Consider the following 57,671-nt stretch of genomic DNA (forward strand, 5'->3'; position numbering starts at 1 on the left):
TATAATATGAGAGGAATTCGTGCAAGTGTTAAAAAATCTAATGATTGGATGTTTTAAAAAATGAATCCTGTAAATTTTAAATACCATATTAATATCAGCAACCTATTTGAATATCGTACATGAGCATACTGAATGGTTGCCATGGAAAATGTATAAACTTTAAATTTTTATACAACACAAGATTCTGTAGGTGGTTTAATTTTAATAGTGATCTAAATAGTAACATGATTTTTGATTCAAATTACAAAAGCCAAATACTTTAAGCACAGCATGAGGGAGGTATTATGGTATTTTAATATTTTTTAATTCAATATTATTTTGTGTCAGGTATTTTATATTATTCTAAAAAATGAATTCAATCTATTTATGGAAAAATATATTTATTTATTTTTAATTGGATTTTTACTGAATCCTTATTTTATAAATTGTCAATCCGTCCATGGTGAAGTGATTTATGCACAATCAAACAATTGGTCAAAAATAGCTTCATTAATGCCGTACTTAAACCAGGAGGAGAAAGATCGTATTCAGCTGAGTTGGGGGAAAAGCGGTGGATATACAGAGAAAATGAAATTATTATTTAATGATTCATTATCTCATTATACCTATGTAAGAGATGATAAAGGGGAGGAGTCAAATTGGAGTTATAAAAAGCTTAGCTACGAAATTTATCGGAATTATTTAGATCAGACTAGTTTTGATAGAATGGATTTATTAGGTAAAATTTATATTGTTAAAGATAAGATTCAAAAGAGAAAATGGAAAATTGTAGGAGAGATTAAAGAAGTAGGCGGCTATGTTTGCATGAAGGCGGAGACCTATGATACGATTAAAAATCAAAAGATCATTGCATGGTTTACGGACAAAATTTTAGTGCCACTTGGGCCTGCTGAATTTGGAGGGCTTCCGGGATTAATACTCGAAATCAATATAAATGATAATGCCAGCAGCATCATAGCAGAAACTATAAATTTGGATAAAATTGTTAAAATTAATTCGCCCAAAACAAAAGGCAAGTTAATCTCTCATGAAAAATATCAAGGAATTGTTAAAACCTATATTCAGGACTGTATCGAGCGTAGGAGAAATCCATTTTGGGATTTAAGATATTAGTACAACAGAAGTATTTTGCAAATTATTAAGTTTGCAAAAGAGTTAATTTAGAACACTGTCCTGTTTTGGTTTCTCAGGTTTTTTATAATTTGGAAACTGGACATCAGGTTTGACTGGGCGAATTGAATCGTAGGGAATTGTGAGACTATCGTATTTTACTCTTTTGGATAGAAATATTAATATTGAATCTGCTTCCAATTCAATTTTAGCCATTAATATTTTATTACATTCTTCTAATTTTTCTGCAATAAATTTAGTACGTCGCTCATTTAAGCTTTGCTCAATTTTTTCTTGAGATAGTTCGTCAGATTCTTTGCATTGAATAAACAAAGTTGCAAATAAAATATAGCGGGTCCATTTCATAATCCTTTTTGAAATTGAATAATTTCTTGTTTTCTAATTTCAACAATGGAATCGAGTAAATTTTGTTTCCTGGATTTCTGATTTTCTAAACAAATAGAATCCAATTTTTTAGTAAGAAGCTGCTCTTCCAAAACAAATAAACTATCGGCTTTAAATTGAATTTTTCGATCCATTTTATAGCTATCTTCTTCACAGGAAATGAATACGAATAGCAGGAAGGCAATCTTAAATCGTTGCATTCGAAGAAGTTTTTTTTCTGAGAATAAAATTCTGACCCAAATAGACTCTCCGGACACGTTCATCGGCGGCTAATTCTTCTGCAGTGCCAGACATTAAGATTTTTCCATCAACAATCAGGTACGCTCTATCTGTAATGGATAAGGTTTCTTGAACATTATGATCTGTAATCAGAATTCCAATATTCTTTGCTTTTAGTTTTTCAACAATCGACTGAATATCTTCTACAGCAATTGGATCAATTCCTGCAAATGGTTCGTCTAATAAGATAAAATGTGGATCTGATGCCAGGGATCTTGCAATTTCTGTCCGCCTTCGTTCACCACCACTTAATGAGTCACCCATATTTTTACGAACCCGGTTGAGATTAAATTCGTAGAGTAAAGATTCGAGTTTATCTTTTTGTTGTTCTTTACTTAATTGGGTCATTTCCAAAATCGCCCGCACGTTATCTTCTACACTCAATTTTCTAAATACGGAAGGTTCTTGTGGAAGGTAACCTACCCCTTTTCTTGCCCTTACATACATTGCATCCCGGGTGATTTCTTCGTCATTCAGGAATACGGAACCTTGATTGGGTGTAATAAATCCAACCATCATATAAAATGTAGTTGTTTTTCCTGCACCATTTGGACCCAATAAACCTACTATTTCTCCTTCTCCAACTTCAACAGAAACACCATTAACTACAGCCCGTGCACCATATGTTTTAACGAGATTTTCAGTACGTAACTTCATCTTATGGTTTTAATTTTACATCAATATCCCAGTCAGCTCGCAACTCAGGCAATCCAAAATACCAAACGACTTCTGCTTGTGTTTTGTTTGTGTAATTTCCTGGATCCCATTTTTTATTATTATTCTGATCATGTATTAGCCGTACCTTATAGTTGCCTGGGAAAATATTTGTAAGTACTAATTCCTGGCTTGTGGTATTCGGTATAAAGTGTTTTTCTAGAGCAACATTTGTATTCGTTATAAGTTGAAAAATATATGAATATCCAATCTGGAGCGAATCAAAAGCAAGCTTTAATCTTGATAAACTGGCCTTTTCAATATAATTTATTCTAAAAGTATCCAATTTATTTTTAGCGTTGAACCAAGCTTCAATCGCCCCTTCAGAAAATATTACCTTGCTTTCCTTTTTAGAATTGAAATTACCTTGTATGTAAAATTTTCTGGGATCTATCGTATCATATGAAATGCTAGTAACAGAAACAGTAGAATCTAAGAAATAGATTTTTTCAGGTGTTATTTTTTTAATTGGAAAGTCAAAAATAAAAGCAGGCCATTCCGTTGGTTTTACAAAGTTATTGCTTAGAATTAAGCTGCGACTTGAAATTGTTGAAATATCATTTAAAGGTGGAATAAAGAAAGTGTCTTTTTTAAAACCAAAATCGAGAATACAATTTAAACTATCACGGCTTTTATTCCAGATTAATAAACTGTCAAGGTCCACCGCTTTTATATAATCCGAATTGCGTTCACAATTTATATTAATGGATGCTGGTTTTTCGTTAAACAAAAATTTTGTGATACCAGGTTTAACAAAACGATCTTTAATAAATACAGGAATTGAAGCGATTGATAAATTTAAAAAATAGTTATTATTTTTATCCTGTTCAATTTGTATAGGATCATTTAGAAAAGCGAACGATTCACTCGTTTGATCATAAAAGTAATTTTGGTTTTTATCTTCCAGGGCATATAATTTATAATTTCCCGGACTCAGATTTTCAAGTGAGAATTTACCTGCAGTATCGGTCCAGGTAAAATAGAATGGTTTGGTTTTTTGAAATGCAGTATCATCGAGATTTTTATATAACCCTACGATAAGTTTTTCCTTGGCTTCTCTTGTAAATGCATTTTTTACAATTCCGGAAATCGATAACGAATCTATAAAATCACCTGTCGAAAAAATATACCGCAAATCCCGTTGTATATTCCCTGCTGTTATGTCTTTGATGCTTTCACCAAATTGGATAGAATAGGTAGTATTTTCTTTAAGAATTTCCCGTTCATCGAATTCAATAATTAATCTTTTCCCTTTTAGTTTAAACTCTGGTAAATATTGCAAAGTAGGGGAAATACTAATATTAGTGCTAGGGTTATCCAATCGGATCCATTCATTAAATCCTAAGATAATTTGTCGGTCTTTAAAATTCTTTTGAAAATTTGGACTCGATATATCTAAGCGCAGTGCAGGAGCTGTTTTGTCATCTGGACCTCCTGTTATTCCTTTTATGTTAGCACAGGAAGCCGAAAGTAAGCAAACAAGAATACCAACAAACCGAATACATCGCATAGTGCAAAAATAATTAATATTGTCTTTTAAATCAGACTCTCCTCCCTTTCCAATCCGTAGTTATAGGAAGCCAACTCAATATACCTATCAAAATGAAATAAAAACTATGAAACAATGCAACGGGAAAAAACCAGATTTGCCATTTTTTAATATTGTAAAATCGACAAGCATCGTATTGCAAGATGAAATCTGCCAGCCAATATATAAACCAACAACTTCCTGTAATAAGTATCAAATTTAAATCTTTCAGGATGATTCCTAGAATCAAAAATACGATGATAGAGACTCGTTGCAACCAGACCCAGGTTGGAATCCATTTTAGACTCCAATCTTTCATTAGACTCATTTTTCCAGCCCATCTTAAACGTTGCTTAAAGAAAGAAGACCAATCCTTTAAAGCGTGCGTTTTAATAATAGCTTCTGTAGTTTTTGCAAATGCAATTCCGTCGGGATAATTTTCTTTAATTTTATGAATTAAAAATACATCGTCACCAGATGGAATATTATAATTATTTTCAAAAGCATCTTCTTCTAGAAAAATATGTTTGCGGTAAGCTAAATTTGCTGCATTACATAAATGATGAATTTTGGAGCGTAAACCAGCTGCATTTATTAATCCATTCCCACTGAAATCTAAAGCTTGAAAATAGTTAAGGAAGTTATTGGATTGCATTATACCAACGGGTCCTGAAACTAATTTTATTTTTTGATGATTAAAATAGCTTACCATGGAAAGTACCCAGTTTTCAGGTACTATACAATCAGCGTCTGTGGTACATATAATTTCACCTTTTGCGTGATTGATGCCATATGCTATTGCCTTTTTCTTGGATCCTTTGATAGTGGTGCGTTTATAAACACCCAGGCGCATCATTACAAATTTTGGATCTTCAATAGTTTCTAGAATTTCATAAGTATCATCTTCAGACTGATCATCTACTACTATAACTTCGAAGAGATGTGCAGGATAATTTTGTTTCAGACAAGATGTTATACAATCCAGTATTGTAGCTTCTTCATTCCGAGCTGCTATTACAATACTTACAAATGGATTGGTACCAGAATTTGTTGGGCCGGGTGGTTGAATCTTTTTCCAATAGTACAGATAATATACAATCAGAATACAATAGACAAGCGTAAATAAAACAGGAATTAAATATAGAATATGCACACCATCTTTTTATTCAAATAAATCATCATATCGGGAATCTGCAAGCGTTGTTTGTTTTTGATGTTGCGAAGGCCGATCTTTTAAATCTACTTCTTCATAAGGTGTAAATTTTTCTTCAAAGTGATCCTGATTCATTTGTTGATTTAGGCGTCCAAATTTTTTGTAAGCCCATGCTTTAAAGATTAAGCCAAGACTAACAAAAGGTAGGCCAATGACATTAATTCCCGCTTGAATCAAGCCGCCTATAGGGTTATCAACAATTTGCATCCAGATATTCTTAAAATAGGATCCGATAACTTTAGGCTCTAAAACCAAGGCGATTATTAGCAATATCGGACAAGCATACCACATTAATAAATAGAGTTGGAAAAATAGGTAGAATAAGAGGCCGATAAAAAGTAAAAAAATTAGGCTACCCAAGAGTCTTTCGGGAAAACTCTTGCCTGTAGAATAATTATATGATCTAAAAGTGCTCATTGGACAAGCAAAGGTATTAAAAATGTATTATAAAAATAAATAATATGTAAAAATAAATAACTTGATTCTATGAGGATCTCAAATTATACGGGTTTCCTCAATTGTTTGAAAATAAGTTTCATACAATCTTTTATATAAACCATCTTCTTTTTGTAAAAGTTCAACAGGAGTACCAAATTCTTTCATATTTCCATTTTCCATAGCCATTATATAATCGGCATGCTGAATGGTAGAGAGACGATGTGCGATAACAATGGAACTCCTTTTTTCGATGAGTTTTTCTATAGCATTTTGTAAGATATACTCCGTTTCGGTATCTAGAGAAGAAGTGGCTTCGTCCAGTATTAAAATATCTGGATTGCACAATAAAGCCCTTACAAAGGATATTAATTGTCTTTGTCCAACCGATAAATTCGTTCCACGTTCTGAAAGCACGTATTGGTAGTCGCCGGGTAACTTCATCATATAGCTATGGGCTCCAATTTTTTTGGATGCTTCAACAACTGCTTCAAAACTAATTGACGGATCTTTTAGCGTCATATTTTCAAGGATGGTACCTTGAAACAAAAAAACATCCTGGAGTACGACTGCAATTTTTTTACGAAGGAAGTCCAATTTGTAATTTTTAATATCTTTTCCTCCTATAAGGATCGATCCTGTCTGAATATCATAGAGACGGTTTAGAATACTAATTATGGTTGTTTTACCAGAACCTGTACTGCCTACTAAGGCTAAGGTTTTACCTTCTTCTAAACAAAATGAAATATCCTTTAGGACGATATCGGTATCATTATAGCTAAAAGAAACATTTCTAAACTCTAAATCTCCTTTTAGACTGCCACTTTGAATGGTGCCATCATTTGGACTTATTTCTTTATTGTCGAGAATTTCAAAAACACGCCCACCGGCAACCAGGCCCATTTGTAAAGTATTAAATTTATCGGCAAGTGTTCTTATAGGTTGAAACAAACGGGATAAATACATAGGAAAAGCAACCAGTTGACCGATCGTTACAACGCCTTCCAAAACCCCTTGTGCCCCCCACCAGACCATAAAACCCAAAGAAGCAGCGGAGATAATTTCAACTACCGGAAAGAAGACGGCGTAATAAAAAATTCCATCCAAATTAGCTTGTGTATATTCTTTGTTGATTTCCTTAAATTTACCTGCGACCCGTTTTTCTGCAGCAAAAATCTGAACCGTTTTAATACCTGAAATATGTTCTTGTAAAAAAGCATTCATACGAGCAACCTGACTGCGAACCCTTTGAAAAGAAGCTTTTACCTTTTCTTTAAAAACATAGCTAGCGATTAATAGAATCGGAAATGTGATTAAACATATAAGGGTTAATTTAACACTTGTCCAAAACATTAAACCCAATACCGTTAGCAAAGCCAAAATATCTGCAGCAATAGTGATAAGGCCTTCTGAAAAAACAGAATTCACGGTTTCAAGATCATTGATAACCCGCGTAGTATTTGTCCCAACAGGTGTTTTATCGAAATAAGACAGCCGTAACGATAGGATATGACTATAAACTTTATTTCTAAGGTCAAATATTATTTGCTGACCCATAGTATTGGTTAGCATTGTAAAACTATATCTCAAAAGGGTCAAACCAATTAAAATCACCAAATACCAAACTGCAATTATTTTGAGGCCATGTAGATCCTTAACAAGAATATAATCATCTACCATAATATTGGTCAAATATGGAAGGATTGCATTGAATGGCGCCATTAAAATAGCAATCAAAGCGGAAAGCCAAAAGAGACTTTGGTAAGGTTTTATATACTTAACAAGTCGTTTAAGAATTTGAAAGCTAGACATGCAGAATCTATCGAATAGTAATGATAATTGAACTAATTTGTTTAAAAAAGGGTTTACATCATCCCTTCATCTGCAAAGCTAAAATATTTATCCTCTGCAATGATTAAATGATCTAAAACGCCAATATCTAAAGTTTGCCCTGCGGTTTTCATTTTTTTAGTAAGCTCTATGTCCTGCGTGCTTGGTTTTACAGAGCCGGAAGGATGATTATGTACTAAAATCACACCCGTAGCTTTAATTTCTAAGGCCTTTGTAAAAATCAGGCGACTATCTGCTACAGTACCAGTGATGCCTCCTTTACTAAGATTTTCCATCGCTATTTTTTTGTTTGCCCGATTTAAATAAAGTACCCAGAATTCTTCATGATTTAGGTCCTGGAGTTTAGCTCTCACTAATTCATAGGCAATCCCACTGGAGCTAATGACTTCTTTTTCCATAGCAAGAGATTCTTGTCGCCTTCTTCCTAATTCTAATGCGGCTTCAATGGTTATCGCTTTTACAGAACCAATCCCTTTAAATTTTTTCAATTGATGGATTCCTAATTTGCTTAATTCAATCAGATTTTGATTACAACTTTCCAGTATCTTTTTAGCGAGATCTACGGCATTGCTTTCCCGATTTCCAGAACCTAAAATAATTGCCAATAATTCTGAATTACTTAAATTGGATTTGCCCTTTTTTTCTAGTTTTTCCCGTGGACGATCATCTTCAGCCCAATATTTTATAACGCTATTTTCAGGATATACTTTTCGTTTTTTATGCATACTTGCTATTTATTTTAATATTCAGAAAATATGATTTTAAGAATTCATTAAGATGATTAAATATAAGGATTCTAAAACCTATAAATACATTCTAATTATTGAATGACCGTGAATTCTGATTATTTGAAGTGAATTAATTATTGTGTTAGGAATTCCGAAATACCAGACAGCAAAACATTATCGTTCCTTTGAACAATTAAAATTCCAAGTCTCCTATTCTTAATTTCGATTTGATCTTGAAAAAGGAAGATCTATAGAATATTTTAAAAATCATATGCTGGGCTTTAAAGGCAAATTGCAAACAGACGGTTATAGTGTCTATGAAACCTATGAAAATAATCCGGATTTTATATTATTTAGTTGTTGGGCACATGCAAGAAGATATTTTGAACAAGCACTTGATAAGGATAAACAACGAGGGAATTTTGTACTAAGACAAATTCAAATTCTATATAAAATTGAGGAATCAGCCAAAGAACAAAAATTATCCGATGAAAAACGACAAAAATGGCGACAGGAACACGCCACTCCTTTATTAAATACTATTAAAGAATTTCTTGATAAAAATAGAGAATCTATTTTGCCGGCCTGTGCAATTGGAAAAGCTTTTGGATATGCAATCATACGATGGGATAAACTAATTGCATATACCTTTCATGCCGAAGTAAAAATTGATCATAATTTTATAGAAAATGCAATCCGCCCTTTAGCTTTAGGTATGAAGAATTATTTGTTTGCTGGTTCTGATAAATCTGCTCAAAGAGCAGCTAAAGTTTATTCATTGTTTGCAACTTGTAAGCTTCATGGCATGAATCCCTGCCTGCTGGCCGCAGAGCAGGCAGGCATACGCAGGGTTAACTGATGTGTTGCATAGAATAAAGGATCATCGTATAAATCGAATCTCAGAATTACTTCCCCAAAATTGAAGTAAAACAATTGCTCCTGCTCAAGTTGAGCTTATCAGCTAAGTGCACTTGGTTGTACGGATACGGAACAGTGTGAACTGCAATAAATTAAGCCAATCAAAATGTATCCTGAATTTGATGTAGAGGATTTTATCAATTTACCTAACTACAAAATTTATTTAAAGCTTATGATTGATGGGAAGCCAATTAGGCCGTTTAATGCGGCAACTGCAAAGCCTCAGAATTATTAGGCTATTCTTAAACAATGATTAATTATTAACTTTATCTTTTTAATATAATTTTTCTGTTGAAAAATTTATCGTGAATATTAATCCTAATAAAATATTAACCCGCAGAAAAATTTGAAATATCAATTGAAACCTTGTTTAGATTGGATTTTTCATAATTTTGAATGGTCATAGTTGCTCCATATTATAAATTCTGTCAAATAGAGTAAAACTGAAGGACATCGTAATTATGATTTTCAAAAACAATTATAATTTAACAAGTTTTCCTGATTTTAATATTCCTTCATTAGATTGAATGTAAAAAATATAAATTCCGGCAGTTAAATCATGGATATCAAAAATATATTTTGTTTTAGTCGGATCAAGCTGAGCTTTAAATACCTGTTTTGAATTTAAATCTTGTATTAAAAAATGGACATTTGATTGATTAGACAATTCGATTTCAAGATGAATTTGTTCGAATGTAGGATTAGGAAATATATTCGTAAAAACTGAATTAGCTGGAAATTCTAATCCGGTTATAAAATCAATAGTGCTATCACAAACGGGTGCCAGACCCAATCGGAAATTAGGAAAATAGGGCATGTAATAGTCATTATAAAAAGGTAGTTTTATTGCATGCTGAACAAATTCACAAGCTGTACCTTTTCGGTCAGGAAATTTAATTACATGTAAATAACTCGAAGTCGGATAAGTTGCCATATAAATTCTGCAATCGGGACCTAATTGTGTCGTGTAAAATGTTGTATAATACCAATCATAAAAATAATCAAACCAACCTACTTCTAACATCGCTTTCGTAGAATCTAATTCTAAAAAATCATATTGATATAAAATCGTATCTGTTACAACGTACAAAAATCTTCCCGAAGGCGAAAAAGCAAGTCCTCCATATTTCGATCCTGAATTTGGAAAGTCAATTTTCTTAAAATTACTTAAGACACCATCTTTCCTGTCAAAATCAAATAAGAATAGACCATCTTCGTAAAAAAACCTAGCAAGCTTACTTCCATCAGGAGAAAATAAAAAACCGTCTGAATCATTTCCAAGTCTTGTAATTTTATTACCTATTTTTTGTGCCTTTATTTTACTAATTCCGTTTTGATCAAGTAAAACGAAATAATAGTTTATTTCGGAATTATCTGTAGACGCCATAACCCACCAATCTTTATTATTAAAATGTTTTGTAGCACAGATGTTACCATGGACTAATGAAGTATCGTGAAGGATAGAAATACTTTTATCAAGCACTTCTCCTCTTCCCTGGAAGTTATTCATATTAACCAGAGCATAGCGGAATGCATCATATAATGCTAAGTTTGCTCCAGGCAAAGGTTTTTTTCTAATAAATAAACTCTTATAGAAAATCCAAAAATTACCGTCGTTATAATTATCTGGTAAAATCACTATACCTTGTCTGCCATAAGTATAGCAACCATAATTCATTGAATCACTTTGAATTAAACTGTCTCCATTGATTACCATTTGATTTTTACCATTATAAAGTTTGCAACCTTTTGTATAAAGTGTTAAGTTCCCATCTTTGTCGCAAATTTGTCCAGCTCTAAAAAATTGCTCTTGTAGAGTTGTGGTATCAATAATTAGCTTGTTTCCATTGAAATTCAATGCATAATTGTCATTTTCGTCACCCCTACAACAATCGTATCCCATAGCCCATGTATAATCATACTTGTATTGTGCTTGTGTAAACAAACAAACTAGCATATTCAAAATCAAGAAACATAACTTCATATAGCATAAATTATATAATTGCCGGTTAAAGAATGATTAACCGGCAATTATTAGATAAAATTAATCCTTTATAAATTTAGCAATATCCCTGGGTAAAAATAAATAATAAGATTAATGCGAGTATTCGTTTCATACAGGCAGAAGAAAATCGGGCTAAATATAGGCATTTTGAGCTTTTTATTTACCCCGATTCATCAAATTTGAAGATAATGCTAAGTCTAACGGAAAAGGGCTATTTCATAATTTGTATCCTTTTAACTATTCTTTCATTCTTTCCATTTAGTAAGTGAACAAAGGAAAGGCTATTTGGGATTTTTGAAATATCCATTTTCATTTTGTACCTATCTGTACTTTCACTCATTAAAACTTTGCCATTTAAGTCAAGCAATTCAATGTCTCAATAACTTTCTTCAATAACTGGCAACAGTATTGTTATTTCGTTTCTACTTGGATTTGGAAAGATGCCAACAATTCTGGAAGTCTTTTTCTTTTCTTCGATCTTAACATTTTCACCAGGAAGATGATAGTGCGTATCAAATCCTTTTAGATTCTAATTGCTTTTCTTCATTTCCGATTATTAAGCAGATTAAATTTAAACAAGTATCTCAGTCTAATATTGATAAAGAGTTTGGAGAATTTGCAAACATTAGAATTTATGATAGTAATGGTAAAAAATTGTTCTAAGAACTGAAATGTATTTGATAGATTATATTAAATAAATGTTATATGCTATTGTTTGCTGGTTCTGAGGAATCTGCTCAAAGAGCAGCTATGGTTTATTCATTGTTAGCAACTTGTAAGCTTCATGGAAAGAAGAAAACCAACAAATCCTAATATTCAAAATAGCAATGAATCATAGAATCTATGCACAACATTCTCACAGTTCCCATCTGAAGTTCTATCTTTGCTTGAAATTGTTTGATGAATCCAATAGTTAATCCAAATACGTTTCATGAGTTTTTGAGTTTTTTCCCAAAAACGGACTTACCACTTACGATTCAATATTCAGATTACCATAGTTTTAGTAAAGTGAATGATGCCCTACCAGATGAATTGTTAGCAGCATTTGTTTTGCCTAATTTGGATTTTGAAGTAGATGAGTTTACTGAATTTTTACCCTGTCTTCAATTTGAAGCAGATCATGGAATGCAACATATTGTGATTTGGACTGCCAGATTATTGCATTATTCATTTTATTTAATGAACTTTAATTCAAAAGGGGTGTTTCTACATTTTGCAGAAGTTGCTGGTTTCTATACCGAAAATGATATGATCTTTCAGAAGATGGCGCATATCGATGTTGAAGCAAATATGCTTGTATTGGAAGGAAGTATGACCCAAAACCAGCTGGAAGTAAATCCAAATACTACAAAAAAATGGCAGCTTGAAATATTACCAGATGGCCAGCTTCGAGTTTCAGAAATCAAGCTCTGATCGTTTATATTTACTGTTATAAAATTCATGAAAACGAATTCATTCAAGAAAAAAGGAAGTCCCACTAAAGCTAAATCCTCTCCACAGAATCAACTAAAAGAAAGAATCATTTCATTTTTTAGTAAGAATCCAGGTAAAAAGTTTTCACTCTTTCAATTAGCAAAAAAATTAAAAATTCGAGAAGTCCGTTCTTTATTAGAGCAATTAGACATCTTGGTTGAGAAGAAACAATTGCAATGTAGTGACAAACAAAAGTATTTTTCCAAATCGAACGTAGCTGCCGCAGGAAGTGGAACTATTTATGAAGGTTATGTAGATATGGCCCGGGCAGGATTTGCTTATATCATTTGTAAAGATGAAGGCAAAGATGTTTATGTTGCCCAAAAAAATTTGAAAGGCGCTGAAGATGGAGACTATGTAAAAGTTGAAGTTATTAAAATCTATAATTCGAAACCAGAGGGTCGTGTTTCTGAAATTCTGGAGCGTTCGAGAAATCAAATCATTGGGATCGTTCGATTTTTTAATCGAAGGGCTATTGCCTATGCCCAAAGTGGACAAAAAGTATTTGAAGTTTTATTAGAGGTCCCAAAAACGATACCGGTTGAAGAGTTTGATCGTGTCATTGTTTCGATTACGAAATATAAAGAAAAGCCAACAGATCTGTTAGAAGGTCGTGTAATTCGAAATCTGGGTGTTGAAACGTCTATCGATGTAGAAATGCAGAGTATCCTTGCTGAAAAAGGCTTTCCATTGGAATGGAGTGAAGGGTTGTTGGCAGCTGCTAATAAAATTCCGGAAGAAATTGTACTCCATTCTTATCGTAAAGATTACCGACAAATCACTACGTTTACGATTGATCCTTTTGATGCAAAAGATTTTGATGATGCCTTGTCAGTGCATAAAAATGAAGATGGTAGCTGGGATATCGGCGTACATATTGCAGATGTAAGTCATTATGTGGATGAACATTCCGCATTAGATAAAGAAGCCCTTAAACGTGGCAACTCAGTCTATTTAGTGGATCGGGTGTTACCTATGTTGCCAGAAAAATTATCCAACCATTTATGTTCATTAAGACCTCATGAAGATAAATATACGTTCTCGGTAATATTTACAATAGATGCAGATTTTCAAATAAAGAATCATTGGATTGGTAAAACTTTAATCCATTCAGATCATCGGTTTACATATGAAGATGTTCAAGATGTACTCGATAAAAAAGAGGGACCATATCAAAAAGAATTGCTCTTATTAAATGACATGGCTGTGTATATTCGAAAGCAACGGATGGAGCATGGCGCGATCGATTTTGATTCGGAAGAAGTCAAGTTTAAATTGGATGAAAAAGGAAATCCTTTGGAGTTGCTTGTAAAAGAACGAAAGCAATCTCATATGTTGATTGAAGAATTTATGTTGCTTGCAAATAAATATGTGGCGAGTTTTATTTCCGAAAAAAGTAAGGATCATCCGATACCCTTTGTTTATAGAATACATGATAAACCGGATCCCGCCAAATTGGAAGAGTTTGCACTTTTTGCAATGGAAATGGGAGTAAAACTCGATTTGAGCTCCCCGAAACGAATTTCCAATTCACTAAATAAATTAGCGGAACTTGCCCGTAAAAATGAAGCGCTTAAAATTTTGCAGCCTTTGGCAATCCGGTCTATGGCAAAAGCAGAATACAGTACTGAAAATATTGGTCATTACGGATTAGCATTCAAGTTTTATTCTCATTTTACATCGCCTATAAGAAGATATGCAGATTTAGTTGTTCATCGTATTTTATTTGCAAATTTAAGAGAAACTTATAGGATGGATACTAAAGTTTTAAGTAAGCAGTGCATGCATATTAGTAATCAGGAACGAAAGGCAATGGAAGCAGAGCGAGCATCTACACGTTTCTATCAAGTTTATTATTTGAAAGATAGAATCGGTGAAATCTTTGAGGGTCGCATAATTGGTATGAATGATCAGGGATTTTATATTGAATTGGAAATAGTAAAATGTGAAGGATTTTTGCCTTTTCATCAGTTTGAAGAAGAAATTAAAATTAATAAAAACAGGCTTGTTGCAGAAGCCAGTGTGATCAATAAAAAATGGAAAATAGGAGATAAATTAAAAGTTAAACTTGCAGATGCAGATTTGAATAAGAAGGAATTGTTATTATCGTATTATTAATCTAATTTCATTCGAATGTATTTTTTTTCAAGCAATAAATTCTTTACGAAATTATCCAATTACTGCAAAACACAGATGGAAACATGGATTACAGTAAATAGGAAGACTAAAAACAACGGATTATGATGCCTTGGATGCAAATTGTTGAATTCAATTTCAAGTGTACTGAAAATTGTTTTTTTCCAGTATAATAGTATCTTGTGGCCATGTTTTTTCATCGATATATCTCCTTACTTAGCCTTATTTTATTGATTTTTTTCGGTGTGTCGGGACAGGTTTATGCCCAAAAACAAAGTACTATTAAGGGGGTTATTACAGATGAAGGAACGGGTGAATTTCTTTCGTTTGTATCTGTTTCCCTGAAAGATAGACCAGTTGGAAGCTTAACGGATAGTTTGGGCCGATTTAGTTTCAAAGTCAATGCAAAACAGGGTGATTCTATTCGAATTAATTATGTTGGTTATGTAGCGCAGGTTTACGCTTTAAATTCAAAGCCAGTTCAGAATTTTACAATTAAGTTAAAAGAAGAATCCTACTTGTTGGGAGAGATCCTTGTAACTGCAGACCCTAATCCTGGACGAAGCTTAATGAAAAAAGTGGTCAGTCAAAATGAGAAGAATAATCCTGTAAATTTAAATCGAATACATACCCGAAGATGGGAATTAAAAGAGGTAGGCGTATTCGATCCAAAAGCAGATGAAAAGAATATTACTTCGGGTATTATTTTTGGAGATAAAGCTAGAATATTTTCAAAATTAAGACAAGAGGATGATAGTCTTAAAAAAGAAACACCTTTATTTTTCTCTGAAAAAATTTCTGATTACGAATTAACACGAGATCCTTTCTCAGAATCTGAAAACCAAATCGCTGTACGTACTACCGGTTTTGAAACAGATAGACTTTTAGAGCCCTTGGTAAAATGGAATGCTGGTGATATTAATTTATATGATGATTGGGTACTCTTATTTAATAAGGCATTTGTGAGTCCAATTGGAAAGGATGCTTTTAGTTATTATCATTTTTATATTGTGGATAGTCTTTCCTTACCGAGAGGGTATTATAATATTACATTTCAAGCCATTCCGAAAAATTGGCGTGATAATGTATTTACTGGATATTTTACAGTCAATGACAGTTCGTTTGCATTGGTATCTGCAGACCTTCGTCTTAGTAAAAATGCGAATATAAATTATATAGAAGCCATCAGAATTCAACAGCAATATACATTGGCTGCGGATGTTTCTGCGGGTTCTAGTCGATATTCATTAAAAGAAAGTAAACTCTCATTGCAATATCTTGCAAATCTTGAAAGCTTGGGAATTCCACTTCCAATTTCTTTAGGTGATAAGATTATGATTTGCAAAATGACGGTGAGACATTCTGAAATTTTATTAAATGCAGCTCAAGCAGCTAATTTTGCAAAATCGGGGGCATTGGTAACTTCTATTAACTTATTAGATACAGGTCATGATGAAGCGTACTGGACTGCCTTGCGTCCTGATAGTTTAACAAAACGAGAAGCTTTGATTTATGAAATGGCAGCGCAATTGAAAAGTGATACGCGAGCTGTGGTAAAAGAAAAATTCTTATCGACCATTGTTTCAGGAGTATACTATATCGGGAGTCAGTTTTATATTGGTCCTTTAGGTTCTTTAATAAGTTATAACAGGATAGAAGGAATTCGATTTAGATTAAGTGTTCGAACTATGGAAAAGATCTTTCCGAAGTCGGGAATTTATGGTCATATTGCATATGGATTAAAAGATGAGCGTTTTAAGTCAAGTATAGGGCTTCGTCATATATGGAGAACGCAACCTTATTCTAGAAGTCAATTAGCATATAGTTCAGATTATGATGTGGTCACAGAATGGTATGATCAAAACGATAAGGACAATTTGACAAACTCTCTCTTGAGAAAGCGAAGCGTACCCTATTATAGAGTTTTTATGACGCAGACTTCCGTAAGTCATGATCAACAGCTTGGTGCGAATTTTATGTTTCATCTTGGGATGAATTATCAAACACTAGATCCAGCCTTTAAATATGAGTATCCGAATCCTGCATTTATAAGTAATGATTTAACACCGGATGAAGCGCTTACAAAACACAAGGTTCCAATTACTGAAATAACCTTAGGCATAAGATTTGCATTTCATGAATCTGCTAAAATTCATAATTACACAAGATTTCCATTAGCATCAACAATTCCTGTGATCGCCATGAGCTATTCCCAGGGTATCAAATTCAGAAAATCTGATTTTAAGTACCAGAAACTTAGTGTTAATGTAAATCATACATCACACCTAACACCAAAAATTGAATTGTTATGGAATCTTGAAGCAGGTCAAATTTTTGGTAAAGTAGCTTCCTTAATATTGCATCAACCGGGAGGGAGTGATGCGTGGGTAATTTCGCATCGGGTTTTTAATTTGATGACACCTTATGAATTTACAGCAGATAAATATATAGAATTGCATTCTCGATTTCATTTTGGAGGTTTGTTATTTGATAAAATTCCATGGATTCAAAAATTTCAATTAAGAGAACGAATTGTAATCAATTCATTTTGGGGTTCCTTATCCAATGCAAATGAGCAGTTTAATTTGCAGCAAAATGCACAATCAACTCAAAAGGATCCATATGTGGAAGTTGGAGTTGGTATAGATAATATTTTTCATTTGCTTTCTGTCCATTATTTACAACGGATCAATTATTTAAAATCGCCCGGAGCAAAAGGGAATCACAGAGGTATATTTTTAGGATTAAAATTTATTTTTTAAGTTTTGCCTTTAGGATTTTTGAATTCAGGAATGTAAATGCTTTATCCAAAGGGTAGATTTATCAAATTTTTGATTTGTTTTGAATCTAAATTTTATGTCGAAAGTTGAAAATTGAGATTGGTATCATTCGGGATTTGGGTATTCGACTAGAATCAAAACCGCAAGGTATTTTTATTTAAATAAACTATTCAATTTATTGAATTTCAATATTTTATAAGTAATTAACTGAGTTTTATGCCGTTATTGCTTTAAAATTTTCTACCTTTGCACTCCGTTTTAGAAATCTTAGCTATTTTTTGACATGAGTAAAAACAGGATTCTCTTTATCACACAAGAAATGGAGCCATATCTGGATCTATCCGGAATTGGGTCTTTAATTCAGAAATTACCTGCCTATGCGCAAGATAGTGGTATGGAAATCAGAATCTTAATGCCTCGTTTTGGAACTATTAATGAGCGGAGACACAGGTTACATGAAGTGGTTCGATTATCGGGTATGAATATCATTATCAATGATGATGATTTTGCTCTAATTATAAAAGTTGCTTCACTTCCAGGCTCAAGAATTCAAGTTTATTTCCTTGATAATGATGAATTCTTTAAACGAAAGTATGTCTTTGAAGATGAGGAAGGTAAATTATACGATGATAATCAGGATCGTATGATATTCTTTTGTAAAGGTGCTTTGGAGACTGTGAAAAAATTTGGTTGGCCTCCAGATGTTGTTCATTGTCATGGATGGATGACTAGTTTGATTCCTTTTTATTTGAAAACAACCTATAAGAATGATCCTGTTTTCAAACATTCCAAAGTGGTATTTTCAGTATATGATCAGGATATTGAAAAAAGTTTTACGGAAGAGTTCTTAAAGAAAGCGGCTATTAATAATTTGAAACCTGAGCAATTATTGGCTTATAAAAATGGAACGGGTATCAATTTGGATAAAGGCGCTATTCAATATGCTGATGGAATTATTCAAGGCAGTCAAGAAATAAGTGAATCATTAACTGCGTCTCTAAAAACCTTGGACAAACCGTTTATTCAAACTGGAGCAGAAGATTTTTTGCCTTCGTATATAGATTTTTATAAGAATCTGATCCCATAATCCGTTATTCCCTGATTAGCAGATAAAATATGATTGGAAAAATAAGCCTAGGTTTTTCACTTCTTATAGGAAGCCTTTTGATTGTAAGTTCTTGTAATGATATAGATTCTTTTGGTTCAGACATACTGGATTCAGGTTGGCTTCAAGCAAAAGGTGTGGATACCTTTAATTTTGATGCTGGTGTAGCGCCTTATGACTCAACCATTACCTTTAAAAATTTTACAACACTTGGTTCTGTAAATTTTTTAGATGCTGCATTTCCGTTAGGCAAAATGCTTGATCCGGTTTTTGGAAAAGTTGCTGCTGGTTTTGGTACCCAACTTCGAATTATTCCAAGTAAAAATACAGACTTCCTAAGTTCCTCTATTGATTCCATCGTAGTTTCTCTGCGTTTTGATACCAGCTTGTTTTACGGAAAGTATGCAGAAAAAATGAATATTGCCGTATATCCCTTAGTGGATCCATACAATGTTGCTGCAACATATTACAGTAACCACAAATTGAATTATGATAAAACGCTTAAATTAGGGGAAGTCCTGAATTACGAAGCGAGTAAAAAAGATAGTCTTCCAATTATTGAAGACACCTTTAAATTGAAACTTTATTCACAATTGCGCTTCCAATTGGATACTGCAGCATTTATGAAAATTCTGAGGTCCTATCCCGATACTGTTTACTATACAGTCGATTCCTTTAGTAAGATATTTAATGGTATTGCATTCGTTTGCGAACAGGGGAATGGAATATTATCTGTTTTGCCAGAACATACAGATAGTAAAATCACGATATATTACCATAACACAGGAGCAACACAATCAAAAAGAGAACTTTTTATGAGTAATCTCGCGGTTAAAACGCCATTTTATGAAATTGATAATACAAATTCAATAGCAGGAGATTGTATAAATGGTACTATTTCCAGTGATAGTTTGTTATCCATACAAGGTTTCGAAGGTCGAGATATACAATTGAAAATTCCTTATGACAATAGTTGGAATAACAAATTTATCAATTTTGCAGTTTTGCAATTTTATGTAGCAGAACAAGCTGGAGATGATTTGGTAAATTTTCCGCTTCCTACGTTGTTAGAAATATTTGATAGAAGCACAGGAACCAGAATTGCTATCGATGATGTTGCTTTAGGATTGAATTCATTAAACACGTATACGCGTGTTTTTGGTGGAAATCCGGTTAAATCAGAAGTAGACGGAAAAACGGTGTATCTTTATAAAATGAATATTACCAGGCATTTTCAAAATTCATTACGAGCAAAAAAAGACATGGATCTGGTTATCAGTCCTTTATTTAAATTGGAAACTGCAGCTAGGACCATTTTCTTTGGACAAGGAAATCACAATTTGCGAGCTAAATTAATCTTAACATACTCTGAATAACATTAAAACACATTATATTTATACATAATATGTGTGGAATAATAGCATACCTTGGGAATAAAAATTCCTATCCAATCATCCTCGAAGGTCTTAAGCGATTAGAGTATCGTGGATATGATTCCGCAGGCATTGCCCTTCTTAACGGAACCCTTGAAATTTATAAGAAAAAAGGTAAAGTACAGGAATTGGCCGACCTCACGGATTCAAAAAATCTTTATGCGACTATAGGAATGGGTCATACCAGATGGGCGACTCATGGGAAACCAGATGATATCAATGCCCACCCACATTTTTCAGGAGATGGACGGTTAGCAATTATCCATAATGGGATCATTGAAAATTATGCTACCTTAAAGGAAGCCCTTACACGTCTTGGACATCAATTTAAAAGTGAAACAGATACCGAAGTTTTAATTCACCTTATTGAGGAGATTCAAAATCGCGAAAAATTAAGTATTGAAGAAGCCGTGCGAAAAGCACTTTCTAAAGTTGTGGGAGCTTATGCAATTGTGGTCATCGATAGAAATGATCCGAATAAATTGGTGGGTGCTCGCAAATCAAGTCCTTTGGTAATAGGCTTAGGGGAATCAGATTATTTTATAGCATCGGATGCAACACCCATCATTCAATACACGAATAAGGTGGTTTATTTAAATGATGAAGAAATTGCAGTACTTACAAGAGATAAAGGATTAGAGATTTCTACCGTAAGCAATGATGAGTTGCAGGAACCTGTGATTCACGAACTTGACATGCGTATGGATCAATTGGAGAAAAGTGGCTTTGAACATTTTATGCTCAAGGAAATTTATCAACAATCTCAAACCATTTCAGATTGTATGAGAGGCCGTTTAAATGCAGTGGATGGTTGGGTGCGATTAGGAGGACTTGAAGAACATATTAATCGAATTACCAATGCAGATCGAATTATTATTGCAGCTTGCGGAACCTCCTGGCATAGTGCATTAATTGGCGAATATTTAATTGAAGATTTAGCAAGAATTCCGGTTGAAGTAGAATACGCTTCTGAATTCAGATACCGAAATCCAATTCTTACAGATAAAGATGTTGTATTGGTAATTTCACAATCTGGTGAAACTGCAGATACTTTAGCAGCCGCTGAACTAGCGAAAGAAAAAGGAGCTTTGGTTTATGGAATTGTAAATGTTGTTGGTTCTTCTATTGCACGATTAACGCATGCAGGATCCTATATCCATTGTGGTCCGGAAATTGGGGTGGCTTCGACAAAAGCATTCACTGGACAAGTCACTTTGTTGACGCTCATGTCTTTAGTTCTCGGTCATCGCAATGGTACCTTATCAAATACTTATTATCATCAATTAATTGCAGAATTAGCAAACATTCCAAGCAAAGTTGAAAAAGTACTTGCAACCAATGATAAAATAAAATATCTGGCAACAGAAATTCAACATACAAATAATACTTTGTATTTAGGTCGTGGATATAATTTTCCAGTTGCATTAGAAGGAGCTTTAAAGTTAAAAGAAATATCTTACATCCATGCGGAAGGCTATCCTGCTGCTGAAATGAAACATGGACCGATCGCATTGATTGATGAAAATATGCCAGTCATAGTAATCGCAACAAATTTAAGTGCTTATGAAAAAATTGTTTCCAATATTATGGAAGTGAAAGCACGTAAAGGAATGGTCATTGCTATCGTAACGGAAGGTGATACAGAAATTAAACGCATCGCGGATCATTGTATTGAAATTCCAAGCACCATTGATCCATTGACACCTTTACTTTCCGTGATTCCTTTACAGCTTTTATCATATCATATTGCAGTCATGCGTGGATGTGATGTGGATCAACCCAGAAATTTAGCCAAATCAGTAACCGTCGAATAAAATTTTATGAATGCACGTCAAGTAACTTTTTCATATAATACATCTGAGTCTGAACTTTCTATGCCCGAGTATGGGAGAAACGTACAAGCGTTAGTAATGCATTGTAAAGGAATTCAGGATCCAATTTACCGACAAGTATTTGCTGAAGAAATCATAAATCTTATGCAAATTATGACGCCCTATAATAAAAATATTGATGAGCATCGTAGAAAATTATGGCATCATTTTTTTAGAATTGCAAAGTATGATATAGAGGTTACAACGCCTTATGGAAATAAGCCAACACAGGATGAAGATAAATTAAGACCTGAAAAAGTTCCCTATCCTTCTGGTGCAGATAAATATAGACACTATGGTACTTATGTAAATATTTTAATAAAAAAGGCAATGGAAATGGAGCCTGGTCAAAAGCGGGATGAATTTTCGCAGATCATTGGTTCGTATATGAAAATGGCTTTTAAAAACTGGAACAAAGAACATTATGTAAGTGATGAATTAATTAAAAATGATTTATTACAGATGTCAAAAGGACAATTAGCAATCGATGAAAATGTACAGTTTAATAATTTAGTTACTTCGGCTCCAAAAAGTCAGAGACGCGTTTATAAAGGAATGAATAAACAAAACTATCGACACAAAAAAAATAACAACAATAATAGTAATAATAATAACCGGAATCGAAATAATAATAACAAACGTAGGCCAATCTAAATCCTATATTTGTAAAAATCCGGCTTGATGCTTACCAAGGAACAATTTGAATTAATACAACAAGCAGCGGTTTCCTGTATCGAAATAGAATTAGAAGCAATTTCTAATTTATATAAATGGATAAATGAAGATTTTCTTAAGACCGTAGAAACAATTTTCGAATCAAAGGGTCGGCTTGTAGTTACGGGCATCGGCAAGAGTGCTATCATTGGTCAAAAGATTGTAGCCACTTTCAATTCTACAGGTACCCCATCCGTTTTTATGCATGCAGCAGATGCAATTCATGGTGATTTAGGGATGATTAAAGCGGAAGACCTGGTGCTTTGTATTTCAAAAAGTGGTGAAACACCAGAAATAAAAGTACTTATTCCATTAGTAAAATCATTGGGTTCAAAATTAATCGCGATGGTATCCAATGAAACCTCAAGCCTTGCACTGCAGTCGGATTATTTATTAGTAACCCCAATTACTCAAGAAGCAGATCCTAATAATCTTGCGCCTACAGCGAGCACAACAGCTCAATTAGTAATGGGCGATGCCATGGCTGTTGCATTATTAGCATTAAGAGGTTTTAGTCCAAATGATTTTGCGCAATTCCATCCCGGCGGATCTTTAGGAAAACAATTATATTTGAAAGTTAAGAATGTATATCCAGGTCATGAAAAACCAAAAGTATTTGCTTCTGCTACTTTAAAAGAAGTAATTCTTGAGATGACTTCAAAGCGATTAGGGGTGACGGCAGTTTTAGATGCAAATGAATATTTGATAGGAATTATTACAGATGGGGATTTGAGGAGAATGCTTCAAAATTCTGTTTCACTCGATCAATTGACAGCTGTGGATATTATGTCGGCAAATCCAAAAACAGTAGAGCCAGAAACCTTAGCAATTGAAGCGTTTAGAATATTAAAAGATAAAAATATTAATCAACTTTTAGTAGTTGAAAATTTAAACTATTTAGGTGTGATTCACATACATGATTTGATTAAAGAAGGAATGATTTAAATTATTATATGTTTTTTCCAATTGGTGATGATAACGTAAAAGGAGGTTCTAAACCCTTATTTTCCTATTCTCTTATTTTTATAAATGTATTGGTTTTTATTTATGAATTTGGTTTGCCTGTAGAAGCAGGTGAAGCATTTGTGATACATTATGGAACCATACCTGCGGAAATGGTTGCTGGGCAAGATTTATTTACAGTGCTTACTTCCATGTTTCTTCATGGAGGCTGGGCGCATTTAATTGGAAATATGTTATTTCTTTGGGTATTTGCAGATAATATTGAAGCGGTTGTTGGTACTTTTAATTTTATACTCTTCTATGTACTTGGTGGCATCGCAGCAACATTAATCCATGTCCTGGTAAATCCAGATAGTGACATTCCTGTTGTTGGCGCGAGTGGTGCTATCTCAGCGGTTATGGGTGCTTACTTAATTATGTTTCCTGCATCCAGAATAAAAGTCTGGATTTTATTTTTATTTAGTTCAACCTATGTTCCTGCATTATTCTTTTTAGGAATATGGATCGTACAACAAATGATCTCTGGTTTTGGATCATTGGGTTTAGGAACAGAAGAGCAAGGAGGTGTTGCCTGGTGGGCCCATATTGGAGGATTTGCATTTGGATTAATTGGGGGCCTTATAGCAAGAAAAAATTATCGCAATCGATATCATTACGGTAAAGATGATCTTGTTTGATTTTGAAACTTTTTGTGGCCGCTAATTTGTGATTTTAATGACTATTCTAAAATTATTAAAATTCAGATTTTGTTAATGTGCGCTCTTCTTTTCGTTTTAAATACATCCAACTCATTAATGTAAAATAAACATATAAATTGCAACCTACCTGGGTTTCTAAAGTGTATTCGAATAAAAAAGAAAACAGAAGAATCATTTGGATCCCAATGATTAACGGCTCTTTCCACCAGGACTTTTGAAATACAGTATAATAGACTAATCCAAGCAAGCTCATCATTCCAGCGAGTCCGGTAAAGGCCCAACTAAATAAAAATTGATTGTGTGGAAGCTTTCCGTGATCCATACCAAAGCATTCTAAATAAGTCTCTTTAGTCATTTGATAAAGATCACCCATCCCACTTCCAAGTATAGGATTCTGTTTTATCATTTCTATGCCCATTTGCCAGGATACAAATCGTTCCAAATCAGAATAGAGCAGCCATTTTCCACGTTGCCATTCACCAATTTGCCAGATGGTGTAGTAGAATTTATTTTGCAGACTTGGAATACATGTAAAAGATAAAATAATTAAGACGAGAATACCAGCGAGTAATGTGAATCCTTTTTTATAAGATTTTTGATAATAAAAATATAGGCAGATATAAACAAACAAGGCGAGATACATTCCTAGAATGCCCGTTTTTACTGAAATTATATGATTGAAAATAAAAAAATATAAAAATAAAAGTAGGGATACCAGTTTTTCATATTTAAATTGTTGAAGAGAATTTGTTAAATATAAATGTAAACAAAGGATTGTATTCATTGCAATCATCATACTAAAGCGTATATGTGAAATATGATTCACTATAGTTTTTCCTTTTAACAGGGCTAAATTATATTCTTTAAAATGTTGGAAGTAGTCTACCATGATTTTTGCGGAGAAAAAAAATGATGTCAACACAAAAATATACCCGATCCATTTCCATTGAATTTGATTTAACCGGCCATGGATAAAGAATGTGAACGGAAGTAAAATAAATGGCAACTTCATGCGAGAAAACCAAGCCCAGTCTTTCATAGATTCTGACCATAATCCCGAAAAAAACACACTTAGAAAAATGCAAATGAATATCAATAGCAAAGGAGTGTTAAGGACCTTATCCAGATCTTTTAAAATATTTAGGTTGAATGCGATTCTTTGTTTTTGTGGGTTATATTTTAAGATCATTAGGACACTTAAAAAAATGATACTATTGGAAACTAATGCTAATGACCAATTGATACCAAACACAAATACAAGCAATCCAAAGCAAAACAATGAATTTAAAAATTCTGGTTTTCTATAAAAAGGGAGGGTTGATTGCATTCGTGGAGCCTGTTCTTTAAAATCCGTTTTTTCTAAATACCTTTGTCGAACAAAAATAGAAAGAATGTCGCAAGACTGGTTTGCAGAAATTAAACGGCTAATCGATGAAATAAAGTCTATTCAGATAGAGGATCAAGACTCATTGGAACAGTTCAGGCTTCAATTTCTGGGCTCCAAAAATCGAATTAAACCATTGTTTTCCGAAATTGGAAAAGTACCAAACGAGTTAAAAAAGGAGTATGGTCAATTCGTGAATGAAGCCAAATCATTGGCAGAATCTAAGTATGCGGCACAAATTCACCTGAAAGAGGGCAAGCAAAATGCTACTGATAATCAGCTAGATTGGAGTCTTCCTCCAGTTAATATCGCCGGAGGTACCAGACATCCCATTTCTATCGTAATGGATAGAATCGTTGACATTTTTAGTAAGATTGGGTTTGAAGTTGTAGAAGACAGAGAAATTGAAGATGATTGGCACAATTTTACAGCTTTAAATACCCCCGATGACCATCCTGCAAGAGATATGCAGGATACTTATTATGTTAGGGATTTTGCGCAAAGACTACTAAGAACCCATACCTCTTCGGTGCAATCTAGGTTTATGACTAAAAATCAACCACCTATTAGGATTTTAGCACCAGGTCGGGTGTATCGGAATGAAACTATATCAGCCCGTTCTCACTGCCAATTTCATCAAGTGGAGGGACTATATCTTGATAAAAAGGTTTCCATGGCTGATTTAAAACAAACTTTGTTATTTTTTGCCAAGGAAATGTATGGATCTAATGTTAATATTCGATTGAGGCCATCTTATTTTCCATTTACAGAACCTTCTGCTGAAATGGATATTTATTGGGGTTTAAAAGACGAAACAGACCATAGGATTACAAAAGGAACAGGTTGGTTGGAAATTTTAGGATGTGGAATGGTTGATCCGGCAGTTTTAGATAACTGTGGAATAGATTCTAATGTGTATTCAGGTTTTGCATTTGGTATGGGCATCGAACGACAAGCAATGCTACTTTATAAAATTCCAGATATACGCTATTTTTTCGAAAATGATCTTCGCTTTCTTAAGCAGTTCTAAATTTATTAGACTTAAAATACCAATTAGAATTGTACATGAAAAAACCATCATTAGCTAAAGGAACTCGCGACTTTTTACCATTCCAGGCAAAGCGGCGAAAGTATATTTTTGAAACTATAGAATCCGTTTTTGTATCCTATGGATATCAACCCCTGGAAACACCAGCAATGGAAAACCTGGAGACCTTGACGGGTAAATATGGGGATGAAGGCGATAAACTATTATTTAAAATCCTGAATAGTGGTGATTATTTGAAAGATGTAACAGAAGATTTACTCCAAGAAAAGAACTCAAATAAATTAATTTCTGAGATCTCAGAAAAGGGTTTGCGATATGATTTGACCGTTCCTTTTGCAAGAGTTGTAGCAATGCATCAACAGCAGATTACATTTCCATTTAAACGCTATCAGATTCAACCGGTATGGAGGGCTGACAGGCCGCAAAGGGGTAGATATCGTGAATTTTATCAATGCGATGCAGATGTTGTAGGTTCTAATGCATTGCTGTATGAAGCGGAGTTATTGCAGATCTATGATAAGGTATTTGGTTTACTTAATATACCCGTAAAAATTTTGATAAATCATCGAAAGATTTTAGAAGGAATTGCTGTTGAAGCAGGTTGCAGTGAACAATTTGTGAGTATGACGGTAGAACTTGATAAGTTAGATAAAGTAGGGGAGGAAGAAGTAAAAAAGGGATTGTGTAAACTAAATATTTCAGAATTAAAAGCGCAATGGATACTTGATATAATTAAAAGTCCGAATATTGAATCGTTTTCATTTAATGAAATGGCTTCGGCTGGAGTCTTGGAACTTAAAAAGGCATTTTCATTTAATAATGACTATACGTTTTCTAATGAACTTCAATTTTCAGCATCTTTGGCTAGAGGTTTAAGTTATTATACAGGTTGTATTTTTGAAGTCATTCCACAATCCTTCAATATGGGCAGTCTGGGAGGAGGAGGTCGATACGATAATTTGACTGGTGTGTTTGGTTTGCCGGGTGTTTCTGGAGTTGGTATATCCTTTGGAGCAGACAGGATTTATGATGTGATGGATGAGCTTAATTTATTCCCAATGAAGCTTAATCAGCCTATTAGGGCTTTATTTATTAGTCTGGATGATGCATCTTTGGAAATGTCATTTGCAATTGCTACAAAACTAAGAGATTTGGGCATTTCTGTTGATGTATACCCTGAAGCTTTAAAAATTAAGAAGCAATTTGCTTATGCTGAGAGTCTTTCCATACCGTTTGTGATCATTCTGGGAGAGGAAGAAAGAAAACAAGGTATAGTCAACATTAAAAATCAGCAAAATGGAGACCAGAACCGAGTAAAATTTGAAGAAATCGGTACTTTTATTTGTTAATCCTAACAAAATCTAATTTTTTTTGACAATAAATTTGGGCTATTTACCCTTTATATAGAGCAGTTTATATACACATTAAAATATTATATAATATGTATTAACATTGTATTTAAGCTGTTAACCTTTTATTTAGATTTATTATCTGTATCTTTGTCATCCTTCAGCTTTTAAGCATTGATATTAATTTAATATTTAAATTTGTCAGACTTCAAGCTTAAGGAAATCAGAGTAAACTCTGTCCATGAACAAATTGTTATCCATTTTCAGTATTATCTTATTTATGACGATTAGTCATAAAGCAAGTTCTTATCAGAATTTGGACTGTAATATTCTGCTCTCTTCATTTTTAAACAAACCTAGTTATTACGAAGAGGAAGTTCGTTCCAGATTAGAATCTATGGAATGCCTTGTATCAACAAAAATTGAAGACGATGTATTGGATCAGGTAAAGCGTTTTGTTGGAAGAAATAAAGCAACTACGCTTGAAATTCTTAAAAGAACAGAAATTTACTTCCCATTAATTGATAAAATTTTTAACGAGTATAATCTACCTACAGATCTTAAATATATCACGATTGTTGAATCGGCTCTTTTATTAGATGCTAAATCACATGTGGGCGCTGCTGGAATTTGGCAATTAATGCCTGCAACTGCAAGAATCTTAAAATTAAGAGTAGATGATAAAGTAGACCAACGATTGGATCCTGTTTTAGCAACGCATGCTGCAGCCCGTTATTTTAAATTGTTGTTTACTATGTTCAATGATTGGTCTTTAGTAATTGCAGCATACAATTGTGGAGAATATAAGGTTAAAGATTTAGTAGAAAGTTCAAATGCAACTGATTTTTGGGGACTTAAGAAATATTTGCCCAGGCAAACACAATTGTTTGTGCCAGCATTTATAGGTGTAAGTTATATGATGCAATTTCATATGGAACATGATATTTTGCCAAAAAATCAAGATCTGTTTGTTGAAAAGATAACCTTTGCAAAAATTTTTAATGAAGTAAGCCTCAAGGATTTATTTAAGAAAACGAATATCCGGAAGGATATTTTTATGAGCTTAAATCCTTCTTATAAAAGAATGGTTATTCCTACCATGAGTTTTGGTTCTTCTGTAAGTCTTCCAGATAGTTTAATGGTAGAATTTATTGATTACTACATGTTTCAGAATAAAAAGAATAGTTTTTTAGATGAAGCTAGAATTTTATTATCAGGAGATGGATTACTTGATCATGAAATTATTTCTTTTAACAGACCTTTTATTTTTGCTCCTGACAATATTGCATTACAACAAGCGAATACAAGGAGTCTTGAATTTGAATCCAATTCGGTTAAAGATATTCGAGAACTTCCCTCTGTGTCAACAACGAATGCGTTTGAGTATCAATATCACATCGTTAAATCAAGAGAATCAATTTCTGAAATTGCTGAAAATTATAAAGTAAATATTGAAGATCTAATATCCTGGAATCAAGTGGATTTAAGTCAGGTATTAAGGATTGGCAATGTCCTTAAAATTAAAACACAATAAAAATTTGATCTCATTTCCCGGATCAACTCAATCTTTCAAAAATTCTTGATAGATTTTAAGAATTCAATACTTCCGGTTTTTTATGAATATGATAGGCTCTAAAGAATGCAGAATTCTTATTCAGTCATGTCTTTCTAATGTATAGATATAAAAGCAAATCTAAAATTTGGTATTCAGAACGTGCAAAAGAAATACTATTAAAATAAAGGAACAACAAGAATTTAATGAGACATTAATTCAAATAGCTTGAATTCACTAAAGCAGGATTCAAATTTCCAAATACGCTAGTTTAAAACTTAGAATGTCTAATTCATCAGAACAGTAAAAAATTACAAAGTTCTAAAAATCAGTTTATAAATGAATAGTCAGGAGTGCAGGTAAATGCAGTCTATTAAATTTATTCGTTTTCAACAGAAAAATAGCGAATCATACTCATGACTTCTCGATCATCCATGATTTCAGGAATAAGCTTTAGTAAAACATCATGTTCTTTTGTATTTTCTGATAATGCTTCTTGTAAGGTTGCTAATGCATTCTCTCTGGAATCAGTCAGAAAGTAATAAGCCGCTCTACAATATAGAAGATCAGCACCAAAACTAAATTTATCTGCCCGAATCAGAATTTTTTCTGCTTTTTCAAATTGCTTTTGAGATAACAAAAAGCTAATAAACATACACCAATATCGGCTTTGCTCTAAACCACAATTTGCAGATTTACGGTAATGAGATTCTGCTTTTTTAAAATTGGAAATTTTTTCATAGGCTATGGCGATTCCAGCATGAAACTCTTCTCTTTGATCATCTAAATCAATCGCTTCAAGATATGCTTTAATTGCTTTTTTCCAATTTTCTTCAGCTCCATAACATTCTCCGAGATAATAAAATATTTCTTCGTTATAGGGATCGTGATAAATTGCTTTTTGTAGTTTGACTTTTGCTTCTTTGTGACGGTTTAATTTAATCAAACATTCTGCAATGTAAACGATCAGTTCTGCATCGGGTCCAAACATTTCATTGGCTTCTAAATAACAGCGCAATGCTTTTTCGTGCATATTTATTTGAAGGCATAATTCTGCACAATCCAAATAGCCTTGTTCGAAATTGGAGTTAATTAGAAATGAATACTCCAGCGCTTCTACTGCTTTTTCATATTCTCCAAGACACGAATAGGCATGCCCTAAATTATACCAAGCCAAATAAGAATAAGGGTTTTTATCAATGATGTCCTGATGCAATCGGACACTTTCATCATATTTTTTAGAAAATTCCACACTAACCCAAATCTGTTCCAAAGCTTCATGATTATTTGGATTCAGAATTAATGCGTCTCTCAATGTGTCAAACATTTTGTTAAAATCCTTCATTGTTTCGTAGATAAATGCTTCAACCAATAATATTTCAGTCAAATCGATTTTGGAGAATGTGCATTTTAAATCGGAAATAATCCGGAGGCCATCATCAAATTGTTGAGACAGGGCAAAGGCCTTTGCCTTTAGTAAAGTAATCTCAATATCTAATGGGGCAAGTGTATACGCTTGGTCTAATACGGTAATAGCAGCCAAGGGCTTTTGTGACGAAACCAATAATTTAGCTTTGATAACATAGAAGTCAGGTTTAAACTGGTAAAGTCTTAAGGCAAGACTTGTAACATCTAATGCTTTATCAAATTGGCATTGTTTTTCATAGTGTTGAATCAATCGGAGATATGATTTTTCCTCCCAATGATCCATAGATAGGATTGGTCCTTGTTCTTCAAATTCTGTGATAAGTTTTGAGAGAAAATGATCCGGCTTCGTTCTTTTCGGCATACCTTCCTCAGTGGATTATTAAATGCGTTGTAAAAGTAAAACAAAATTTCAAAAATGCGCCGAAAGCAAATTCTTTTTTCAAATTCATCCAACGTATTATTAATTATTCTCATCTTACTAATGATAAGATTTACAATTATTTATACGTATGATACTTTATGAATGTGTATTAGGCGATTGTGTAACTCCTTAATTTTCATTGGTTAAAACCAAATTGAAAATATTTTAAATTATTTAGTTTTTATTTTGACTACTCATGTATAATCCGATAAAAATGAGCAACCCGGAGCTAACATGATTAAAAGTGATTACATCTTTCTTAAGTCCGATAGCAATAAAAGTCGCCAATAAAGGCTGTAAATAAATATAATGACTAACCAATTCTGCATTGCTGTTTTCAAGTGCATATGCGTTTAGTGCATAAGCAACAAATGTGGTTGCAATGAGAACAAATAGAAATGCAGACCATTCCGGCAATTCAAACGAATTAAAATGAATTTGAGGTAATTCCAGGGCACCAAAAATTAAAACGGGAACTAAAGCGATTAAAAAAATCCATTTCATCACAGAGAATGCATTGTATTTTTCAATCAATGCAGGTACTTTAAGTAAATAAATGCTATATAATATGGCATTCAACAGGACCATAATATCCCCTGCTAAGGAAGCATTTTTAACAGATGTTTGTGAGCCTGATAAAATTAAAAAGATTGCCCCAAATAAGCCAATTATACATCCAGCCCATTGCAATTTGGTAAGTTGATCTCCTTTGATAGATTTAATAAGCAAGACAAGGATCGGCGTACAAACCATAATGAGAGCAGCGTGTAACGGAGATGTCATTTTTAAACCATTAAAAAACAACAATTGATTCCCTGCAACCCCACAAATAGCACAAATTATAAATGAATTATAATCTGCTGGGTCAATTTGTTTATGGGATTTGGCAAATAGCCAAAATAAAAAAGCAGCACTTAAAACCCTTAATAATATAAATGCATTTGGTTGAATCCAACCTGGATCCATTAAGATTTTAGCGATACTATAATTAGCCCCATAAATTAATGCAACTATAAATAATGCTATATGGCTTAGACTTAATTTATTCAATGTTATAATATCACTACGGTGGGTTTTGGGAAATAATAAAGGATTCTAATTTTTATTTAATGCTACTGACCAAATCGATCATTAAATATAGATTTATTAATAATAATTAATGGAGTGCCCGAATTTTCATACTTACGTTTTCACTTGGCCGATCACCTCGTTCTGTTTTTACGCTTGCAATTTTATCGATAATATCAAGGCCTTCAATAACTTCACCAAACACTGTATAATCCATATCCAGGAATGGTGTTCCACCGAGCGTTTTATATGCTTTTCGTTGCTCCTCTGTATATTTAATTCCTTTGCGGTCTTCCATTTGATTCAAAGCTTGATCCGTTTGAATACCTCCTTGCACTATATAAAATTGAGATCCGGAAGATTCTTTCTTTGGGTTTACTTGATCTCCAGTGCGCGCAGCAGCAATAGCTCCTTTTTTATGTACAAATGCTGCATTAAATTCAGCGGGAATGGTATATCCTGGTCCGCCACTACCGAGTAATGATCCAGCAGTAGCTGCTTTAGAATTTGGATCCCCCCCTTGAATCATAAAACCATTGATCACCCGATGAAATAATAAATCATTGTAAAACCCAAGTTCAGCATGTTTAACAAAATTATCCCGGTGTAAGGGTGTTTGATCGTACAATTTCGCAATCATATTTCCTAAGGGAGTTTCAATTACAATATAACATCCATCCGGTGGAAGTACTTCAATTTTTTGTTGAAAGCTTTGCATATTTTTTCCTTTAAATGATTTTAAATTTACTTGGTAAATCCCAGATTTAGAATACAAATGTTTAGGATTTTTTTCACTTGATTTTGATCCATCGCCGAAATCCCATTCAAACCTATCTGCATCTTCAGATAAATTATTAAAAATTGCTTTGGACGGTAATTTAATTTGAATCGATTCAGAGGTAAACTTAACGAATCGGGAAGTACATGAATTCAATAAAATAATACAAAATGCGAATAGGTAGATGCGGTTCATAGGTTTTATTAATTTATAAAAAGAAAAATATTTATAATATGCTAAGTTTCATTTTAATATCTTTAACAGGCCGGTTGTATTGATCGCATTCGGCATTACAAATAATATCAATTATTTGTAAGCCTTCAATCAATTCGCCAAATACAGTATAGTCACCATCTAGAAACGGCGCACCCCCTAATGTTTCATATTTTTTTATTTCTTCATTCGTATATTTTATTTGCTTTCCGTTTGTCATCATATTTAATTGTGAGGCATTCACTTTTTGACCTTGTACAATATAAAATTGGGAGCCTGAAGATTCTTTATTTGGATTGGATTGATTTCCAAGCCTGGCCGCTGCTAGAGCACCTTTAAAATGAAATTTTCCTATTTCTGCTGGAATTTTTGTTGTAGGGCCTCCAGAGCCTAACATGATACCAGGAGGCGCGTCTTTTGAAAATGGATCGCCCCCCTGTGCCATAAAATTCTTAATTACTCTATGAAATAATAATCCATCATAATAACCTTCTTTGATTAATTTAATAAAATTCTCTTTGTGTTTTGGTGTACTATTGTAAAGCTTTGCTTTCATATTTCCCAGTGGGGTTTCAATAAGTACAATCGTTTCTTTGGAGCTCATCTTGCTACAAGAAGTTAAAAAACTCAAGGAAAGAATTAATAGTAAGATTAGATTTTTCATGCGTTTATGTGATTAAATTCTAATGGAAATTCAGTTTTAAAATATTGTATTATTTTTTCTTTTAAATATTGTTCTTGTTCCTTAACACCTTTTATCCGAAATGGTTTTACCATTTGAAAATGGGGCCAGCCGTCCTGATCATTTCCTAGAAATTCATAATACCCATCCAGACTTAATAATCGGCATGATGCAATATGCATTAAATCAGTTTTTTCTTCTTTTGTAAGCCTTCCAGTCTTAAGAATGCCCAATTCTTGTATCCCAATCATGATAAGAACAACATTTAAGTCTGGCAATTCATCTCGGCCGATCTTGTTTTTAACAAAATGTCGGATTCTAAGCCATTCAAATTCAAGTTCCCATACTTCCATGCGCCGCAAATTTAACGAATTTATTCTTCTCTGAATATGGGTAAAATTTCGTTTACCTTTTTTGCAGGTAAAAAAGAGGCAAGCAAACCGATAATCATAACCGTAATGCCTACCAATAAAAAGTCAATAAAATGCATCTCTATAGGATAACTATCTACCATAAAATCTTCTGGTACACCGATAATCTCATATTGCTTTTGTAAAAAATAAAATAAGCCAGCAAGAACATACCCAAATAAAAGTCCAAACCAACAAATTAAAAGGCCAAGTTGTATAAAGATTTGTTTTGCTTTTAAGTCTGTCATTCCCATGGATTTTAATACAGAAATATCCATCCGTTTTTCTAAAACGATCATCCAAAGCGCACCAACCACCGTAAAAGAAACTAAAAGTAAGGTTAAACAAAATAAGGCATAAAATAACCATTTTTCAAGCTTCATAATTTTAAGGAAAGCCTCATCTTGTTTATACCGGTCTTTGATTACATATTTAGAGCCTACCGTTTTTTCAATTTCCAACACGATGGATTTGAAAGAAGCCTTTGGATCTATTTTAATTTCTATAGAACTTAATTGACTTGGTTTGTTGAGAATAAACCGGACCGCTGATAATCCAGTAATTATATTTGAGTAATCTGCTTCTTGATGAAATGTATAAACAGATTGCGCTTGTAATGGATATTTTTTTGGAAAATTCGCAATACTGATAGCTTCTTCATGATTGGGTACAAATACATTTACAGCTTCTTCAAAATTTTCTAGATTTACGCCTAATTTATTGCGAATTCCAATGCCTATATTGGCTAAAGGAACTCCTTCTTTTTCAGGAACAAATGCACCTTCTAACACAGCAGAATTTGCAGCACAGACAATTACATAGTTTGAATCTACCCCTTTTAAAATTCCAAATTCCTGAGCATCTCCATATTGAAACATAGCAACTTCTTCTAGTGTGCGACTTACCAATAGAACCCCTGGAATCTGATGTAGTTTCTTTATTATTTCAGGGTCCTCAGGAAACGTTTTTCCAAGTTTTGAAATAATTTTTATATCTGGATTGTATTTACTAAATAATCCAGATAATAAACCCTCAAAGCCATTAAACACGGAAAGTACTAAGATCAAAGCGGCAGTTCCCACAGAAATACCAATTATAGATATACCAGATATCCAATGAATCGCCTGGGAAGATTTCTTTCCAAACAAATATCTGTAAGAAATTTTAGCGATGAGAAACATTTGATTTTATTGGATTACAATTCAATTTATTAGGAATATCTAAACAAGAATCTCCGTTTAGTTTAAGCTCTTATTTTTAGTACTTTCAATAGAACGATATATAAGGTCCTGAATTTTTGTTCTATATCTGTTTTTATGTAATAAATTCGATTTTGAATCTTGATAGGTACGATTGGATAAAAAAACAAATATAAGTTGATTTTCTGGATCTGCCCAGGCACAAGTACCCGTAAATCCCTGGTGACCAAATGTTTTTTTAGATGCAAATCTGGAAACATAAGGCAAGTCCGTTTCTTGCAATTCAGGCATATCAAAAAGCAATGCTCTTCTGGAGAATTCAGGATCGCGTTCAATACATTTTGAAACCGTGCCGGCCGTTATATATTCAATGCCGCCGTAATTTCCCTTATTTAAAAATAATTGCAAGATCATTGCAACCTCGGTAGCTGTAGAAAATACACCTGCATGTCCACTTACACCACCTAACATGGCAGCACCCATATCATGAACGTAGGCTCTTATTTCACGATGTCTAAAATAGTTGTCTATTTCAGTTGGTGCAATTTGATTTTTTTCAAAATGATGGAATAGTGGATTAAACGTAGTAAAACGCAATCCTATTGGAATTATTAAATTTCGCAAATAGAAATTCTCAAAACTTTGCTTGGTTTGCTTCAAAATAAGTTTAGGCAAAAAGTAAAAACCGATATCAGAATATAAATATTTTTTCTCATTTAAACGATTAGATTCCAGGATTTTTGTAAAAATAGAATCTCTAAAACTTGAAAGCAGATAAAAACTATCACAGACAGGAATATTAAATTTTAGGGAAGGGCTTGTGCTATAATAGGATGGATTGAAACGATTTATGGAATCAGGCTGTGTTAAAGTTGATTTGTAAAATGGTATCCAGGATACTAACTTACCTTGATGCAACATGAAATCTTTAATACTTAAATCAGATTTATTGCTGGTTGAAAATTCAGGTAAATAGCGCGAAAAAGTCGATTGAAATTGAATTAGATTGCGATCATTCAATATCATTAAAATAGGTGCACTGCAGATAATTTTAGTTAGTGAAGCAACGTCATACATAGTTTGATTTTCAACGGTTTGAACCGAATCATACGTAAAATATCCGTACGCCTTTCTAAAAACTACCTGTTGATTTTTAATTACAACAACCTGACAACCAGGTGCAGCTTTATTAAAAATTAATTCATACGCAATACTGTCAATTTTCTGAAGGGTATCCATATTCATTCCTTGAGATTCGGGAAAGCTAAATCCAATTCTTGATAAGGAAGGTCTATGGATTCCTTTGCCTTCTGTTAAATACATTCCTGCTGTAATTGGAGAATTTCCAAGAATTGCATCTGCACCAAATAATAATTGCGCTGCTAAATCCTGTGTAAAATCATTATCTTCATACAGGAGCAGCATACTACTTGAAGTAGGAAAATACATACTCGCATACGGACAACCAAAAAAATTAATAATATTTTTTTTATAAACTAATATGGAATTGAGCTTTTGTATGAGTTCTAAATTTAATCCATAGTTTTTTGCTGCCAGATAATTTAACTTGTGTACTGAAATAAGGATGAGCTCGGAATTCTGAAGTGCATTTTCTATTTCAGGCGTAAGTTCTTGTAAAGTATTAATAGAATAGGTATTTACATTGGTATAATCCTGTAATCTTTTTTGATAAATATTATTCAGTGGGGCATTCAAATTTAAAGAAATAATATTGGATGGAATTTTTTGTATTGGAACCAGTTTATTAGGATCCCGGGCTAATGTGATTGCTTTTTTAAAAATTTGTTCTTTCAATACTTTCGATCTGCGAGTAGACATTTTGAGACCCAGGGTATCCAATAGAATCGGTTTCAAATGATGTAAACCAACTTTATATTTTGCAATCAAAATGCGGGTAACTTTTTCATTTAATTCTGTTTCAGAAATCAACTGATCTACTAAGGCTTGTTTTAATGCTGCAACAGCTTCTGGTACATTTTCACTTAATAAAAGTATATCATTGCCTGCCTGAAACGCTTTGATTGCAATTTCACCCGTTGAAAATGTTTTTGTAATGCCTTTCATTTCTAATGCATCCGTAATAATTAATCCTTGATAGCCAAGGGAATTTCTTAAATAATCTATAATGATTCGTTTCGATAAGGTGGCGGGCAATTGGCTTGAAGAATCAAGGGAAGGGATATTTAAATGTCCAACCATGATAGATGCCGGATTAAAGTTTAAAATGCCTTTAAAAGGAAACATCTCAAGACTATCAATTCTCTTTTTTGAATAACTTAAAGTTGGCAAATCATGATGGGAATCAATTTCTGTATCTCCATGCCCTGGAAAATGTTTTAAAGATGCAAGTACACCAGCATCTTGCATACCTTGCATTAAAGCAAACGATTTGGCAAGAACTTGTTTTCGATTGGAGCCAAAGGAACGCTCATTGATCACCGGATTATTGATATTATTATTGATGTCTAGAACGGGTGCATAATTCATATGGATTCCAACGCTTTTCAATTGATAACCCATTTCTTTTCCCATTTTATAAACTAACTGGTTGTCTTGAATGGCACCAAGGCTCATTTGTTTTGGAAATGAAAATCCGTCTAGCATTCGCATCCCTAATCCCCATTCTGCATCCATACTCATGAGTAGCGGAATGCTAGCATTAGATTGATATAAATTATTTAATTCTATCATTTTTGGAATGGTCCCTTTAAAGAAACAAACACCTCCCACATGATAATTTTGAATCAAGGAAAGAATATTTTGGAGGGATTCGTCTGTATTCGTAGCAAAGGATCGGATTACGAATAACTGACCTAATTTTTGCTCTACCGAGAGCTTATTTAAGACACTATCTACCCATGCTTTTTGACCATTTTGTTGACCATATGATAAATTCAAAAAGCAAAAGAAAAGGATAGTAATTAAAATGTTTTTCATTTTTTATCTGCTCCGTTTTTTTCATAAATCTTCGAATCCAATATAAATGCCTGATTAAAAAATGAATCTGATTTGGTAATTTGATTTGCATTTTTATAAGTAATACCTAAATTGAAATATGCTTGTGCATTTTTAGGTTCTTTCACTAATACTTTTCGAAAATATTTTATTGCTTCCTCCGTATTACCCGTAGAGCCTTCTGCTATTCCCATAAGCATCGTAGCTTCTAGATCATCTGGGTTCATGCCCAAGGATTGTTTAAGATAATCTTTAGCCAATGGAACATTGCCTGTTAACATAGCTATTTGCCTGCCTTTTTCCCTTAAGGCATATTGTAAATTTTTAAATGCGTCTTCATCTTCCGGAAGGCTCTTTAAAACTTTATTGTATTGCAGAATCGCTTCATCATAATTTTTATTAAAGAAATACACATTCCCTAATTGTAAGTTCGCTTCCATATAAAGAGGATGAATTTTAAGGGCTATGTCTAATTCTTTTTTAGCGATATTTGTAATCGATCGAATCGCTGCAGTATCCTTCATCTCAGGTACTTTTTCTAATAAAATTCCTGCGATACCATTATGAATTTTAGCGCTGTTTACAGAAGTTTTAGCATCCGTTTTAAATAAAGTTTCGTTATCATGCCATGCTGGATTTCTAACGAAGGTTTTAATAGCGTATCCTAGAATTAATGGACAAAGTATATAAAAAATTATATTTAATTTTAAACGAAAATATTTAAATAATAGATAACTTATAAAGATACTAAATCCAAGGGATGGCATAAATAAAAATCGTTCACCCATATTTGTGCCAATAGGAAATAAAATATTTGAAACCAAACCTAAGGGCAGCATGAAACATAATGCAGAAATAGTAATCTCAGGATTTATATTTCTTTTAATCCAAGCATAAAATAGAATTATACTATAGCATAGATAACACAATATCGATTGAATTGACCAGAGGCCTAAAGTTGGAATTTGTTTTGGGTAGTAATCATGCGTAAGAGGATGTGGAAAAAATAATAAACGAATATATTCATATAAAGTATAACCAATAATTCCAAATTTTTCTCCAAAATCCATTGGAGTGGCAATCCCATTTTGATATTTCAAAAACGGATTATTCATAAGTTCTTTAGATACTGTTGAAAATGGATTAAACCCAAGGATATTTGACCTCATAATGACAAATATTATGGTTGCTAAACATAGACTTGCAGACAGCCAAAACAGGGATTTGTTTTTTTGTTTATAAATCAAATAAGAAGCACACGGGATAATGAAAACATAGGAAATTGCATTTTCTTTTGAAAGCAATCCAAAAAGCAATAGCGCTCCTGAAAATAGAAGATCTGTAAGTTTTTGGGAATCAAAATATCGCAAAGAAAAATAAAAGGAAAGCATAGAAAACAGAAGTGCTAAAATTTCATCAAGGCCTTTAATATTAGCAACGCATTCTGTATGTATTGGATGTGCAATAAAAATTAGACTGGTCACAAATGCCAATGGCATTCCGAAACTTGGATCATAATTTTTTAGTAATGATTTTAAAGTACTATATATAATCAAGCCTAATAAACCATAAGCCAGAATAGAAAAAAAATGAAAGATTTGTGAATCTTCTCCGAAAAGTTGATATAAAATTGCAAAAAATATTAAACTCATCGGTCGGTATCGCCCACCAGCAACAAGTTTTTCTTTTCCTTCTTTTTTAAAAAATCCGTAAAATGAATCCTTTGTTAGGATATTTGAGATACCAGATATTCCAGATTTTACAAATTTATTTTCTGTTATAACAATTCCATCATCCAATACAAATTCATGCCCTAAAGTGTTAACATATAATAGAAAGGAAAATAATACCAGAAACAATTTATGAAATTTTCCATCGTAAAAAAATACTTGAATAAAAGATGGAATACCGGTAGTCATAAGATCAGAAAACTATTTATTCGATGGTGCTGTAAACATTTTGTACATCTTCATCTTCTTCAATTTTATCTAACATTTTATTGACTTCTTCTTCTTGTTCTGGAGTTAATTTTTTTGTAGCAGTAGGGATTCTGTCAAATCCAGAAGCTATAATCTCAATTTCATGTGCTTCAAAATATTGCTGCATGCTACCAAAGGAATCAAAAGGGCCATAAATTATAATTTCATCACCATCCACAGAGAGCTCTTCACAACCCGCATCAATCAAATCTAATTCTAACGATTCAGGATCGATCGTGGCGGTTTTTCGAATTCTGAAATTACATTTATGTTCAAATAAGTATTCCACTGCACCACTGGTGCCAAGGCTTCCTCCATATTTATTGAAATACATCCGGATGTTTGCTACGGTTCTTGTTGGATTATCTGTAGCGGTTTCAACAAGTACGGCAATGCCATAAGGACCATATCCTTCATAGGTCATAATTTCAAGATCTTTTTCATCTTTGGACGAAGCTTTTTTAATAGCTGCATCGAGTCTATCTTTCGGCATATTGAATGACTTAGCATTCTGAATTGCCGCGCGGAGACGGGAATTATTATCTGGATTGGGCCCAGCTGCTTTCACAGCCATAAACACTTCCTTGCTTACTCTTGAGAATTGCTTACTCATTTTAGCATAACGAGCAAACATCTTATGTTTTCTAACTTCAAAAATACGACCCATAAATAAATTGATTTAGGCGTGGCAAAGATAACCAGCCACTGCAAAAATTCTAGTTTATTTTACAAGTAATGAAGCTAAGTAGCTGAAAAACAAGATTATATAATAAGTTAATTGAAAAATTAAAACAAGTAATATCCTATATGAAAGCAAAAATTAATGTCATTTTAAAGAATGTTTCATTTTAGAAAACCATCGGGCCACAGGGTAAATCATATATCCAGCTTCACTATACATGGACTTGGAATAAATGAAATGGAGCATTTCATTTGCATCTTTTGAAAATTCAGGATCCTCTTTTTTCTTTTTTTCAAATTCCGTTTTCAATGGAAGATTATTCTTTAGCAAATCCGGGGCAACATCTTCAAATAAATAATCTGAGAAATATTCTTTACGTTGTAAAATACCGTCAAAAAAATTCCAGGCAAAATAAGAGTCGGGTGCATGCGGTTCTAGTGTTTCAACAATATATCTGACGGCATCTTGATCTGTTGGTATGATATAATCACCTTTGAAATATAGTTTTTTCATGTGAACAGTATCGACATTTACTTGAGCATGTAAGTAATGGTTTTCGTATGGAGTTTGCGGGGAATTATAATGGATGATTCTATAATATTCAGCTTCTACTAAACTATCTTTTTGAAGTGGCTGCATACGCACACCATTCCATTTTAAGCGCTCAATGATTTGAGTATAAGCTGCTGGAATTACATAAGCATCAGGTTTTTCAATTTTAAGATTTGATTTAAATACATTGTAATAAGGAATTTTCTTTTCATATAATTTCGAAGGGTTATATTTATATCGAGCCAATCCGGTAACTTCACTTGTAAAAGTATCTTGCTTGTATCCTCGAAAATTTAAACTATCGAATTGATCTGACTGTAATATCCAATTAAGGGATATTAATTTTTGATCTCTTAATTTTATTCGGGCAAGTTTTCTGAATTCCAGGATTTCAGTTTTTTTAAGGGCGGTTAAGGAAGCTAAACTTTTTATTAATTTCTTTTGTGAATTCACCCTTACATCGTATGATTTAAGCATATGAGATTCACTCATAAACGATATTGTATGAAATAATGAAGCATAACCTGTGGAATACCTTGGAAGATCTAAAAAGTCATAAATTCCATTGATTGGATCCTCTTTTACCATTACATATGGGCAGACTTCCAAGCCATTGTCTTTCATTTCACTTAAAAAATTGGGTAAAAATTTAGTATACATATAATTCCCTAAATCAGATTGCATTTTATGTCGTTGAGAGCTGATCAAAGTCATTGAATAAGGGTAATCAGCACCATCAGAAGTATGGGTTTCCAGAAAAACATCAGGATTCCAAAATTGAAATAATTTTGTAAAAGTTTCTGCATTTTTAGAATCACATTTAATAAAATCGCGATTCAGATCAAGGTTTTGCGAATTTCCTCGAAAACCATATTCTTCTGGTCCATTTTGATTGGCACGACTATGTTTATTTCTTAATAAACTTCCTCCAACATTGTAAATGGGTATAATTACAATTGTTAAATGGTCCAATATTTTTCGATAGAATGGATCATTTATCAATTCCCGGGCGAAAATCATACTAGCATCAATTCCATCTGGTTCCCCAGGATGAATGCCATTATTAATTAGTAAAACAGCTTTTCCAGACCTTCTGGTTTTTTGTGGATCAAATTCTTTATTGGTACTTATAATAACGGTATGAATCGGATAGGAGACATCTGAAGCACCAGACTCATAAACTTTTATGAGTTTAGAAGATTTTTCAAGATTTTTATAAAAAGCGATGCATTCATAGTAATTCGTTGATTGCCGGTTGTTTTTTTCAAATGGAGTGACCAGTAATTGACATTTTAAATTACTCTGCAAAAATAAACATGTTAATATAAGGGATGAATTCAAAAATGTATTCATTATAATAAAAATTTTTGCAAAGATGAATGAAAATTGCTAAATTTTGAAGCCATAGCAATGGATATAGATTTTTAATATAAGTCAAGATAAGAATTTTGATTGCTTCGAATTTAAATTAGACAAGATTGGTAGCGTACCGTAAATTTTTGCTGAATTTGTTTGATTCCTTGGACTGCTATTTTATTTTGCGTTTAGGCGATCGTTTTTCATATTTTTTGCCATTTCAATTTGATATTCGTTATTTTTATCTCAATTCTTGAGATTTCAATACCTTTATCTAAAATTCGTATTATGGCCGTTCGTAGACCTTTTAACATCCACAAATGGGTGGAAGAACATAGAGCTGAATTAAAGCCTCCTGTAGGGAATCGCAATTTGTATCAGGATGCAGATGATTTTATTGTGATGGTCGTGGCGGGTCCAAATGCGCGAAAGGATTATCATTACAATGAAACAGAAGAATGGTATTTCCAATTAGAAGGTGATATTAATGTGAGAATTCAAGAGGAAGGGAAAGCTGTGGACATTCCAATAAAAGAAGGAGAAATTTTCTTATTGCCGGCGAATACACCACATTCACCCATGCGACCAGCCGGAACCATTGGATTGGTTATCGAAGCAAAACGCAAAAAAGGCGAGCATGATGGATTAATGTGGTTTTGTGATAACTGCAATACCAAGTTACATGATACTTATTTCCCATTGACTAATATTGAAAAGGATTTTATCCCTCGTTTTAAGGAATTTTACAGCTCTGAAAAAATGCGAACCTGTCCAAATTGCGGATCCATTATGGAAGCTGATTCTCGTTTTGTAGATCCTTCATAAGCCAGAATTTGAGCGCTGTTTATTTTGCTTCTGATTTTCATCTCGGTTCTGCCGGTAGAGTTCAAACTTTTGATCGTGAAAAACGCATTGTAAATTGGATCAATACCTATAAATCAGATATGGATGCCTTATATTTGGTAGGTGATGTTTTTGATTTCTGGTTTGATTATAAAAAAGTTGTTCCTCGTGGATTTATAAGGATCCTTGGTAAACTTGCCGAGTTAAAGGACGCCGGAATCCCAGTGTATTATTTTACGGGTAACCATGATTTATGGATGTTTGATTATCTCCAAAAAGAACTTGAGATCCCCATTTACCACAAACCTATAGAAGTTGAAATCCAAGGTAAAAAATTTATGATAGGTCATGGTGATGGCCTTGGCCCTGGTGATTATGGTTACAAACGTTTAAAAAAATTGTTTTCAAATCCATTTGCGCAAAAGCTTTTTCAGTGGCTGCATCCTGATCTTGGGATTGGGTTGGCAGACTATTTCAGCTCTAAAAGTCGGGAAGCTCAGGATCCGGTTCAATTTTTTTTAGGTTCCGAAAAAGAATGGCTGATTCAATATGCAGAATTTAAACTACAAGAAAAATATTTTGATTATTTTGTATTTGGACATCGACATCTACCCATAGATTTTACTTTAAAAAATGGAACATCGAGGTATATCAATTTGGGCGATTGGATTAGCTTTCAATCTTTTGGTATTTTAAAAAATGGAGTTCTTGAGCTTCAATTTTATCAAAACGAACATGGGAAAATTTATCCTTAATTATTTTATCCTTTTTTTTACTGCATCTCATTTGTATGCGCAACAACAATATGAATTAATCCTGGATACGGTATTTCAAGCAAATGAAATTTATCTTGATCCACTTAATAATTTATATTTAGTAAATGATACTGAGAAAAGCATTGCAAAATGCAATATGAACCTGAACGTATTGAAAAAAATTAGTTTTAACAGGGGTTGGGATCAGGCTTTAATGGATGTAAGTGATCCCTTTAAATGTATTTTGTTTTATCCCGGAGATTATAAAATCGTATTATTGGATGAAAGCCTTAGTATTATAGGATCTTATGAAGAACCTGAATTAAACCTTGAAAGTGCTGTTTGCCAATTTTCTACCGATGTTATCGGTTTATTTTCTAATAATGTATTGAAATTGAAAAATTATCAGGACCAAAAAATAATTTATTCTGATCCCATAAATGATGATCGAAGACAAGATGTTAGGATTCAATCGCAATTAAAGCATCATAATTCCTATTTATATTTATTACGAACAGGAATCGGCATCATCCGTTTTAATAATTTATTGTTTGAAGATAAAAGGTGGTTGAATCCTAAAATTGAGAAAATCGATATTTTTGGAGATGCTTTGTTTTATCTAGAAGACAACCAAATTATGAAATCTGATTTAAAAACCCAGGTCGAAACATTGATCATAAATTCAAGTAAAGCCATCCATTCTTTTGCTGTCAACAGGGAGTATTTAGTTTGGCTGGAAGGAGGCCGGCTCAGGATTATCCGGTGGAATCTCAATTGAGTCATTAAGCCCGTTTATTACCTTTAGGTAATGAATTTTGGAGTCCTTTAAATTAGCTAAAGTTGATTTATTGTTAAATTTTCTATTTTACTTTCAAATTTGACTAAACATTCCTGATTTTCAATCGTTTTAGATTAATATTGCCTTAAATTTTGTAAAACAGGAAGCTATGAAGAAAACTTTACTATTATTAAGCTTAATATTATTTATTGGACAGGCCTACACGCAGGCAAAACGCTATATTTTTCTGGAGCATTTTACAAATTCAAGATGTGGTATTTGTGCTGGTTCCAATCCTGGATTTTATGCATTATTGGCTAATTATAAGAACCAATATCACCACATGACTGTCCATCCTCCAATTCCATATTCAAATTGTTTGTTATATCAGGCAAACCCAACAGATAACGCTCAAAGAAGCAATTTTTATGGTATCAATGGCACACCCACCGTGGTTATAAACGGATTGACAAAAAAATCTGCAGGATCCGTGACGGCTGCGAATTTAAATGCAGAATTGAATAAATTATCTCCAATCGAAGTCAAAGTAACGGAAACAGGTACTACAAACAGGAATGTGAGTTTGGAAATTAAGACTTTAGGTACAAAACCATCCGGTACCTATAAATTATATGTTGTAGCTTTAGAAAAGGAACTCAATTATGCATCTCCAAATGGTGAAAAAATACATTATAATGTATTTAGAGATTTTTTAAGTGCTTCTGATGGGGATGATATTCAGTTAGCTGGGTCAGGTTCATCTGTCAATAAAGCATATACTCTTTCCATACCGCCAAGTTGGATTGAAAATCAGGTCTATATTTTAGCATGGATTCAGGATGTAGCAAATAAAGAAGTATTGAATAGCGGAACAAAATTTGATGCATTAACTGCAAATAAGGACGTATCCGATTTTTCCCAATTTAGCATTTATCCTAACCCAGTAAAAGAAATATTGAATTTACAGTGGACACAATCTTTATCTACTTCCCCTAAATTAAGTATTACAAATTTGTTTGGAACAGAAATTTACAGTGCTAACTTAAAGTATGGAGCAACTCAATTTCAATTACCCGTGGCACAATATGCAAAAGGCATTTATTTTGTAAAAATTCAATCAGGAAAAGATAAAATTTCAAGAAAATGGTTAAAGGATTAATAAATTTTAAAATTTATATTCATAAAATAGCTGCTCAAATTTAAGAGCAGCTATTTTAGTTTTATAGATCCATGAAAGCATGTTAAAAGCAAGTGACATAAAGTATAGTTATAATTCAACCCGGGTTTTTGAGTTTCCTGAAATACTTTGTCAATCTGGAGAATCCCTTTTACTCTTAGGCCCTTCAGGATGTGGCAAATCAACCTGGTTACATTTGATGTGTGGTTTATTGAAATCTCAAAATGGTTTAATACAAATTCAAGATACGGATATTACAAAATTGAGTGCTTCTGCAATGGATTTATTCAGAGCAAAAAATATTGGTGTAGTTTTGCAAAAATCTCATTTTATATCTTCCTTAAATGTTTTAGACAATTTACTTTTATTTCAAACCCTTGGCGGTGCAATAAAAAATTTGGATTTCATTTGTGAGTTGTTGAATCAACTTGGAATTCTTGGTTTGGTAAATCAAAATATTCAAAGTTTATCCCAGGGAGAACTTCAACGCTTAAATTTTGCGAGGGCTTTAATTCATAAACCCAAGATTATCTTAGCAGATGAACCTACCTCTGCACTGGATGATTATCATGCAGATTTAATCGCTAATATTATGTTGGAACATGCAAAATCGATGCATGCAAGTTTGGTTATCGTGACGCATGATTTGCGCTTGAAAAAATTAGTGAATCATCAAGTGCAATTGTCATGAACGGATTTTATATCGCCTGGAGAAATTTAATCACAAAGCCATTGCGGTTTTTTTTTAACATTTTATTGATTGCTATTGCCGCAGGACTAATTACAATTACCTTATTAATAGATATTCAATTTAAAGATCATTTTGAGAAGAACCTGGATGATGTAGATTTGATACTTTGTGCAAAAGGAAGTCCTTTACAAACCGTATTATGCAATTTGTTTCATATTGATGCACCTACGGGCAATATTGATTTGAAGGAAGCAAGGGTTTTTCTAAATCCAGAACATCCAATTATTAAAGCAGCCATACCATTAGCATTGGGAGACCAATTTAATGGATATCGAATAGTCGGGACAACCCTTGAATATTTTCCTTGGTTTAATTTGGAATTAAATAGTGGTGCATATTTTAAAAAGGATCTGGATGCTGTGATAGGGTCTGCCGTTGCAAAGGAATTGAAATTAGCATTAGGTTCTGAATTTTTATCAGGTCATGGATTGGTTACAGATGGAGATATGACTCATAGCCATGATCAGCAATTTCAGGTAACAGGAATTTTAAAACAAACTGGGGGCGTTTTAGATCGACTTATTTTTGTATCTATTTCAAGCTATTGGGCAATGCATCCAGTTGAAGATGAAGAAGGCCATCCTGCACATACGCAGGATATTCCTTGTATAGACAATAGATCTTTAAAAGACAAGGAAGGACAAATCACTTCAGTTTTATTATCCTTTAAAGGTACGAATATTCAATCTTTAAATTTTGGACGAAGTATCAATGAAAATACTGGTATGATGGCTGCAAATCCTGCTATCGAATTGAATCGATTATATGAGCTTACAGGCTCGGCATCAGAATTGGTAACTATTTTAGCAATCTTGCTAACGCTATTAGCAACTTTAAGCTTATTTATAAGTATTTGGCAAGCAATGGAAGAACGAAAATTCGAAATTGCAGTATTGCGTTTAGGAGGTGCATCTTTTAATAAAATTTTATTTTGGATTTTATTGGAAGGATTTATCTTGAGCAGTATTGGCTTATTGATTGGAATCTTTTTCGCCCATATATTGTTAACTGTATTATCGAGTTCATTAGAACTTCAAATTAAATATGGAATTGAAGGTCTTGTTTTTGTTAAGGAGGAATTTTTATTATTTGGAATTGGTATTGGTCTTGGATTAGTATCTTGTTTAATTCCAGCCATAAAAGTAATCCGAAGGGATATTCATCAAACCTTATCATCCTAATAAATTTATTTTATAAATAATGCTACTTAAATTTTTGAAAGTTTTTTTATTTTTTATTTTTTGTTTTGGTTTTCAGTTGAATATTTTGGAGGCTCAAAGTATGTGGCCTGCATTATCTAAAGTAAGCTATAAGAAAGAATATGATGCTTTATTAGGGATTAAAGTTGATCGTCCGGTTTTCAGTTCAGATGTAAAATCTTTGGCTGGAAAAATCATCCAGTTAAAAGGTTATATTATTCCTACGGATGGGTTTAAAAGCCATACAGAATTTGTTTTTTCTGCATTTCCATATTCAAGTTGTTTTTTTTGTGGGAAAGCAGGACCAGAAACGGTCATTGAAATTCAAGCTAAGGAACCAATTCAATATACTTCAGAACCGATTGAAATCAAAGGTAAGTTGATTTTAAATGAGAAGGATATCAACCGATTGATGTACCTGATGGTAGAAGTTGAAAAATTATAGTTTGGCTTGAAATGCAAATTTTGTAAATTGAAACGAATTCGTTTGTTTTGTACTATAATTCCTGTTTTTCGTTATTTTCTTATTGAAATTTGGTAAAACTTAATAGACCAATAAGCTTAAATTAGTATTAACTTTGCCATTTATAAAATAGTTTAATGATATGAAAGCGATTCATTTTTTGGCCTTTGTTTTATTTGTAGGAATCATGACTTCATGTGGTCCAACGATTTATTTGTCTCCAGATTTTGACCAGGTTAAATCGAAACATAAAACAGTAGCAATATTGCCTTTTGATGTTACGATTGCGATAAAGAAACTACCTAAAGATGTAACTCAAGAAATGATTCGGGAGGACGAGAAGAAAACAGGATTTTCAATTCAGAACCATTCCTACACTTATTTTTTAAAGGAAATGTCTAAAAACAAATACACTGTAACTTTTCAGGATATTGACAAAACGAATACATCGTTAACAAAGGCAGGAATGAGTTATGAAAAATTAAGAGACATAAGTAAGGAAGAAATATGCAATATCTTAGGTGTTGATGCCGTGGTTTCCGGTAAAGTATCTATGGATAAACCTATGTCTGAAGCAGGCGCAATTGCAGTTGGTTTTATTTTTGGAACCTGGACATCAACCAATAAAGTGAATGTAAGTATGACTATTCACAATAAGAAAAACAGCGATCTATTGTGGAAATATGATTGGGTGGCAGAAGGAAGTGTCGGAAGTAATAGCGAGCAATTAACAAAAGGGCTTATGAAAAATGCCTCGAAAAAATTCCCGTATCAAAGAAAGTAAAGAATTCCTTTATATAATACGGGATCTTTTAATGTCGTATCAATCTTAAATATTCAATTCAGAATATTATTTATAATTATTTAAAGAATATCTAAGGATTCAATGATTTCCAAAGCAGTTTTTTCAGCTTCTTTGTCATCATCATCAAATGTAATTACCAGGAAAAAGTTGGTGTGGGTATTTGGATCCCCCAATCCAGCAAAGATGACTCTAAATCCGGATTTAAAACCTTCTACATAATACCCGGCTAATTCATTAACAGTAACTTTTGTTGCTTCATCAATTTCTGTCATTTCAAACACTTTTGCACCCTCTATAGTTGCATCATCCAAATCATCAATTGCAACATTTTCTTCGAAAATATGCATCGATAGATCCATGCCATCACCTTTCATGTCAAAATTATGATCATCATTTGTTTTTACTCTAAAATCATCGGGTACCGTAATTTGAACTTTATAATATTCCCAAACATACGTTTTCTGAGCATTCGCATTTGTAATTAAAAAAACATTAAAAAGCAAGCTTGTAAATAAAGTTTTCATATAAATATTTTTAGAATTAAATTAAAAGTAAGCAATGATACTGCTTTTTTTTAAATCAGAGTATTTCATAAAGTCCGAAAAATTGTGTTAAAATGTTGATATATAAGCTTTTACCACGTTTCAATTCTAAATGATGGATTAGCTAAATTGTTTTACAGAGTAATTTGACACCAAACTAAATCCATCTGGTGATCTGATTGATTTGTAATGGCCGGTATAACTTACTGTATGGTTAAATTTGGAAGGCTCAAAACAAGAGCATTAAAATTACGTCATTTTAGTATATATTATTTTACAACGCTTATTTGAATGACCTTAAAAATAAACAAATAATAGCTTATAGTTTTGAATACCTAAAACATCCAGTTTATAGTAAAAAAGATCAAAAAATTAATACCTAATTTTAATGGAATCTTAACGAATTTAAAGGAGTGTTTTAACGAATTGATCGACATTTAATCCATCCGCTTCGGCTTTGTAATTAAGAACGATTCGATGCCTTAATACTAAAGGAGCAATAGCTTGTACATCTTCAATATCAGGAGAGTATTTTCCATTTAATGCAGCATTGCATTTTGCGCCTAAAACTAAATATTGAGAAGCTCTGGGACCTGCACCCCAACTTACATATTGATTAACTTCTTTAATGGTATTTGCAGCATTTGGTCGCGTTCTGGTTGCTAATGAAACTGCATATTCCAAGACATTATCAGCAATAGGTATTTTTTTAACCAAACGCTGGAATTCCATAATTTGGTTAGAACTAATAACATTTTTTAATTGAACTGTTTGATCTGACGTTGTTTGCTTTACAACTTGTAATTCTTCTTGATATGTTGGATAATCGAGAAAAATATTAAACATGAAACGATCCAATTGAGCTTCAGGTAATGGATAAGTGCCTTCTTGTTCAATAGGATTTTGAGTTGCCAACACAAAAAATGGAACCGGTAGCAGGTGTTTAACCCCACTGACTGTAATATTTCGTTCTTGCATTGCTTCCAAGAGCGCAGATTGGGTTTTTGGTGGTGTTCTGTTAATTTCATCTGCAAGAACGATATTTGCAAAAAGAGGCCCTTTATTAAATTTAAATTTTCGCTCTTCATCTAAAATTTCAGAACCCGTTATATCAGATGGCATTAAATCGGGTGTAAACTGAATTCTCTTGAAACTAAGATCCAAAACTTCAGAAATTGTATTAATCAACAAGGTTTTTGCTAAACCCGGCACCCCAACCAACAAACTATGTCCATTAGAAAAAAGTGAAATTAGGGTTGCCTTAATGACTTCATCCTGACCAACTATTACTTTTCCAATTTCCGCCTTTAGTTCCTTATAAGATTTTGCAAGGGCATTCATTCCTTCCACGTCTGAGCTATACTGCATTTTGTTTTTTAATTTTTAAGATTTGCAAAGTTAAACATTCGAAGGCATAAAACGGTTTAGAGATCCTAAATATTATAATCCCAAAACTCCTAAAAATAGGCTTTGGGGGTCTTAAAAATTAGCCCTAAGTTGCATTCTGCCCGTATGTAGTGTTTCTGAAGATGCTGCTTTTCTGCCAGAATATGAAAATTGAAGTTGGATCAGGGAATTAATTTTATAATCAAATTGTAAATCCCAATTATAGTTATTGCCATCTTTATAGCCATCCAGCATATTAAATTCTATAATACTGCCAGATTCGCCTTGAAATTGTATTGAAATGTATTTAAGTTCAGATCTAATACTAAGCTTTTTAAATAAAAACAAAGCAGAACCTAATTCAAGTTCAACAAAATCTGCTCGTTCTTTGCCTTGATTTTTTTCGGTAGCATTGCGAATCGAAAGTCCAGCATTCATTCTGGCATATGGATTCATTCGGTAAACTAAAAAAGGATGAAAGCCAATGGTTTGTATCCGATAGTTTTGATCTAAATAAAATTGAGTGACTTTATCATCTTTTTTCGAAAAGAATTCAAGGTTGCAATCCAATTTTTTAAAAGTAGTAAAACGAGCCTTCAAATTTGTAGTTTGTAATTTTTTTTCATCGGAACCTGATGTTAATAGAATTTTTTGAGCAGTTTGTTGAAATCCGGTTTGAATTTCATAGATTGGATGTGCCCTGTTATAATATAGATTTTGTTGAATAAATGAAGCGTATCCTATTAAATCACTTTTATTTTTTATAAAATAAAGAGGGTTTATTCGGGTGCTAATTTCTGATTCTTTATTAACTTTTGAATTGAATCTGAATCCTGTTTCTAAATAAAACGCAGAGACTATTTTAGAGAATTTGGATTTCCCTTGAATCACATTTTTTGGATCTATGTTAATGAATTGATTCCAACTCGATTGATATATTTGAACATATTCTGAATTCAATAGTTGAAATCGGACAAACCGCGCTGTGTCAATATCAGGAGCATATACATATTCATAAATTTGACGAACACCATCTTTATTAAAATCCATAAAAATAAAATTTCCTTCTCCAGGTCTTTTTTCTTCGAAAACAAACTCCTGGCGGGGTTCTACACCACTTTGTAACTCATAATAATTTTTAAAACTGATTAATTTTTTCCAAATATTTATTTGATGATCCAGGGCACCTAAAAAATAAATTTTTGCTAAAGAATCATTTAACTGACTGTTAGTATATTGACTTCTTTTGCCACTTACTTTTATATTTAAAATACCGAGTTGCTTGCGATCTATTTGACTTTCTAAATAGGCTTCATCAGAAATAGAATGCTTTGTAAACGCAGATCCATTTGCAAGATAATCTAAGCGATGTTTTACAGTGAAACTTATACTAACATCTTTTTTAGTATCTTTTTGCAGCCGTGCTTCCAAAACCTTAAAGTAAAAACTATTTGCAGATAAACTATCCGTAGAATTTAAATAACGTGTATTTTTTTCTTGCAATCCCTGAAGTTGTAGTTTCCAATTTTTTGGAAGTTTTCGGGAAATTAAAAATCCTGGTCTTTCAAAACTAGAACGTTCATTGGCATCTTGTGTTTGCAGGATGTTATATGAAATTTGTACATTCGTTAAAGAATCATTCCAATTACCATCCATGGTATTTTTCTGTCCTTTAAAGCCAATTGACCGAATAAACTGCATGTGTTCATAGTTTAAGGAATATTTGGATCCAATGGATGCATTCAGTAAAATTCTGGGCAGATGGTCACTAGATCCAGTTTGTGAAGTAATATTCCAATCTCTAGCAAATTCAACATTTCGATAGGGATTTATAGAAGAAAAGTTTTTTTGATTATATTCATAGTACAAATTTGTTTTTATTTTAAACAAGGAATCAGAAAAAATTAAAGTAGGAAGCGAAGTTTGAAATTTAAATGCGAGCCCTTGATTGTCATTATCCTGAATATTGGAAAGTCTATTTTTGTCGACAGATGAAAGGGCCAATTCTAATCCACCACTGAGATTATTATGATTCCCTTTCCAAAGGATGCCTGCATTCATCATCATAATTTGTTGAGGTGCTATCAAAGGAATTACAGGTTCATAATTTCCTTTTGGATTTCCTGAAATAACATCCGGTGCAATCCATTCATATACCCGACCATTAGCAGTACTTTGTTTTAATATATAATTGCCTTTCCCTGAAACCACTTCTGAAAATCCAACTTGAAGTGCCGTGCTATCTGCATTCGGATCAAAGATTAAATATTTCAGATTCACAGACATACCAGAAATTATAACCAAGGTGTCCCGTTCTCTATAATAAATACGATTTATATTAAAATTACTTCCCGCTTTGCGAATCCCTGATCTCACGGCAAGTTTAATATCGTCACCACTTCCAATCAACGTGGCTTTATCAAGAGAATCAAGATCCGTTGCTACGGCAGGCGTTTTACTATCTTGTTCGTTATAAAAATTAAAATAACTTTCGATATTATTATTTTTAATTGAACTTTGGAGCAAGGCGAGACTTCGGGTATAGTTTTGATCTAAATATTCAAATTCAATAATGACTCTTGAGATATCTGAAATAATCCGTTTTGGTGTGAACCGTATTTCGGCAAGATTATAATCTATACTATAATCAGCATCTTCACCTCTTTGTATTAAATCTCCATCTATCCAGACTTTTTCACTACCTGCTAACAAGATAATAAATTGTTCACCATTATTTCCAGATAAACGATACGGTCCTTGATTTCCATTTTGGGTTTTTAAATTGAGTCTGTTTGATTTTCCTTTTGAAATTGCAAATACGGATTTACTTTCAAGATTCCAATTATTTATTTTATGTTTGGTTTCCAGTAAGCCGCCTTTATTTTTTTTATAATAATTCAAGAAATAGCCGGCAGGTTTGGAAATTTCAAAATCACCTACTGTAAGATGTTGATTTTTTTTTGAAAGTTTAATAAAGAGTCGATCAAATTCTTGTATTTGCCTGGTATTCCCTTCAGGTTGAATTGGGATTTGGTTGTCGGAAATAGCACCTAATAATGAAAAGCCATCGCCTAAATCTCCACTTAATTGTAAATTCAAATTAGAATTTAATACTAATGATTGATTATTTCCTGTGCTAATACCTCGGGTAAAGTTGCCCGTATAATTAATACCCGGACTATTCCACCAGCTTGTATTGGATTTAATTTCAAAGCCAGGATTTGCATAATCTGGTCGTGCAGGATCTTGTCGGATTGAACTATCAAATAAGAAGTAGGATCTTTTTTGTGCAAGTTGAAAAACTCTATAACAGATTCGAATGCTGTCTCCTGGTATTGGGTATTTTATTTTTAAAATTTGAGTCGAATCATTAAAATCAAAATCATAGAATCGGGTCGGTGCTTGCAGGGATTGAATTTTTATAGAGGGTCCAGAAATTAAAAGGCTATCTGTTAAATTAATGGAGTCTTCACAATTTACTACTTTGCATCGGAGTGAATTAATTTGTGATATACAGTTTTGATTCCCGACAAGAAGAATCGTAAAAATCCAAAATATAAGTATTATTATTTTTTTCAATATAATTAAGTACGTATTGAAAACTTTAAATATTGTTGAAATGTATGCTTAAATTTAAGTCTTATTATACATCATTAAATGCGGCATTGTCTAAATGTTTCTTTTATGCAGTAGCTTATATTCTAATCCTGTTATCGCAATCCGAGCCAAAAAAAGAACAAGCATATACTTACACTAAGCAAGGTGTATGCTACAAATATACTGTATTGAGATTGTTGAATTAAGTTAAAATTTTCTGCTGTAAAAGTAGAAAATGTACTTAAGCCGCCACAAAAACCAATCATTATAAAAAAGCGGATCCAATGCTGAGATTCATTTATTTGATAATATTTAAAACTGATACCTAAAATTAAAGAAGAAACGATGTTTGTTAAAAAAGTAGCTAATGGAAATTTATTAGAAAAGAGATACGGTTGATTTGATATTCCAAACCGAATTAAACTGCCAAGTCCACCTCCAAGAAATATAAGTAGCACTTTATAGAGCATCATGAATACTGGGCGTTTTAATTTTTTTCAGGTAAAGTAAGAGACCTATGAGCAGAAGTCCAACGGAAACGATAAATAAAAGTAATAATAGATTTCCGATTGCTTGTGCTTTTACGACAACAAGCATAACAACTGCATTTACTGCAATTAAGACAGAGGTTGCTTGCAGATGATTTAAACCTGCATCTACAATTAAATGATGAATGTGTTGTCGATCCGGATGGAATGGTGATTTTCCAGCAATTATACGTACAAAAAAAACTCGAAGCATATCAAATAAGGGTAAAAATAGGATACCAATTGCAACTGCAGGTGCAGAAATAATTTTGTATAATGGATTTGTTGCCTGAAATGCTAATTCAATAAAACTTATTGTTAAAATGGAACAAATTAATCCAATTAATAAAGATCCAGTATCGCCCATAAATATTTTAGCCGGAGTCAAATTAAATTTTAAAAAGGCAAATAAGGATCCAACTAGAGCAAATGAAATAATACTTAATACCACTTGATCTGCAAGGTAAAACCAAGATCCGTATGCCGTAGCAATTAAAATTCCTAAACTGCCACCTAATGCATTAATACCATCTATTAAATTGAAAGCATTTACAATGACTAATATCGTAAAAAGAGAAATAATAATACTTATCCAGTAGGGTAATGTATCAATATAGAAAATTCCGTAAAAGCTTGTAATTCTAATATTCGCTTTAAAAATTAGAATAAATGAAGCAAAAATCAAACCTAACATTTTTTTATAGGGTGTTAATGGGATAATATCATCTTTAGCGCCAATTAAAAAAATAATTATAAATGCACAAAGTATATATTGCAAGTCACCAAATACATTAAATGGTGTCCAAAGTACGATGGAAAATAAAACACCAGCAAAGATCCCAATACCGCCAAGGGTGGGTATACTTCTTTTGTGGGCTCGTCTTTCATCAGGTTCATCAGTTAACATTTTAAATTTAGCAATATTAATGATGGATGGTATGATTAAGTAAGTAAAAATAAATGCAGTCAGAAAACTTAAAACGAGCCTGTAAAACATATTGATTTGGTCAATTAGGAGCAGCAAAATAAACAAATTCTGAAAACTTTTAATATATCAAATTGAAAGCGATGAATTCTTAACTTTACATTTTTAAATGGAAAGTCAAAATATTTCAGAAATAGATCCAAATAAGCTGCCAAAGCATATTGCTATTATTATGGATGGGAATGGTCGTTGGGCTAAACGGAATGGTTTACCCCGGCTTTTTGGTCATAAAACGGGTGTTAAAACTGTGCGGGAAATAGCGGAAGCATCCGCAGAACTGGGTATTAAATACCTTACCTTGTATGCCTTTTCAACTGAAAATTGGAATCGTCCTCAGCTGGAAGTAAAAGGCTTAATGAGTTTGTTGGTAGAAACGCTCAAGCATGAATTATCTGCATTGGAAAAAAATAAAATTCGTTTACGCGCA

49 protein-coding genes (2 of these 49 cut by a window edge) are annotated in these 57,671 nt (G+C 32.9%); 24 read left to right on the forward strand and 25 right to left on the reverse strand.

Going from position 1 to position 57,671, the window contains the following annotated elements:
* On the forward strand, window positions 1-57 hold the 3' portion of the coding sequence (locus tag IPO86_04315; protein ID MBK9727326.1) for an outer membrane beta-barrel protein. The gene continues 2,814 nt to the left of window position 1, outside the view; the window shows 57 of its 2,871 coding nt (coding positions 2,815-2,871); its start codon lies off the left edge, out of view; the stop codon is at window positions 55-57.
* 309 nt (window positions 58-366) lie between these two features.
* Window positions 367-1,113 carry a GLPGLI family protein gene (locus IPO86_04320; GenBank protein MBK9727327.1) on the forward strand — a complete coding sequence of 249 codons (747 nt, stop codon included), beginning with the start codon at window positions 367-369 and terminating at the stop codon, window positions 1,111-1,113.
* Between the two features lie 42 nt (window positions 1,114-1,155).
* Here IPO86_04320 and IPO86_04325 read toward each other — a convergent pair whose 3' ends face one another.
* The 8 genes from IPO86_04325 to radC form a co-directional block, all read right to left on the reverse strand.
* Window positions 1,156-1,476 carry a hypothetical protein gene (locus IPO86_04325; GenBank protein MBK9727328.1) on the reverse strand — a complete coding sequence of 107 codons (321 nt, stop codon included), beginning with the start codon at window positions 1,474-1,476 and terminating at the stop codon, window positions 1,156-1,158.
* Window positions 1,473-1,715: a hypothetical protein gene (locus IPO86_04330; protein MBK9727329.1), complete on the reverse strand. Its 243-nt coding sequence runs from the start codon at window positions 1,713-1,715 to the stop codon at window positions 1,473-1,475. The genes IPO86_04325 and IPO86_04330 overlap by 4 nt, the downstream gene beginning before the upstream one ends.
* Window positions 1,702-2,451, reverse strand: coding sequence for an LPS export ABC transporter ATP-binding protein (gene lptB, locus IPO86_04335; GenBank protein ID MBK9727330.1), 750 nt, complete (start codon window positions 2,449-2,451; stop codon window positions 1,702-1,704). Before lptB ends, IPO86_04330 begins: the two co-directional genes overlap by 14 nt.
* A gap of 1 nt (window position 2,452) precedes the next feature.
* Window positions 2,453-4,018: an Ig-like domain-containing protein gene (locus IPO86_04340; protein ID MBK9727331.1), complete on the reverse strand. Its 1,566-nt coding sequence runs from the start codon at window positions 4,016-4,018 to the stop codon at window positions 2,453-2,455.
* Between the two features lie 31 nt (window positions 4,019-4,049).
* Window positions 4,050-5,189 carry a glycosyltransferase gene (locus IPO86_04345; protein ID MBK9727332.1) on the reverse strand — a complete coding sequence of 380 codons (1,140 nt, stop codon included), beginning with the start codon at window positions 5,187-5,189 and terminating at the stop codon, window positions 4,050-4,052.
* Window positions 5,190-5,198: 9 nt separating this feature from the next.
* Window positions 5,199-5,666, reverse strand: coding sequence for a hypothetical protein (locus IPO86_04350; GenBank protein MBK9727333.1), 468 nt, complete (start codon window positions 5,664-5,666; stop codon window positions 5,199-5,201).
* 78 nt (window positions 5,667-5,744) lie between these two features.
* Window positions 5,745-7,496: an ABC transporter ATP-binding protein gene (locus IPO86_04355; GenBank protein ID MBK9727334.1), complete on the reverse strand. Its 1,752-nt coding sequence runs from the start codon at window positions 7,494-7,496 to the stop codon at window positions 5,745-5,747.
* Between the two features lie 53 nt (window positions 7,497-7,549).
* Complete coding sequence (gene radC / locus IPO86_04360; GenBank protein ID MBK9727335.1) at window positions 7,550-8,260, reverse strand: DNA repair protein RadC; 711 nt, start codon at window positions 8,258-8,260, stop codon at window positions 7,550-7,552.
* A 274-nt stretch (window positions 8,261-8,534) separates the two neighbouring features.
* Between radC and IPO86_04365 the strand changes: the two genes are divergently transcribed.
* The gene (locus tag IPO86_04365) at window positions 8,535-9,122 is read left to right on the forward strand and encodes an IS66 family transposase (protein ID MBK9727336.1); all 588 of its coding nucleotides are present in this window, start codon (window positions 8,535-8,537) and stop codon (window positions 9,120-9,122) included.
* 537 nt (window positions 9,123-9,659) lie between these two features.
* On the opposite strand, the gene IPO86_04370 is transcribed toward IPO86_04365, so the two are convergent.
* Window positions 9,660-11,165, reverse strand: a complete 1,506-nt coding sequence (locus IPO86_04370) for a T9SS type A sorting domain-containing protein (GenBank protein MBK9727337.1) — start codon at window positions 11,163-11,165, stop codon at window positions 9,660-9,662.
* Between the two features lie 921 nt (window positions 11,166-12,086).
* On the opposite strand from IPO86_04370, the gene IPO86_04375 reads away from it, so the two are divergent.
* The 9 genes from IPO86_04375 to IPO86_04415 all read left to right on the forward strand — a co-directional run bounded on the left by IPO86_04375 (window position 12,087) and on the right by IPO86_04415 (window position 24,338).
* Entirely contained in the window at window positions 12,087-12,599 is a 513-nt protein-coding gene (locus IPO86_04375; GenBank protein ID MBK9727338.1) for a hypothetical protein, read from the forward strand.
* A 27-nt stretch (window positions 12,600-12,626) separates the two neighbouring features.
* A complete protein-coding gene (gene rnr / locus IPO86_04380; protein ID MBK9727339.1) occupies window positions 12,627-14,777 on the forward strand; it encodes a ribonuclease R in 2,151 nt (716 codons plus the stop codon).
* Between the two features lie 263 nt (window positions 14,778-15,040).
* A complete protein-coding gene (locus IPO86_04385; GenBank protein MBK9727340.1) occupies window positions 15,041-17,557 on the forward strand; it encodes a carboxypeptidase-like regulatory domain-containing protein in 2,517 nt (838 codons plus the stop codon).
* A gap of 301 nt (window positions 17,558-17,858) precedes the next feature.
* Entirely contained in the window at window positions 17,859-18,662 is an 804-nt protein-coding gene (locus tag IPO86_04390) for a glycogen/starch synthase (protein MBK9727341.1), read from the forward strand.
* Window positions 18,663-18,691: 29 nt separating this feature from the next.
* A complete protein-coding gene (locus tag IPO86_04395) occupies window positions 18,692-20,056 on the forward strand; it encodes a DUF4270 family protein (GenBank protein ID MBK9727342.1) in 1,365 nt (454 codons plus the stop codon).
* Between the two features lie 29 nt (window positions 20,057-20,085).
* Window positions 20,086-21,927 (forward strand): glutamine--fructose-6-phosphate transaminase (isomerizing), encoded by a 1,842-nt coding sequence (gene glmS / locus IPO86_04400; protein ID MBK9727343.1) that lies wholly within the window; start codon window positions 20,086-20,088, stop codon window positions 21,925-21,927.
* A gap of 6 nt (window positions 21,928-21,933) precedes the next feature.
* Window positions 21,934-22,638 carry a DUF4290 domain-containing protein gene (locus IPO86_04405; GenBank protein MBK9727344.1) on the forward strand — a complete coding sequence of 235 codons (705 nt, stop codon included), beginning with the start codon at window positions 21,934-21,936 and terminating at the stop codon, window positions 22,636-22,638.
* Window positions 22,639-22,665: 27 nt separating this feature from the next.
* On the forward strand, window positions 22,666-23,643 hold the full coding sequence (locus IPO86_04410; protein ID MBK9727345.1) for a KpsF/GutQ family sugar-phosphate isomerase: 978 nt from the start codon (window positions 22,666-22,668) through the stop codon (window positions 23,641-23,643).
* A gap of 8 nt (window positions 23,644-23,651) precedes the next feature.
* Window positions 23,652-24,338 carry a rhomboid family intramembrane serine protease gene (locus IPO86_04415; GenBank protein MBK9727346.1) on the forward strand — a complete coding sequence of 229 codons (687 nt, stop codon included), beginning with the start codon at window positions 23,652-23,654 and terminating at the stop codon, window positions 24,336-24,338.
* A 55-nt stretch (window positions 24,339-24,393) separates the two neighbouring features.
* Here IPO86_04415 and IPO86_04420 read toward each other — a convergent pair whose 3' ends face one another.
* Window positions 24,394-25,686 (reverse strand): O-antigen ligase family protein, encoded by a 1,293-nt coding sequence (locus IPO86_04420; protein MBK9727347.1) that lies wholly within the window; start codon window positions 25,684-25,686, stop codon window positions 24,394-24,396.
* Window positions 25,687-25,750: 64 nt separating this feature from the next.
* Here IPO86_04420 and pheS point away from each other — a divergent pair, with 64 nt between their 5' ends.
* The 3 genes from pheS (at window position 25,751) to IPO86_04435 (ending at window position 29,674) form a co-directional block, all read left to right on the forward strand.
* Window positions 25,751-26,773, forward strand: coding sequence for a phenylalanine--tRNA ligase subunit alpha (pheS, locus tag IPO86_04425; protein MBK9727348.1), 1,023 nt, complete (start codon window positions 25,751-25,753; stop codon window positions 26,771-26,773).
* A 35-nt stretch (window positions 26,774-26,808) separates the two neighbouring features.
* Window positions 26,809-28,140 (forward strand): histidine--tRNA ligase, encoded by a 1,332-nt coding sequence (locus IPO86_04430; GenBank protein ID MBK9727349.1) that lies wholly within the window; start codon window positions 26,809-26,811, stop codon window positions 28,138-28,140.
* Between the two features lie 241 nt (window positions 28,141-28,381).
* On the forward strand, window positions 28,382-29,674 hold the full coding sequence (locus IPO86_04435; GenBank protein ID MBK9727350.1) for a transglycosylase SLT domain-containing protein: 1,293 nt from the start codon (window positions 28,382-28,384) through the stop codon (window positions 29,672-29,674).
* 397 nt (window positions 29,675-30,071) lie between these two features.
* Here IPO86_04435 and IPO86_04440 read toward each other — a convergent pair whose 3' ends face one another.
* The 10 genes from IPO86_04440 to IPO86_04485 form a co-directional block, all read right to left on the reverse strand.
* Window positions 30,072-31,481, reverse strand: a complete 1,410-nt coding sequence (locus IPO86_04440) for a tetratricopeptide repeat protein (GenBank protein MBK9727351.1) — start codon at window positions 31,479-31,481, stop codon at window positions 30,072-30,074.
* Between the two features lie 234 nt (window positions 31,482-31,715).
* The gene (locus tag IPO86_04445; protein ID MBK9727352.1) at window positions 31,716-32,591 is read right to left on the reverse strand and encodes a DMT family transporter; all 876 of its coding nucleotides are present in this window, start codon (window positions 32,589-32,591) and stop codon (window positions 31,716-31,718) included.
* Window positions 32,592-32,697: 106 nt separating this feature from the next.
* Window positions 32,698-33,582, reverse strand: a complete 885-nt coding sequence (locus tag IPO86_04450) for a peptidylprolyl isomerase (protein ID MBK9727353.1) — start codon at window positions 33,580-33,582, stop codon at window positions 32,698-32,700.
* Between the two features lie 31 nt (window positions 33,583-33,613).
* A complete protein-coding gene (locus IPO86_04455; GenBank protein MBK9727354.1) occupies window positions 33,614-34,264 on the reverse strand; it encodes a peptidylprolyl isomerase in 651 nt (216 codons plus the stop codon).
* Window positions 34,261-34,635: a hypothetical protein gene (locus IPO86_04460; GenBank protein MBK9727355.1), complete on the reverse strand. Its 375-nt coding sequence runs from the start codon at window positions 34,633-34,635 to the stop codon at window positions 34,261-34,263. Before IPO86_04460 ends, IPO86_04455 begins: the two co-directional genes overlap by 4 nt.
* Window positions 34,636-34,655: 20 nt before the next feature.
* Window positions 34,656-35,873, reverse strand: a complete 1,218-nt coding sequence (locus IPO86_04465; GenBank protein MBK9727356.1) for an ABC transporter permease — start codon at window positions 35,871-35,873, stop codon at window positions 34,656-34,658.
* Window positions 35,874-35,930: 57 nt separating this feature from the next.
* Window positions 35,931-38,849 (reverse strand): serine hydrolase, encoded by a 2,919-nt coding sequence (locus IPO86_04470; GenBank protein ID MBK9727357.1) that lies wholly within the window; start codon window positions 38,847-38,849, stop codon window positions 35,931-35,933.
* A complete protein-coding gene (locus IPO86_04475; GenBank protein MBK9727358.1) occupies window positions 38,846-40,786 on the reverse strand; it encodes a glycosyltransferase family 39 protein in 1,941 nt (646 codons plus the stop codon). The genes IPO86_04470 and IPO86_04475 overlap by 4 nt, the downstream gene beginning before the upstream one ends.
* Before the next feature lie 16 nt (window positions 40,787-40,802).
* The gene (locus tag IPO86_04480; protein MBK9727359.1) at window positions 40,803-41,513 is read right to left on the reverse strand and encodes a YebC/PmpR family DNA-binding transcriptional regulator; all 711 of its coding nucleotides are present in this window, start codon (window positions 41,511-41,513) and stop codon (window positions 40,803-40,805) included.
* A gap of 159 nt (window positions 41,514-41,672) precedes the next feature.
* Window positions 41,673-43,433, reverse strand: a complete 1,761-nt coding sequence (locus IPO86_04485) for a hypothetical protein (protein MBK9727360.1) — start codon at window positions 43,431-43,433, stop codon at window positions 41,673-41,675.
* A 291-nt stretch (window positions 43,434-43,724) separates the two neighbouring features.
* Between IPO86_04485 and IPO86_04490 the strand changes: the two genes are divergently transcribed.
* From IPO86_04490 to IPO86_04525, 8 genes are all read left to right on the forward strand, one after another.
* A complete protein-coding gene (locus IPO86_04490) occupies window positions 43,725-44,261 on the forward strand; it encodes a 3-hydroxyanthranilate 3,4-dioxygenase (GenBank protein ID MBK9727361.1) in 537 nt (178 codons plus the stop codon).
* Window positions 44,258-45,034, forward strand: coding sequence for a UDP-2,3-diacylglucosamine diphosphatase (locus IPO86_04495; GenBank protein ID MBK9727362.1), 777 nt, complete (start codon window positions 44,258-44,260; stop codon window positions 45,032-45,034). Before IPO86_04490 ends, IPO86_04495 begins: the two co-directional genes overlap by 4 nt.
* Entirely contained in the window at window positions 45,015-45,812 is a 798-nt protein-coding gene (locus IPO86_04500; GenBank protein MBK9727363.1) for a hypothetical protein, read from the forward strand. The genes IPO86_04495 and IPO86_04500 overlap by 20 nt, the downstream gene beginning before the upstream one ends.
* Before the next feature lie 169 nt (window positions 45,813-45,981).
* Complete coding sequence (locus IPO86_04505) at window positions 45,982-46,971, forward strand: Omp28-related outer membrane protein (protein ID MBK9727364.1); 990 nt, start codon at window positions 45,982-45,984, stop codon at window positions 46,969-46,971.
* Between the two features lie 79 nt (window positions 46,972-47,050).
* Window positions 47,051-47,680, forward strand: a complete 630-nt coding sequence (locus IPO86_04510) for an ATP-binding cassette domain-containing protein (GenBank protein ID MBK9727365.1) — start codon at window positions 47,051-47,053, stop codon at window positions 47,678-47,680.
* Entirely contained in the window at window positions 47,677-48,921 is a 1,245-nt protein-coding gene (locus IPO86_04515; GenBank protein ID MBK9727366.1) for an ABC transporter permease, read from the forward strand. The genes IPO86_04510 and IPO86_04515 overlap by 4 nt, the downstream gene beginning before the upstream one ends.
* Before the next feature lie 19 nt (window positions 48,922-48,940).
* On the forward strand, window positions 48,941-49,384 hold the full coding sequence (locus tag IPO86_04520) for a hypothetical protein (protein MBK9727367.1): 444 nt from the start codon (window positions 48,941-48,943) through the stop codon (window positions 49,382-49,384).
* 160 nt (window positions 49,385-49,544) lie between these two features.
* On the forward strand, window positions 49,545-50,186 hold the full coding sequence (locus IPO86_04525) for a hypothetical protein (GenBank protein ID MBK9727368.1): 642 nt from the start codon (window positions 49,545-49,547) through the stop codon (window positions 50,184-50,186).
* An 80-nt stretch (window positions 50,187-50,266) separates the two neighbouring features.
* Here IPO86_04525 and IPO86_04530 read toward each other — a convergent pair whose 3' ends face one another.
* The 5 genes from IPO86_04530 to IPO86_04550 form a co-directional block, all read right to left on the reverse strand.
* Entirely contained in the window at window positions 50,267-50,731 is a 465-nt protein-coding gene (locus tag IPO86_04530) for a hypothetical protein (GenBank protein MBK9727369.1), read from the reverse strand.
* A gap of 423 nt (window positions 50,732-51,154) precedes the next feature.
* Window positions 51,155-52,117: a MoxR family ATPase gene (locus IPO86_04535; GenBank protein MBK9727370.1), complete on the reverse strand. Its 963-nt coding sequence runs from the start codon at window positions 52,115-52,117 to the stop codon at window positions 51,155-51,157.
* A 111-nt stretch (window positions 52,118-52,228) separates the two neighbouring features.
* Complete coding sequence (locus tag IPO86_04540; GenBank protein ID MBK9727371.1) at window positions 52,229-55,714, reverse strand: hypothetical protein; 3,486 nt, start codon at window positions 55,712-55,714, stop codon at window positions 52,229-52,231.
* A 131-nt stretch (window positions 55,715-55,845) separates the two neighbouring features.
* The gene (crcB, locus tag IPO86_04545; GenBank protein ID MBK9727372.1) at window positions 55,846-56,205 is read right to left on the reverse strand and encodes a fluoride efflux transporter CrcB; all 360 of its coding nucleotides are present in this window, start codon (window positions 56,203-56,205) and stop codon (window positions 55,846-55,848) included.
* Window positions 56,192-57,256 carry an undecaprenyl/decaprenyl-phosphate alpha-N-acetylglucosaminyl 1-phosphate transferase gene (locus tag IPO86_04550; GenBank protein MBK9727373.1) on the reverse strand — a complete coding sequence of 355 codons (1,065 nt, stop codon included), beginning with the start codon at window positions 57,254-57,256 and terminating at the stop codon, window positions 56,192-56,194. Before IPO86_04550 ends, crcB begins: the two co-directional genes overlap by 14 nt.
* Before the next feature lie 97 nt (window positions 57,257-57,353).
* On the opposite strand from IPO86_04550, the gene IPO86_04555 reads away from it, so the two are divergent.
* A protein-coding gene (locus IPO86_04555; GenBank protein MBK9727374.1) for an isoprenyl transferase crosses the window boundary here: on the forward strand, window positions 57,354-57,671 show its 5' portion. It continues 426 nt past the right edge of the window; the window shows 318 of its 744 coding nt (coding positions 1-318); it begins with the start codon at window positions 57,354-57,356; its stop codon lies beyond the right edge, outside the window.

Source organism: Saprospiraceae bacterium, from assembly GCA_016717265.1.
Lineage (GTDB): Bacteria > Bacteroidota > Bacteroidia > Chitinophagales > Saprospiraceae > Vicinibacter.

Coding starts and splice junctions, on each gene's coding strand:
- IPO86_04405 (MBK9727344.1), top strand. CDS start 21,934: ATGAATGCACGTCAAGTAACTTTTTCATATAATACATCTGAGTCTGAA.
- crcB (MBK9727372.1), bottom strand. CDS start 56,205: ATGATGCTCTATAAAGTGCTACTTATATTTCTTGGAGGTGGACTTGGC.
- IPO86_04535 (MBK9727370.1), bottom strand. CDS start 52,117: ATGCAGTATAGCTCAGACGTGGAAGGAATGAATGCCCTTGCAAAATCT.
- IPO86_04375 (MBK9727338.1), top strand. CDS start 12,087: ATGAATCCAATAGTTAATCCAAATACGTTTCATGAGTTTTTGAGTTTT.
- IPO86_04430 (MBK9727349.1), top strand. CDS start 26,809: ATGAAAAAACCATCATTAGCTAAAGGAACTCGCGACTTTTTACCATTC.
- IPO86_04325 (MBK9727328.1), bottom strand. CDS start 1,476: ATGAAATGGACCCGCTATATTTTATTTGCAACTTTGTTTATTCAATGC.
- IPO86_04505 (MBK9727364.1), top strand. CDS start 45,982: ATGAAGAAAACTTTACTATTATTAAGCTTAATATTATTTATTGGACAG.
- IPO86_04390 (MBK9727341.1), top strand. CDS start 17,859: ATGAGTAAAAACAGGATTCTCTTTATCACACAAGAAATGGAGCCATAT.
- IPO86_04490 (MBK9727361.1), top strand. CDS start 43,725: ATGGCCGTTCGTAGACCTTTTAACATCCACAAATGGGTGGAAGAACAT.
- pheS (MBK9727348.1), top strand. CDS start 25,751: ATGTCGCAAGACTGGTTTGCAGAAATTAAACGGCTAATCGATGAAATA.
- IPO86_04440 (MBK9727351.1), bottom strand. CDS start 31,481: ATGCCGAAAAGAACGAAGCCGGATCATTTTCTCTCAAAACTTATCACA.
- radC (MBK9727335.1), bottom strand. CDS start 8,260: ATGCATAAAAAACGAAAAGTATATCCTGAAAATAGCGTTATAAAATAT.
- IPO86_04525 (MBK9727368.1), top strand. CDS start 49,545: ATGAAAGCGATTCATTTTTTGGCCTTTGTTTTATTTGTAGGAATCATG.
- IPO86_04410 (MBK9727345.1), top strand. CDS start 22,666: ATGCTTACCAAGGAACAATTTGAATTAATACAACAAGCAGCGGTTTCC.
- IPO86_04330 (MBK9727329.1), bottom strand. CDS start 1,715: ATGCAACGATTTAAGATTGCCTTCCTGCTATTCGTATTCATTTCCTGT.
- IPO86_04510 (MBK9727365.1), top strand. CDS start 47,051: ATGTTAAAAGCAAGTGACATAAAGTATAGTTATAATTCAACCCGGGTT.
- IPO86_04550 (MBK9727373.1), bottom strand. CDS start 57,256: ATGTTTTACAGGCTCGTTTTAAGTTTTCTGACTGCATTTATTTTTACT.
- IPO86_04450 (MBK9727353.1), bottom strand. CDS start 33,582: ATGAACCGCATCTACCTATTCGCATTTTGTATTATTTTATTGAATTCA.
- lptB (MBK9727330.1), bottom strand. CDS start 2,451: ATGAAGTTACGTACTGAAAATCTCGTTAAAACATATGGTGCACGGGCT.
- IPO86_04475 (MBK9727358.1), bottom strand. CDS start 40,786: ATGACTACCGGTATTCCATCTTTTATTCAAGTATTTTTTTACGATGGA.
- IPO86_04530 (MBK9727369.1), bottom strand. CDS start 50,731: ATGAAAACTTTATTTACAAGCTTGCTTTTTAATGTTTTTTTAATTACA.
- IPO86_04365 (MBK9727336.1), top strand. CDS start 8,535: ATGCTGGGCTTTAAAGGCAAATTGCAAACAGACGGTTATAGTGTCTAT.
- IPO86_04470 (MBK9727357.1), bottom strand. CDS start 38,849: ATGAAAAACATTTTAATTACTATCCTTTTCTTTTGCTTTTTGAATTTA.
- IPO86_04515 (MBK9727366.1), top strand. CDS start 47,677: ATGAACGGATTTTATATCGCCTGGAGAAATTTAATCACAAAGCCATTG.
- IPO86_04435 (MBK9727350.1), top strand. CDS start 28,382: ATGAACAAATTGTTATCCATTTTCAGTATTATCTTATTTATGACGATT.
- IPO86_04455 (MBK9727354.1), bottom strand. CDS start 34,264: ATGAAAAATCTAATCTTACTATTAATTCTTTCCTTGAGTTTTTTAACT.
- IPO86_04370 (MBK9727337.1), bottom strand. CDS start 11,165: ATGAAGTTATGTTTCTTGATTTTGAATATGCTAGTTTGTTTGTTTACA.
- IPO86_04485 (MBK9727360.1), bottom strand. CDS start 43,433: ATGAATACATTTTTGAATTCATCCCTTATATTAACATGTTTATTTTTG.
- IPO86_04465 (MBK9727356.1), bottom strand. CDS start 35,873: ATGTTTCTCATCGCTAAAATTTCTTACAGATATTTGTTTGGAAAGAAA.
- rnr (MBK9727339.1), top strand. CDS start 12,627: ATGAAAACGAATTCATTCAAGAAAAAAGGAAGTCCCACTAAAGCTAAA.
- IPO86_04340 (MBK9727331.1), bottom strand. CDS start 4,018: ATGCGATGTATTCGGTTTGTTGGTATTCTTGTTTGCTTACTTTCGGCT.
- IPO86_04480 (MBK9727359.1), bottom strand. CDS start 41,513: ATGGGTCGTATTTTTGAAGTTAGAAAACATAAGATGTTTGCTCGTTAT.
- glmS (MBK9727343.1), top strand. CDS start 20,086: ATGTGTGGAATAATAGCATACCTTGGGAATAAAAATTCCTATCCAATC.
- IPO86_04355 (MBK9727334.1), bottom strand. CDS start 7,496: ATGTCTAGCTTTCAAATTCTTAAACGACTTGTTAAGTATATAAAACCT.
- IPO86_04320 (MBK9727327.1), top strand. CDS start 367: ATGGAAAAATATATTTATTTATTTTTAATTGGATTTTTACTGAATCCT.
- IPO86_04520 (MBK9727367.1), top strand. CDS start 48,941: ATGCTACTTAAATTTTTGAAAGTTTTTTTATTTTTTATTTTTTGTTTT.
- IPO86_04500 (MBK9727363.1), top strand. CDS start 45,015: ATGGGAAAATTTATCCTTAATTATTTTATCCTTTTTTTTACTGCATCT.
- IPO86_04420 (MBK9727347.1), bottom strand. CDS start 25,686: ATGCAATCAACCCTCCCTTTTTATAGAAAACCAGAATTTTTAAATTCA.
- IPO86_04395 (MBK9727342.1), top strand. CDS start 18,692: ATGATTGGAAAAATAAGCCTAGGTTTTTCACTTCTTATAGGAAGCCTT.
- IPO86_04460 (MBK9727355.1), bottom strand. CDS start 34,635: ATGGAAGTATGGGAACTTGAATTTGAATGGCTTAGAATCCGACATTTT.
- IPO86_04415 (MBK9727346.1), top strand. CDS start 23,652: ATGTTTTTTCCAATTGGTGATGATAACGTAAAAGGAGGTTCTAAACCC.
- IPO86_04350 (MBK9727333.1), bottom strand. CDS start 5,666: ATGAGCACTTTTAGATCATATAATTATTCTACAGGCAAGAGTTTTCCC.